At 56.1% G+C, this 56,249-nt stretch carries 54 protein-coding genes and 1 pseudogene (2 of these 55 cut by a window edge); 28 read left to right on the top strand and 27 right to left on the bottom strand.

Annotated features, from left to right (window positions below):
- The 7 genes from ACZYTD_RS09940 to ACZYTD_RS09910 all read left to right on the top strand — a co-directional run.
- A protein-coding gene (locus ACZYTD_RS09940; RefSeq protein WP_463891683.1) for a COG3014 family protein crosses the window boundary here: on the top strand, positions 1-754 show its 3' portion. The gene continues 698 nt to the left of window position 1, outside the view; the window shows 754 of its 1,452 coding nt (coding positions 699-1,452); its start codon lies off the left edge, out of view; its stop codon occupies positions 752-754.
- Between the two features lie 38 nt (positions 755-792).
- Positions 793-1,191, top strand: coding sequence for a YcfL family putative periplasmic lipoprotein (locus ACZYTD_RS09935; protein WP_463891681.1), 399 nt, complete (start codon positions 793-795; stop codon positions 1,189-1,191).
- A 12-nt stretch (positions 1,192-1,203) separates the two neighbouring features.
- Positions 1,204-1,797: a penicillin-binding protein activator LpoB gene (lpoB, locus tag ACZYTD_RS09930; protein ID WP_463891821.1), complete on the top strand. Its 594-nt coding sequence runs from the start codon at positions 1,204-1,206 to the stop codon at positions 1,795-1,797.
- Complete coding sequence (locus ACZYTD_RS09925; protein WP_463891680.1) at positions 1,791-2,612, top strand: phosphotransferase; 822 nt, start codon at positions 1,791-1,793, stop codon at positions 2,610-2,612. Before lpoB ends, ACZYTD_RS09925 begins: the two co-directional genes overlap by 7 nt.
- Positions 2,609-3,451, top strand: a complete 843-nt coding sequence (locus ACZYTD_RS09920; RefSeq protein ID WP_463891678.1) for a DUF6279 family lipoprotein — start codon at positions 2,609-2,611, stop codon at positions 3,449-3,451. The genes ACZYTD_RS09925 and ACZYTD_RS09920 overlap by 4 nt, the downstream gene beginning before the upstream one ends.
- 183 nt (positions 3,452-3,634) lie before the next feature.
- Positions 3,635-4,174: an alpha/beta hydrolase YcfP gene (gene ycfP, locus ACZYTD_RS09915; protein WP_463891677.1), complete on the top strand. Its 540-nt coding sequence runs from the start codon at positions 3,635-3,637 to the stop codon at positions 4,172-4,174.
- Positions 4,175-4,250: 76 nt separating this feature from the next.
- Entirely contained in the window at positions 4,251-5,564 is a 1,314-nt protein-coding gene (locus ACZYTD_RS09910; RefSeq protein ID WP_463891676.1) for an NAD(P)/FAD-dependent oxidoreductase, read from the top strand.
- Between the two features lie 70 nt (positions 5,565-5,634).
- Here ACZYTD_RS09910 and ACZYTD_RS09905 read toward each other — a convergent pair whose 3' ends face one another.
- The 4 genes from ACZYTD_RS09905 to ACZYTD_RS09890 form a co-directional block, all read right to left on the bottom strand.
- Complete coding sequence (locus ACZYTD_RS09905; RefSeq protein WP_463891674.1) at positions 5,635-6,096, bottom strand: DUF2919 family protein; 462 nt, start codon at positions 6,094-6,096, stop codon at positions 5,635-5,637.
- Positions 6,097-6,211: 115 nt separating this feature from the next.
- Positions 6,212-6,883, bottom strand: coding sequence for a CsiV family protein (locus tag ACZYTD_RS09900; protein WP_463891672.1), 672 nt, complete (start codon positions 6,881-6,883; stop codon positions 6,212-6,214).
- Between the two features lie 7 nt (positions 6,884-6,890).
- On the bottom strand, positions 6,891-10,346 hold the full coding sequence (gene mfd / locus ACZYTD_RS09895; RefSeq protein WP_463891670.1) for a transcription-repair coupling factor: 3,456 nt from the start codon (positions 10,344-10,346) through the stop codon (positions 6,891-6,893).
- A gap of 6 nt (positions 10,347-10,352) precedes the next feature.
- On the bottom strand, positions 10,353-10,922 hold the full coding sequence (locus ACZYTD_RS09890) for a PilZ domain-containing protein (protein WP_463891668.1): 570 nt from the start codon (positions 10,920-10,922) through the stop codon (positions 10,353-10,355).
- A gap of 81 nt (positions 10,923-11,003) precedes the next feature.
- On the opposite strand from ACZYTD_RS09890, the gene ACZYTD_RS09885 reads away from it, so the two are divergent.
- From ACZYTD_RS09885 to lolE, 3 genes are read left to right on the top strand one after another with little or no spacing between them, the layout of a single operon-like run.
- Positions 11,004-12,248 (top strand): lipoprotein-releasing ABC transporter permease subunit, encoded by a 1,245-nt coding sequence (locus ACZYTD_RS09885; RefSeq protein WP_463891666.1) that lies wholly within the window; start codon positions 11,004-11,006, stop codon positions 12,246-12,248.
- Positions 12,241-12,927, top strand: a complete 687-nt coding sequence (lolD, locus tag ACZYTD_RS09880) for a lipoprotein-releasing ABC transporter ATP-binding protein LolD (protein WP_463891664.1) — start codon at positions 12,241-12,243, stop codon at positions 12,925-12,927. The genes ACZYTD_RS09885 and lolD overlap by 8 nt, the downstream gene beginning before the upstream one ends.
- Positions 12,927-14,186 (top strand): lipoprotein-releasing ABC transporter permease subunit LolE, encoded by a 1,260-nt coding sequence (gene lolE, locus ACZYTD_RS09875; RefSeq protein WP_463891662.1) that lies wholly within the window; start codon positions 12,927-12,929, stop codon positions 14,184-14,186. Before lolD ends, lolE begins: the two co-directional genes overlap by 1 nt.
- 285 nt (positions 14,187-14,471) lie before the next feature.
- Here the strand turns inward: lolE and ACZYTD_RS09870 are convergent, their stop codons facing one another.
- A complete protein-coding gene (locus ACZYTD_RS09870) occupies positions 14,472-15,092 on the bottom strand; it encodes a DedA family protein (protein ID WP_463891661.1) in 621 nt (206 codons plus the stop codon).
- Between the two features lie 201 nt (positions 15,093-15,293).
- Positions 15,294-15,815: a DUF2062 domain-containing protein gene (locus ACZYTD_RS09865; RefSeq protein ID WP_463891659.1), complete on the bottom strand. Its 522-nt coding sequence runs from the start codon at positions 15,813-15,815 to the stop codon at positions 15,294-15,296.
- Between the two features lie 43 nt (positions 15,816-15,858).
- On the opposite strand from ACZYTD_RS09865, the gene ACZYTD_RS09860 reads away from it, so the two are divergent.
- From ACZYTD_RS09860 to fbp, 6 genes are all read left to right on the top strand, one after another.
- Positions 15,859-18,105, top strand: coding sequence for a DNA internalization-related competence protein ComEC/Rec2 (locus tag ACZYTD_RS09860; protein ID WP_463891657.1), 2,247 nt, complete (start codon positions 15,859-15,861; stop codon positions 18,103-18,105).
- A gap of 28 nt (positions 18,106-18,133) precedes the next feature.
- Complete coding sequence (msbA, locus tag ACZYTD_RS09855; protein WP_463891655.1) at positions 18,134-19,900, top strand: lipid A ABC transporter ATP-binding protein/permease MsbA; 1,767 nt, start codon at positions 18,134-18,136, stop codon at positions 19,898-19,900.
- Positions 19,897-20,883, top strand: a complete 987-nt coding sequence (lpxK, locus tag ACZYTD_RS09850; RefSeq protein ID WP_463891654.1) for a tetraacyldisaccharide 4'-kinase — start codon at positions 19,897-19,899, stop codon at positions 20,881-20,883. The genes msbA and lpxK overlap by 4 nt, the downstream gene beginning before the upstream one ends.
- Positions 20,867-21,055: a Trm112 family protein gene (locus ACZYTD_RS09845; protein ID WP_463891652.1), complete on the top strand. Its 189-nt coding sequence runs from the start codon at positions 20,867-20,869 to the stop codon at positions 21,053-21,055. Before lpxK ends, ACZYTD_RS09845 begins: the two co-directional genes overlap by 17 nt.
- Positions 21,052-21,810 (top strand): 3-deoxy-manno-octulosonate cytidylyltransferase, encoded by a 759-nt coding sequence (gene kdsB / locus ACZYTD_RS09840; protein ID WP_463891650.1) that lies wholly within the window; start codon positions 21,052-21,054, stop codon positions 21,808-21,810. The genes ACZYTD_RS09845 and kdsB overlap by 4 nt, the downstream gene beginning before the upstream one ends.
- 177 nt (positions 21,811-21,987) lie before the next feature.
- Positions 21,988-23,016 carry a class 1 fructose-bisphosphatase gene (fbp, locus tag ACZYTD_RS09835; protein ID WP_463891649.1) on the top strand — a complete coding sequence of 343 codons (1,029 nt, stop codon included), beginning with the start codon at positions 21,988-21,990 and terminating at the stop codon, positions 23,014-23,016.
- A gap of 77 nt (positions 23,017-23,093) precedes the next feature.
- Here fbp and gltA read toward each other — a convergent pair whose 3' ends face one another.
- Entirely contained in the window at positions 23,094-24,383 is a 1,290-nt protein-coding gene (gltA, locus tag ACZYTD_RS09830; protein WP_463891648.1) for a citrate synthase, read from the bottom strand.
- A gap of 606 nt (positions 24,384-24,989) precedes the next feature.
- On the opposite strand from gltA, the gene ACZYTD_RS09825 reads away from it, so the two are divergent.
- Genes ACZYTD_RS09825 through sucD form a run of 4 tightly spaced genes read left to right on the top strand, consistent with a single transcriptional unit; the run spans position 24,990 to position 31,100 of the window.
- Positions 24,990-27,782 carry a 2-oxoglutarate dehydrogenase E1 component gene (locus tag ACZYTD_RS09825; RefSeq protein ID WP_463891646.1) on the top strand — a complete coding sequence of 931 codons (2,793 nt, stop codon included), beginning with the start codon at positions 24,990-24,992 and terminating at the stop codon, positions 27,780-27,782.
- A 25-nt stretch (positions 27,783-27,807) separates the two neighbouring features.
- A complete protein-coding gene (gene odhB, locus ACZYTD_RS09820; RefSeq protein WP_463891645.1) occupies positions 27,808-29,007 on the top strand; it encodes a 2-oxoglutarate dehydrogenase complex dihydrolipoyllysine-residue succinyltransferase in 1,200 nt (399 codons plus the stop codon).
- 54 nt (positions 29,008-29,061) lie between these two features.
- Complete coding sequence (gene sucC, locus ACZYTD_RS09815) at positions 29,062-30,231, top strand: ADP-forming succinate--CoA ligase subunit beta (RefSeq protein ID WP_463891644.1); 1,170 nt, start codon at positions 29,062-29,064, stop codon at positions 30,229-30,231.
- Positions 30,228-31,100: a succinate--CoA ligase subunit alpha gene (sucD, locus tag ACZYTD_RS09810; protein WP_463891643.1), complete on the top strand. Its 873-nt coding sequence runs from the start codon at positions 30,228-30,230 to the stop codon at positions 31,098-31,100. The genes sucC and sucD overlap by 4 nt, the downstream gene beginning before the upstream one ends.
- A 90-nt stretch (positions 31,101-31,190) precedes the next feature.
- Here sucD and ACZYTD_RS09805 read toward each other — a convergent pair whose 3' ends face one another.
- A complete protein-coding gene (locus ACZYTD_RS09805; protein ID WP_463891641.1) occupies positions 31,191-32,183 on the bottom strand; it encodes an ABC transporter substrate-binding protein in 993 nt (330 codons plus the stop codon).
- 82 nt (positions 32,184-32,265) lie between these two features.
- Positions 32,266-33,612 (bottom strand): exodeoxyribonuclease VII large subunit, encoded by a 1,347-nt coding sequence (gene xseA / locus ACZYTD_RS09800; protein ID WP_463891640.1) that lies wholly within the window; start codon positions 33,610-33,612, stop codon positions 32,266-32,268.
- A gap of 174 nt (positions 33,613-33,786) precedes the next feature.
- Between xseA and guaB the strand changes: the two genes are divergently transcribed.
- Entirely contained in the window at positions 33,787-35,250 is a 1,464-nt protein-coding gene (gene guaB, locus ACZYTD_RS09795) for an IMP dehydrogenase (RefSeq protein ID WP_463891638.1), read from the top strand.
- Between the two features lie 96 nt (positions 35,251-35,346).
- Positions 35,347-36,927 (top strand): glutamine-hydrolyzing GMP synthase, encoded by a 1,581-nt coding sequence (gene guaA, locus ACZYTD_RS09790; RefSeq protein WP_463891637.1) that lies wholly within the window; start codon positions 35,347-35,349, stop codon positions 36,925-36,927.
- A gap of 218 nt (positions 36,928-37,145) precedes the next feature.
- On the opposite strand, the gene ACZYTD_RS09785 is transcribed toward guaA, so the two are convergent.
- The 12 genes and pseudogenes from ACZYTD_RS09785 to ACZYTD_RS09730 all read right to left on the bottom strand — a co-directional run bounded on the left by ACZYTD_RS09785 (position 37,146) and on the right by ACZYTD_RS09730 (position 44,131).
- Positions 37,146-38,405 (bottom strand): type II toxin-antitoxin system HipA family toxin, encoded by a 1,260-nt coding sequence (locus ACZYTD_RS09785; RefSeq protein WP_463891636.1) that lies wholly within the window; start codon positions 38,403-38,405, stop codon positions 37,146-37,148.
- Positions 38,398-38,715 carry a helix-turn-helix domain-containing protein gene (locus tag ACZYTD_RS09780; protein WP_463891634.1) on the bottom strand — a complete coding sequence of 106 codons (318 nt, stop codon included), beginning with the start codon at positions 38,713-38,715 and terminating at the stop codon, positions 38,398-38,400. The genes ACZYTD_RS09785 and ACZYTD_RS09780 overlap by 8 nt, the downstream gene beginning before the upstream one ends.
- A gap of 479 nt (positions 38,716-39,194) precedes the next feature.
- Positions 39,195-39,479: a DUF6201 family protein gene (locus ACZYTD_RS09775; RefSeq protein ID WP_463891632.1), complete on the bottom strand. Its 285-nt coding sequence runs from the start codon at positions 39,477-39,479 to the stop codon at positions 39,195-39,197.
- Complete coding sequence (locus ACZYTD_RS09770; protein WP_463891630.1) at positions 39,476-39,613, bottom strand: hypothetical protein; 138 nt, start codon at positions 39,611-39,613, stop codon at positions 39,476-39,478. Before ACZYTD_RS09770 ends, ACZYTD_RS09775 begins: the two co-directional genes overlap by 4 nt.
- Positions 39,614-39,683: 70 nt before the next feature.
- Complete coding sequence (locus ACZYTD_RS09765; RefSeq protein ID WP_463891628.1) at positions 39,684-40,241, bottom strand: DUF6201 family protein; 558 nt, start codon at positions 40,239-40,241, stop codon at positions 39,684-39,686.
- The gene (locus tag ACZYTD_RS09760; protein WP_463891627.1) at positions 40,174-40,596 is read right to left on the bottom strand and encodes a DUF6201 family protein; all 423 of its coding nucleotides are present in this window, start codon (positions 40,594-40,596) and stop codon (positions 40,174-40,176) included. Before ACZYTD_RS09760 ends, ACZYTD_RS09765 begins: the two co-directional genes overlap by 68 nt.
- Positions 40,593-41,471 (bottom strand): DUF6402 family protein, encoded by an 879-nt coding sequence (locus tag ACZYTD_RS09755; RefSeq protein ID WP_463891625.1) that lies wholly within the window; start codon positions 41,469-41,471, stop codon positions 40,593-40,595. Before ACZYTD_RS09755 ends, ACZYTD_RS09760 begins: the two co-directional genes overlap by 4 nt.
- Positions 41,472-41,733: 262 nt before the next feature.
- Positions 41,734-42,156 (bottom strand): type VI secretion system PAAR protein, encoded by a 423-nt coding sequence (locus ACZYTD_RS09750; RefSeq protein ID WP_463891623.1) that lies wholly within the window; start codon positions 42,154-42,156, stop codon positions 41,734-41,736.
- 12 nt (positions 42,157-42,168) lie between these two features.
- A complete protein-coding gene (locus ACZYTD_RS09745; RefSeq protein WP_463891622.1) occupies positions 42,169-42,426 on the bottom strand; it encodes a hypothetical protein in 258 nt (85 codons plus the stop codon).
- 281 nt (positions 42,427-42,707) lie between these two features.
- On the bottom strand, positions 42,708-43,235 hold the full coding sequence (locus tag ACZYTD_RS09740) for a Fic family protein (RefSeq protein WP_463891820.1): 528 nt from the start codon (positions 43,233-43,235) through the stop codon (positions 42,708-42,710).
- Positions 43,236-43,396: 161 nt separating this feature from the next.
- Positions 43,397-43,597, bottom strand: a pseudogene (locus ACZYTD_RS09735) (DUF4172 domain-containing protein); the annotation flags it as partial.
- Between the two features lie 249 nt (positions 43,598-43,846).
- The gene (locus ACZYTD_RS09730; RefSeq protein WP_463891620.1) at positions 43,847-44,131 is read right to left on the bottom strand and encodes a hypothetical protein; all 285 of its coding nucleotides are present in this window, start codon (positions 44,129-44,131) and stop codon (positions 43,847-43,849) included.
- Between the two features lie 187 nt (positions 44,132-44,318).
- On the opposite strand from ACZYTD_RS09730, the gene hsdR reads away from it, so the two are divergent.
- The 5 genes from hsdR to ACZYTD_RS09705 all read left to right on the top strand — a co-directional run bounded on the left by hsdR (position 44,319) and on the right by ACZYTD_RS09705 (position 50,469).
- The gene (gene hsdR / locus ACZYTD_RS09725) at positions 44,319-46,799 is read left to right on the top strand and encodes an EcoAI/FtnUII family type I restriction enzme subunit R (protein ID WP_463891619.1); all 2,481 of its coding nucleotides are present in this window, start codon (positions 44,319-44,321) and stop codon (positions 46,797-46,799) included.
- Positions 46,800-46,890: 91 nt separating this feature from the next.
- Positions 46,891-48,054: an N-6 DNA methylase gene (locus tag ACZYTD_RS09720; RefSeq protein WP_463891618.1), complete on the top strand. Its 1,164-nt coding sequence runs from the start codon at positions 46,891-46,893 to the stop codon at positions 48,052-48,054.
- The gene (locus ACZYTD_RS09715) at positions 47,982-48,356 is read left to right on the top strand and encodes an N-6 DNA methylase (RefSeq protein WP_463891819.1); all 375 of its coding nucleotides are present in this window, start codon (positions 47,982-47,984) and stop codon (positions 48,354-48,356) included. The genes ACZYTD_RS09720 and ACZYTD_RS09715 overlap by 73 nt, the downstream gene beginning before the upstream one ends.
- Positions 48,357-48,358: 2 nt before the next feature.
- Complete coding sequence (rhuM, locus tag ACZYTD_RS09710) at positions 48,359-48,763, top strand: RhuM family protein (RefSeq protein WP_463891616.1); 405 nt, start codon at positions 48,359-48,361, stop codon at positions 48,761-48,763.
- Positions 48,760-50,469 carry a restriction endonuclease subunit S gene (locus ACZYTD_RS09705; RefSeq protein ID WP_463891614.1) on the top strand — a complete coding sequence of 570 codons (1,710 nt, stop codon included), beginning with the start codon at positions 48,760-48,762 and terminating at the stop codon, positions 50,467-50,469. The genes rhuM and ACZYTD_RS09705 overlap by 4 nt, the downstream gene beginning before the upstream one ends.
- A 1,269-nt stretch (positions 50,470-51,738) precedes the next feature.
- Here the strand turns inward: ACZYTD_RS09705 and ACZYTD_RS09700 are convergent.
- The 3 genes from ACZYTD_RS09700 to ACZYTD_RS09690 are packed head-to-tail and all read right to left on the bottom strand — an operon-like array spanning position 51,739 to position 52,910.
- Positions 51,739-52,146, bottom strand: a complete 408-nt coding sequence (locus tag ACZYTD_RS09700) for a hypothetical protein (RefSeq protein ID WP_463891612.1) — start codon at positions 52,144-52,146, stop codon at positions 51,739-51,741.
- The gene (locus ACZYTD_RS09695; protein WP_463891611.1) at positions 52,127-52,723 is read right to left on the bottom strand and encodes a hypothetical protein; all 597 of its coding nucleotides are present in this window, start codon (positions 52,721-52,723) and stop codon (positions 52,127-52,129) included. The genes ACZYTD_RS09700 and ACZYTD_RS09695 overlap by 20 nt, the downstream gene beginning before the upstream one ends.
- A complete protein-coding gene (locus ACZYTD_RS09690; protein ID WP_463891609.1) occupies positions 52,677-52,910 on the bottom strand; it encodes a PAAR domain-containing protein in 234 nt (77 codons plus the stop codon). The genes ACZYTD_RS09695 and ACZYTD_RS09690 overlap by 47 nt, the downstream gene beginning before the upstream one ends.
- 431 nt (positions 52,911-53,341) lie before the next feature.
- Between ACZYTD_RS09690 and ACZYTD_RS09685 the strand changes: the two genes are divergently transcribed.
- Positions 53,342-54,703: a leucine-rich repeat-containing protein kinase family protein gene (locus tag ACZYTD_RS09685; protein ID WP_463891607.1), complete on the top strand. Its 1,362-nt coding sequence runs from the start codon at positions 53,342-53,344 to the stop codon at positions 54,701-54,703.
- 20 nt (positions 54,704-54,723) lie between these two features.
- Here ACZYTD_RS09685 and ACZYTD_RS09680 read toward each other — a convergent pair whose 3' ends face one another.
- From ACZYTD_RS09680 to lysC, 3 genes are all read right to left on the bottom strand, one after another.
- Entirely contained in the window at positions 54,724-55,014 is a 291-nt protein-coding gene (locus ACZYTD_RS09680) for a DUF1289 domain-containing protein (RefSeq protein ID WP_463891605.1), read from the bottom strand.
- Between the two features lie 2 nt (positions 55,015-55,016).
- Positions 55,017-55,337, bottom strand: a complete 321-nt coding sequence (locus ACZYTD_RS09675) for a heavy metal-binding domain-containing protein (protein WP_463891604.1) — start codon at positions 55,335-55,337, stop codon at positions 55,017-55,019.
- A 156-nt stretch (positions 55,338-55,493) separates the two neighbouring features.
- Positions 55,494-56,249, bottom strand: the 3' portion of a protein-coding gene (gene lysC / locus ACZYTD_RS09670) for a lysine-sensitive aspartokinase 3 (protein ID WP_463891602.1). 597 nt of this gene lie beyond the right edge of the window; 756 of the gene's 1,353 nt are visible here — the last part of the coding sequence; its start codon lies off the right edge, out of view; it ends in the stop codon at positions 55,494-55,496.

Here is a 56,249-nt window from a genome sequence, read left to right as displayed (position 1 = left end):
TGGATTAAATGACGCCTATGTGGATTACCGCCGTGCTTTTGAACTGACCCCGGATAGCCTGGTGTTGCAAAAAGATTTGTTACGGATCACGGCGCGGATGGGCTTGCAGGCGCAGCATGCTGCCTATGCCAAGCAGTTTGCCATGCCGACATCCCCTTCGACGGGGCGAGCGGCAAACGCCAAGTCAGGCCAGATTGTGCTGCTGTTAGAGCAGGGGTTGTTGACCCCCATGTCGGAGTTTTTCCTGCCGTTACCCATAGCAACCTCGCAAGGAGAGTTTCGTACCTTTACTCTGGCGTTACCTTGGTATAGTGGCCCACCAGCGCAATTTTTGCCTCTGGGGCTGGTGGTGGATGGTGAGCATCAACAGACTCACGCCTTGATGTCCATGCACGCCTTGGCCGCCCATTCGCTCCAGGAGCGACTGCCTGGTGTGTTGACGCGGCAGTTGCTACGGTTGGCCGCCAAGGAGAGCGTGCGACGGGAGGCGGCCAAGGGGGGAGGTGATCTGGGTAATATCTTGGTGGGTATCTATAACACGCTTTCCGAGCACGCAGATACCCGAGCCTGGTCGACGTTGCCGCAGAGTGTTGGCGTGTGGCGAGCCGAGGTGGCGCCAGGTCAACATGCGTTGGCGTTAGGTTCGGGTTCGCCTGTTCAGTTGAGCGTACCCGTCACGGCGGGCCAGATCACTCTGGTGTGGGTACAGCAACAGGGGGCGAACGTCACGACTGTGATAAAACCGTTATCGTGAGCTTGTTCTTCGACAAATTATTCGCAAGGTGGGAACCAATGATCAGGATCTGCTGTCTTTTCTTAACGTTAGCCATCTTGAGTGCTTGTGCCTCAACCAGCGGTATCGCCTTGCAAGGGGGGGAGACAGCTCAGTCTAGCCTACAGGTAGACAATGAGGGCATGGCTCGCCGGGTGACGCTCTCCTTGCAGCAACAGGTTCGCAAGCAGGATAGGTTACAGCTGGCAGTGAATATGAAGAGCCATATTGCCTACGATCAGACCCTGCAATATAGGGTGGACTGGTTTGATGAGACGGGTATGCCCGTGGAGCCAGATAGTGGCCATTGGCAGCCTCTGGTGTTACATGGAGGAGAGCAGAAGGTGATCCAGGCGGTGGCCCTGTTACCCTCTGCGACCACCTTCCGTTTTTCCCTCCGTGATGTGGTAAAGGATTAAGTAACCATGAAGATGAAGAGATATTCGCTGTTAGCCATGGTCATGACCGCCTTGTTGGCCTCCGGTTGTTCGACCGAGGTGACCTATGGTGATGCCAAGGAGACCGAGACCGTGACTGTGGATTACGGTTCAACTGATCTGCAGACCCTATCGAATAAGATGGTGCAATCCCTCATCGACAGTTCGGCTAGCAGTGAGATTGGCGCCAAAGGCCGCCCCGTACTGTTTGTTGACTCGATCCGCAATAAAAGCTCCGAGCACATAGATACCGAAGCGTTGACCGATACCATGCGCACCCAATTGCTGCGGTCGGGTAAGTATCGCTTCGTGGATATGAGCAAGGTACAGAGTGTCAAGGAGCAGTTGGAGTATCAGCAGCAGAGTGGCATGGTGGATCCTGCCGCCATGGTGCGATTGGGTAAGCAGACCGGTGCCCAATACATGCTCTACGGCAATTTGGCCAGCATAGTGAAGGATAATGGCAAGGTGAAGGATGTCTTCTATCAGCTAACCATGAACTTGATGGATCTGCAAAGTGGCGAATTAGTGTGGGCCGATCAGCAGGAGATCCGTAAACAAAGTACGAAAAAGACGCTGGGATGGTAAAGGGGCTACCTGCACCCTTTCAGGCGGGGGTTCCTATCCCACTGAATGAGGGATTAACCAATCAGGCGTTTCGCCTTGAGTTACCTGGTGATACCTGTTTCCTACGGGTTGGCACGCCTTATAGCGTCCGCTTGGGGATAGATCGTCACCGGGAGTTACAGTTGCTGCGTCTGGCGACCGAGCAGGGGCTATCGCCGGCCATCCGTTTTGCGGATACCGAGCAGAACCTGCTGATTTGCGACTGGGTTATCGGTGGGCCGCAAACGGTGACCGAGTGGCAGTCACCGCCAGGTTTGGCTCAACTTGGACGTTTACTCGGCACCATACACGCCATGACGGTTCCGGCTTTTACGTTGGATTTGGTCGCGCATCTGCGCTTTTACCTGGCACGGATCTGCCATCGGGACCCGCGGCTGACCCGATGGTTTGCGGCGGCTGTGCAGCGCTTACAGGCATTGCCACCGGTACGGCAGGTGTTTTGTCATAACGATCTCCATCCGGGCAACCTGCTTGGGGAGCGCCCTTGGGTCGTGGATTGGGAATATGCGGCGGTGGGAGATCCTGGCTTTGAACTGGCCGGTGTGGTGCGGAATTTTTGTTTGAACAGTGCACAAACTGCAACTTTGTTGCAGCACTATCAGGCGGCTGGGGGTGAGTGCTCTCAGGCGCGGATAGCGGCCATGTTGCCGATTGTCGATTTAACGACGGCCCTGTGGGCCAATGTCTATTGGGAAGCGAGCAATCAGCCGTATCATCATGAGTTGTTCGTGCAACAACTCAATCGGTTGACGGTTTTAGCAGGAGAGCAATCATGAAACGTTGGCGCTGGTCGTGGCTCTGCTTGTTGATCCCTCTGCTGTTGAGTGGTTGTGCCGTACGGCTGCTCTATAACTGGCTGGATTGGGCCATTGCCTGGAAAATGGATGACTACTTCTCCTTGAGTCGCCAGCAATCTCGGCTGCTAGATCAGGAAGTCCAGACGTTGCTGCAGTGGCACCGTCAGGCCGCCTTACCTCGCTATGTCGCGGCCTTGCGCGCCTTGAGTTTCGATCTGCGTCGTCCCATGAGTGAAAGCGAAGTGGAACATCACATGCAGGTGTTCGAGGGGTTGCTGCGCGAGTTAGCCGAAGGATTGCGGCAACCCGCTAATCACTTTGCTGCCACCTTGAGTGACGAGCAGGTGGCCAGTTTCATGGTTGAGCGCCGAGAAAAGCAGCAGAAGCTGCGTGAGGAGTGGAGTAAGGAGGGAGCCACCGAGGTTCACAAGGACTTTGTGCGGAAGCTGGAGAAGAACATGCGTGATTGGCTGGGTGAAGTTGACCCAGTTCAGCAGCCGCTGATCCAGACCTGGGCCGATTGGCAGCAGCGTTATTATCCCAATTGGTTGGATTACCAAGATGTCTGGTTACTCTCGTTGGATAAGACCCTGCAGGCGCGTGGAACTCCGGCCTTTGAACCCGAGATGGTTCAGGTGCTGGTCAAGGGGCGCGATCTGGGTAATGGGCGTTTTGCCCAGTATGTGGATGAATCACGGCGCCTTTCCATTCAGTGGTTTAGTAAGCTCTCCGCCTCGCTGACTGAGGATCAACGCAGCTATCTGCGGGGAAAACTCAGTGAGTTGGCTTCAGATCTGGAGGCGTTAACCCGACGCTGAGTTAGGCGAGGATCCGCGGTGGCAGTCGCGAACTGCGGGATTATTCGGTGCTCGCGTTTGCTCATGCGCGGTTCCCATGCTAGTTATGAGGGGATAATGCGTAGCGTAATGCATTGATGTCATAGGTACTGATGTCACACTGTGATGTGACAGTACCGGGACTATGAGGAGTGAGGGAACAGAATGATCATTTACTTACACGGTTTTGATGCCACCAGTCCGGGTAACCATGAGAAGGTGTTGCAACTGCAGTTTATCGACGATGATATCCGCTTTGTGCATTACAGCACAGTGCATCCGCGACACGACATGAGTCATCTGCTTAAAGAGGTCCACAAGCAGTTGGCCATGAGCAATGATCCCAACCCGCTCATCTGTGGCGTGGGCCTGGGGGCTTACTGGAGCGAGCGGATTGGCTTTCTCTGCGGTATCAAACAGGTGATGTTCAATCCTAACCTGCACCCTGAGATCAACATGGTGGGCAAGATTGAACGCCCCGAAGAGTACACAGATATCACTACCAAATGTGTAACCGAATTTCGTAAAAAAAATGCAGGAAAATGTTTTTGCATCCTTTCTGTTCACGACGAAGTGATAGATAATGAGGAAACAGCCCGCGAGCTGAAAGATTATTACAACATCGTTTGGGATGAGCGCGAGACGCATAAGTTCAAAAATATCTCGGCCCATCTGCAGGCGATCAAGGCTTTCAAGCTTGCCTGATTTGATTACGCATTCTGCTTGAGTTTCCAGGGAGCTTTAGTGAGGCTCCCTTTGTTTTTATGGATGGAAGGTATTGATGACCAAGATTGTTGTTGTCGGCGGTGGCGCCGGTGGCCTGGAGTTGGCCACAAAATTGGGTCGCAAGCTGGGGCGCTCTGGTAAGGCGCAGATCACCCTGGTTGATCGTAACCGCACTCACTTGTGGAAACCTCTGCTGCACGAAGTGGCGGCTGGTTCCCTGGATGCCGGGATCGATGCGTTGAGCTACCAGTCCCATGCCCGCAATCATGGTTTTGAATTCCAGTTAGGCTCTCTGACTGACATCAAGCGTGAAGAGAAGCGTATCGTTCTTGCTCCTATCCATGGTGAGAAGGGTGAAGTGGTACTGGGTGAGCGAGAAGTGGCCTATGACTACCTGGTGATGGCCATAGGCTCCGTTTCCAATGACTTCAACACCCCAGGTGTGCGTGATAACTGTATTTTTCTGGATAGTCCGGATCAGGCTTTCCGTTTCCACAGCTTGTTGATGAACCGTTTCTTGCGGTTTGCCTCTGACTGCAAGCCGGGCGATGCCGATTGCCAACTCACCGACAAGGTGAAGATTGCCATAGTCGGCGCCGGTGCCACCGGGGTTGAGCTTTCTGCCGAGCTATACAATGCGGTGGAAGAGCTGGCTGCCTATGGTTATAAGAACCTTTCCCGAGACAGCCTGAAGGTGACAGTGGTTGAAGCGGGGCCACGTATTCTGCCGGCTCTGCCGGAGCGTATCTCCTCCGCCGCGCATCATGAATTGAGCCAGTTGGGTGTCGATGTGCGCACGGCTACCTTCGTCAGCGAAGCCACCCCCGAGGGGCTCAAGACCAAGGATGGCGAGTTGATCGAGGCCGATCTCATGGTCTGGGCGGCGGGGATCAAGGCACCTGATTTCATGAAGGAGATCGGGGGGCTGGAAACCAACCGCATCAACCAACTGGTGGTTAAGCCGACGCTGCAATCCACCCGCGATGAGCATATCTTCGTGATTGGTGATTGTGCCGCCTGTACCTTGGCCGATGGCAAGCAGGTACCGCCCCGAGCCCAATCTGCGCACCAGATGGCCGATCGTGCCCTGGCGAACATCTTGGCCATGATGCAAGGTAAGGAGCTCAAGCCCTACAGCTACATGGATTATGGCTCTTTGGTTTCCATGAGCCGTTTCAGTACGGTCGGTAGCCTGATGGGTAACCTGATGCGCGGCTCCATGATGGTCGAGGGACGTATCGCTCGTTTCGTCTATGTCTCCTTGTACCGGATGCACCAAGTGGCGCTGCACGGTTATATCAAGACTGGCCTCATGATGTTGGTGGGGCAGATCAACCGTATCCTGCGCCCCCGTCTCAAACTGCACTGATCTGCCATTGCGCTAACAAAAAACCGCCAAATTTGGCGGTTTTTTTATGGGCGTTATCTGGCTAGCCGTGCTAGTCGGTGAGGGGGGTGATAAAGGCCTGCTTGAGGCCTGATGCCAGCAGCAGATAACTTAGACTCCAGATCCCCAGACCCAAGGCCGCAGCTTGGGGCCAGCTAAATTGCCAACCATGCTGCTCGACTATGTGTAACTGCAACCACAGCTCACCCAGCGCCGAAAGCAGGCATAGCGGGCGACCTAAGCGCCACACTCTGTGGTAGATAGGGTGCCCTGGGCGCTGGCGATAGGCGCTTGCCAGCCAGCAGAGGGCGGCGGGCGTCCCCAGGGCCAGACCCCAGTAGAGCTGATGGGGGTCAGGGTAGAAGAGCTCCAGCAGCGTAGCACTCTGCTGCTGACTAGCCAGGGCGAGCAACAGCAGGAGATAGCTGCGCATCAGGGCCAGCAGGCACAGATGCAGCGACCAGGGCAGATGGTGTTCGCCGTTGAGATCCAAAGGGGGGAGTGAGCTATGCATAAAAGAGAGCTGAGTGTAAAGGCGTGGCGAGACCATAGCAGATTTCGCGGGAGAGGGAATAGGCCGTGTTGCCTAAAGCGCCGGTAGCCACTGAGTGGTGGCTACCGGGGCGCCATTAGCCTTTGATCGGTTTAGCCTGAACCAGGACACTCAGCACTGGGCCATCAAAGTAGACCAGTTGTCCCTCCATGAGGCGATTGCTGCCGAGAAAGGGGATCTCCTTAAGCACAGGCGTTGCCGTCGCTGTGGTTGGGGTTTGGGCGTCACTATTCGGGGTGCTGCCAGCATACTGGCTCTCACTGTTTAAGGGCTTGATAACGCCCGCCCCTTTTTTGCTGATGCCCATGCGCCGCAACAGTAGATCGGTTTCCATGAAGAGATAAGGGGTGCGATAGAGGCGTACCAGGCCATCCAGCTCGGGCAGGCTCTCACCCTCGCTCTGGATGCTGCCGGCGGTCACCCGCAGCCAGGGGGCGTTTGCCGAGGTGCCCACAGGTTGGCGCCAGGCTTGATGCAGCAGTACCTGATAACCCGGATCGGCTTTCAGGCGAGCGACTGTGTTGCCTAATTGCAGGTTATCCAGCGGCAGGCCACCCAACATATCCAGACTGAAGCCGCTATCGAGTGCGGGTCTGTGGGTCGAGAGGCTGGCATCTTCGCCACCGTTGCTGGCGGGATCGAAGGTGTGGGCGAAGACAATCATCTCCACTTCATACACAGGGTCGGCGGCCTGGGCAGGCAGGCCCCAGAGCAGTGCCAAGAGCAGGCCAATAATCGGTTTCAACATAGGCTCCTTAAAGTTGATGGGCGGTCAATTCGCCAAGCAAGGATCCCACTAACTGGAGGCGGGCATCACCATCACAGCTCGGGATCTGAAAGCGTAGGCGCGTGGGGCCGTCCATGCGGTAGATGCGTGGCTGACTCTGCAACAATCCAACCAGGTAAGTCGGACTGACACGGGTCTGTTCGGCGAAGTCAATATAGCCAGCTCGCTCACTGACCTCAATGCGCTTGATCCCCAAGGGGGTGGCTTGTTGGCGCAAACCCGCCACATGTAACAGATTTTGCGCCGGTTTGGGCAACAGGCCGAAGCGATCCACCAGCTCGATGCGCAGATCTTCCAGTTCATCGGCATCGGCGGTACTGGCGATCCGTTTATAGATGGAGAGCCGCATGTTGACATCGGGGATGTAGTCATCTGGCAGCAGCGTTGGCAACCTTAGTTCAATGTCGGTGTGATCGGCCAGCAGTTGATCCAGCGAAGGCTCGCGTCCTTCCCGCAATGCCTTGACTGCCTGCTCCAGCATCTCCATGTAGAGGGTGAAGCCCACTGATTCGATCTGGCCGCTCTGTTCATCGCCCAGCAACTCGCCGGCTCCGCGGATCTCCAGGTCGTGCGTGGCCAGCACAAAGCCGGCCCCCAGCTCCTCTAGGGATTCGATAGCTTCCAGACGCTTGATGGCATCCTTGGTCATCTGCTTGGGATGCGGTGTCAGCAGGTAGGCATAGGCCTGGTGGTGCGAACGGCCGACCCGGCCCCGCAACTGGTGTAGTTGGGCCAGGCCCAGATTATCGGCTCGATCCATGATAATGGTATTGGCCGAGGGGACGTCGATCCCGGTTTCGATTATGGTGGTACAGATGAGGAGGTTGTAGCGTTGATGGTAGAAGTCACTCATCACTCGCTCCAACTCCCGCTCACGCATCTGGCCGTGGGCCACGCAGGGGCGTGCCTCGGGTACCAGGGTGGCCAGCTCTTCTGCGCACTTCTCTATGCTCTCGACATTGTTGTGCAGGTAGTAAACCTGACCGCCCCGCTTGAGTTCCCGCAGGATCGCCTCGCGGATCACCGCCTTGTCATATTCGCGCACGAAGGTCTTGATAGCCAGTCGCTTGGCCGGGGGGGTGGCTATGATGGAGAGATCGCGCATGCCGGACATGGCCATGTTCAGCGTGCGGGGTATGGGGGTGGCGGTCAGGGTGAGAATGTCCACATCGGCGCGTAGCGCCTTGATCTTCTCTTTCTGGCGCACACCAAATCTGTGCTCCTCGTCGACGATCAGTAGCCCCAGATCCTGAAACTTCATCTCGTCACTCAGCAGCTTATGGGTGCCTATGATGATGTCGAGCTTGCCTTCGGCCAACAGCCCCAGGGCCGCTTTTTGCTCCTTGGCGCTCTTGAAGCGGCTCATGACCTCTATGTTGACGGGCCAGTTGGCGAAGCGGTCGCGGAAGTTGTCATAGTGCTGCTGCGCCAGCAGGGTGGTGGGGACTAGCACCGCCACCTGCTTGCCGCCGTGAACCGCCACAAAGGCGGCGCGCATGGCCACTTCCGTCTTGCCAAAACCCACATCACCGCATACCAGGCGATCCATGGCCTTGGCTTGGCACATGTCACCCAGCACAGCATTGATGGCATTGAGTTGATCCGGGGTTTCTTCAAAGGGGAAACCTGCGGCAAAGTTGGCGTAGGCCTGCTTGTCATGGCGGAAGGCCAGACCCGGGCGCGCGGCCCGCTTGGCGTAGACATTCAACAGCTCGGCGGCCACATCCCGCACCTTCTCGGCGGCCTTGCGCCGCGCCTTGCTCCAGCTTTCGCTGCCCAATTTGTGCAGGGGCGGGTTTTCACTGCCGCTGTAGCGGCTGATGAGATGCAAGGCGGTGACGGGCACGTAGAGCTTGTCGTTGCCTGCATACTCCAGGGTCAGGTATTCGGTGGTGATGCCGCCGGCGTCTATGGTCTGGAGCCCCAGGTAGCGGCCGACGCCATGATCCAGATGCACGACTGGCTGGCCTATGGTCAGCTCGGCCAGGTTGCGAATGATGGCGTCGTTGCTGCTGGAGGCTTTTTGCTTGTCGCGGCGACGCCGCTGGATCACCCGCTGCCCCAGTAGCTCCCCTTCGCAGATGAGGGCCAGTTGCTGTTCGGGCAAGATAAAGCCCTTCTCCAGCGGGGCGACCAGAATACCGAATGGGGGTTTGGCCGCCATGAACGCGCCGAGGGCGTCAAACTCCTCGGGGTGCAGGTTGACTTGGGCCAACAGCTCGCGCAGGGATTCCCGGCGCCCTTCTGATTCGACGCAAAACAGGATGCGACCACTAAAGTTCTGGCGGAACTGCTCCAGCAATGCCAAGGGCGCGCTTTGGCTGGCATCTATGGTCAGCTCGGGCAGGCGCTGGACATTCAGGTTGTGGCGTCCGGCCTTGGTTTCGCTGGGCAGGCTCTGCAGGGTGAATTGGGTGTAGCCCTTGAGCCCGGCAAACAGGGTTTCGATGGGTTGATAGAGGGTGGATGGCGGCAAGAGGGGGCGCTGAATATCGTGGCGCCGCTCTTCGTAGCGGCGATCTACATCTTGCCAGAAGAGCTGGCCTGCCTCATGGATCTCGCCTTGGGTCAGCAACAGGCTCTGCTCCGGCAGGTAGTCCAGCAGGGAGCTGCTCTGCTCGAAAAACAGTGGCAGATAGTATTCGATGCCGGCGGGCCACAGCCCCTTGCTCACCTGCTGGTAGATACACTCGGGGGCCCGGCTGATCTCGAAGCGTTCCCGATAGCGCTGACGGAACAGTTCGATGGCCTCCTTATCGGTAGGAAACTCATGGGCCGGCAGCAGCCGCACCTCGGCCACCGGCTCGCTGGAACGTTGGCTATCCGGATCGAAGGCGCGAATGGTCTCGATCTCATCATCGAAGAAGTCGATGCGGTAAGGGGTGCGCGAGCCCATGGGGAAGAGATCGAGCAGGGAGCCGCGCGCGGCATACTCACCATGTTCCAGCACCTGCTCCACCAGGTTATAGCCTGCCAGATCCAGGCGACGGCGCAGGCCGAGCAGATCCAGCTTGTCGCCGGGTTTCACCAGCAGGCTGAAGCGCTCGATAAAGCTCTGGGGCGGGGTACGCAGCATCAGGGTGGCAACGGGCAGGATCAGTAACCCCTGCTGCATGCGCGGCAGATGGTAGAGGGTCTCTAACCGCTGGGAGATGATGTCCTGATGGGGGGAGAAGCTGTCGTAGGGCAGGGTCTCCCAGTCGGGAAACAGCAGCACCTTAAGACCGGCTTCGCGCAGCAGGAACTGCACCTCCTGCTCCAGGCGCAGGGCACTCTGGGTATCGGCGACCAGCAGGACCACGGGGTGGTCATGGGCGGTCACCAGTTCGGCTACGGCCAGGGAGAGGGCACTGCCCTCCAGTTGTCCCAGGGTCTGGCGGGCGCCAGCTTTGATGAGTGGTGCCAGGGAAAAAAATGGAGTCATGAGAGGTTACTTTGGTTGAGTGGCTCTTTGCTCAGCCCGAAGCTTGAGCTGACGTGACTGAATATGCAGACTGGCGCGCACCAGCGCCTCCCGGTCTGCTTCCCGAATAACGACATAATGGGCGTGAACCAAGGGGCCCGTCGGCTGGCTTTCGATCTCGCTGACCTGCCCATAGCAGTAGATGGCCGCCGCCTCTTCTTGCAAGAAGAGCTTCAGGCGCAGTAGTTGACCCGGCTGTAGTGGCAGGGAGGAGATAAAGCTCAACTGGCTGCCCCCCACACTCAGGGTGTGGTGCCGACAGACAGGGTCATCCAACTGGGAGAGCAAATAGCTTAGCAGCATATTGATCTTGAATGACTGCTGGTTGATCACCTCAACCAGCACCCCCAGCTCCTCATCCACGTTGCGCAACTGACGGGCCGCGCTCATGTCCACATGGGCTATGGCGCCAGCGATGCGGAACGGCTCAGGCATCTCCTGCTCCAGTTGTTCCAAGCTAGGCAGGGGATAGTCTGACGCCAGGGGCGTCACATTGATGGGGAAACTATGGGCGACACTGAAAAACTGTTCACTCACAAAGAGAGTTATCCTTGTTGCCGTAACATCTTTACATTTATTATCCGCTATCCCTCTTTAATAGCAACGCTCGGGTTTGGCGTGAAATCCACTATCTTTCAACCTGTGAGCCTGGCCATTGGCCTGCGCTACGCGGGGGCGCGCGGTGAAAACCGATTTGCCTCATTTATCTCGCTCTTTTCAACCTTCGGCATTGCCATCGGTGTCATGGCCCTCATCCTGGTCAGTTCAGTGATGAATGGCTTCGAAGGTCAGCTTAAGAATCGTATCTTAGGGGTGATACCCCATGCCTTGGTGACCGGCACGGATGAACATCTTGCCGCTTGGCACCCCCTGGTTCCGCAGCTGAGCAAGTTGCCTCATGTGATGGCCGTGGCTCCCATTATCCAGAACGAAGCCATGGTGCAGGGGCGGGGCCAGATAGCGGCCGTCATGTTGCAAGGGGTCGAGCCTGACTCTTTTCCGGCCCAGGATCTGCTGCGCAACAGCATGGGGGTGGATCGTTTGGCGGCCCTGCAACCGGGTCAGTTCAAGGTGATACTGGGGGCGGCGCTGGCACGTAAACTGGATGTGTTGCCGGGAGATCAGGTGCGGATCCTGGCCAGTGAGGGGAGTCGTTATACCCCTCTTGGGCGAACGCCCAGCCAGCGGCTGTTTACCGTAGCCGGCACCTTCGAAGTGGGCGCCGATGTGGATGAGCAGCTGTTGTTCGTCAACCTGGAGGATGCCCGGCGTCTGATGCGCTACCCCGCTGGGACCATCAGTGGCCTACGCCTGTGGCTGGATGATGCCTTTGCAGTCGATGCGCTCAAGCTTGGTGCACTGACTGAGCAGGCTGCCGACTTGCATCTGGTGGATTGGCGTCGGGATCGAGGCGAACTGTTCCGGGCTGTGGCCATGGAGAAGCACATCATGGGCTTGATGCTGGTGCTAATCATCATGGTGGCGGCGTTCAACATCCTCTCGGCTCTGGTGATGGTGGTACTGGACAAGCAGGGCGAGGTGGCCATCTTGCGCACCATGGGCATGAATGATGGCGCTATCTTGCGCATCTTCATGGTCCAGGGCGCCTGGAGTGGCTTGCTGGGATCGCTCATCGGCACCTTGCTGGGGTTGGCGCTGGCCTATTTCATCAACCCACTATTGCAGTTGCTGGGGCTCAATCTCTATATAGCTGCCGGGGGTATCGGTTTACCTGTCATAGTCGAGCCGCAGCAGATCCTGATCATCACGCTTGGGGCTCTGCTTATTAGCTTCCTGGCTACTCTTTATCCGGCCTACCGCGCCGCTCAGATCCGTCCTGCCGAGGCATTACGCTATGAATAAGACTCTCCTGTTGTCCTGTGAGGGGCTGACAAAAATCTACTGTGAAGGCAAGTTGGAAACGCCCGTGTTACGCGGAGTGGATCTGGAGTTGCGTGTCGGCGAGATGCTGGCGGTGGTGGGGAGTTCCGGCTCGGGCAAGAGCACCCTGCTGCACTTGCTGGGGGCATTGGACACACCCAGCTCGGGCACTGTGCACTTTTCCGGCCATGACATTCACACCTGGTCGGATCGGGTGCAGGCGCAATTTCGTAATCGGGAGCTGGGTTTTGTCTATCAGTTCCACCATCTGCTGGGGGAGTTCTCGGCCCTGGAAAATGCCGCCATGCCGCTGTTGATTGCCGGTATGCCGGTGAAGCAGGCCAGCAGCAAGGCGGCCGCCATGCTGGAGCGGGTTGGCTTGGGGCATCGTCTGGAGCATAAACCGTCGGAGCTCTCAGGCGGTGAGCGGCAGCGGGTGGCGATAGCTCGGGCTCTGGTCAACGAGCCCAAACTGGTGCTGGCTGATGAGCCTACTGGCAACTTGGACCACAAGAGCGCGGCCAGCATCTATAGCCTGATGTGCGAGCTCAATCTGGTAATGGGGACGGCCTTCATTGTGGTCACCCATGATCGAGAGCTGGCGGCCAAGCTTCATCGCCGTATCTCGCTGGTGGATGGTCTGGTGGCGGAGGCGGGTTGATGTATCGTCCTCTGGCGTTTTTTTTGGGTTTACGTTACAGCCGGGCTCGCCGTAGCAGCGGTTTTGTCTCCTTCATCTCCGCCGCCTCCATCATTGGCATCTCCCTGGGGGTGATGGCTCTGATCCTGGGGCTCTCCGCCATGAACGGCTTTGAGCGGGAGCTCAGGGCGCGGGTGTTGGCCGTGGTGCCGCATGCCGAAACAGAGATAGTGCCGGGGCAGGGGGAGATACCCCGTTGGCAGCAGGCTGCACAGAAGATGGCCAAGACACCGGGTGTGCTAGCGGTGGCCCCGCTTATTCGCCTCAATGGCCTGTTGGAGCGGGGTGACAAGCTCAAGGCGGTACAATTGCGTGCCGTGTTGCCCGCCGCCGAAACCAAGATTTCAGCTGCCGATAGTTACATGACAGGAGCGGGTCTGGAGGAACTTAAACCCGGTGGCAACGGTGTCATCCTCGGCAAGAGCATTGCTGACAAGTTGGGGGTGAAACTGGGTGAAAACATCACGCTGTTGTTGCCGGATGTGGCGGATGCCGCTTCGGCCTCCTCTGCCCTGAAGAGCCCGCTGCAGCGACGCTTCAAGGTGGTGGGCTTTATGGAGATTGGCGGTCAGTTGGATGGCATGCTGGGTTTCATTCACTTAGCCGATGCCCAGCAGGCGCTGGGTATCGGGGATCAGGTTCAGGGCTTCAGCTTCAAAGTGACCAATCTGATGCAGGCGCAAGTTCAGGCCTTCGAAGCTGCAGACAAGCTACCCTATCGCATGTATGTGCGTAGCTGGAAGAATTCCCAAGGTTATCTCTACCAGGATATCCAGCTAGTGCGTACCGTCATGTATGTGGTGATGCTGATGGTGGTGGCCGTGGCCTGCTTCAATATCGTCTCGACTCTGGTGATGGCGGTAAACGAGAAGCGGGGTGACATTGCCATCTTGAAGACTATGGGGGCCGGGGCCTGGCAAATTCGTCTGACCTTCATGGTACAGGGGGTGATCAACGGGTTGGCTGGTGCCGTGATAGGTGGTCTGCTGGGGGCGGGGCTTTCCAACTATCTCACCCCGGCAATCCACGCTATCGAGACGTTGATAGGTCATCGCTTCTTGAACCCGGAGATCTACTTCATCGATTTTCTGCCCTCTGAACTCCATCTGCTGGATGTGGCCATAGTCACTGGCACCGCCATCCTGATGAGTCTGCTCGCCACCCTCTATCCGGCTTGGCGCGCCAGTGGCCTGCAACCGGCTCGTGAGCTAGGCCGTTAGATACTCGGTACGGCAAGACAGGAACAGGGCCCTCGGGCCCTGTTCTCGTTATGGGTGCCTTAAACATTGAGTGGCTGAGTCATAGCGCTGGTTTGACGGTGCTAGGCCCCTCTGCCTGGAGAAAGGGCTGGAGTCTAGCGCGCCTCGGCTGAGCGGCGGCGTTAAAGCTTGAGTCTGAGAATGCTCCCTCTAGCCCCAATCAGAGATGCTTTACCCTGCCAGGCGCCCTTTTCCTGGCATAAGAAAAGGCGCCGTAGCGCCTTGTCGTTTCGTTGCGTGTGCACTTTACTCTTCGGGTTGTGCCGTTGGGCGTTTCTTCCAGCGATGGCGCAGGTAACCGACCACGATAAACAGCAGCACAACGGCCGCAAACAGCAGGATACCGGTTTGTCCGCGTCCGACCCACTTCATCAACCAGTCGCGGTTATAGGCTCCGAGATAACCCAGGTAGACCCAAATAGGCACAGAGATGAAGGCAGCGAAGCCATCCATCAGGATGAAGCGCAGGAAGCTCATCTGTCGGCTCATACCGGCCGTGACGAAGATCGGCGAGCGTAGCCCGGGGAGAAAACGGGCAACGAACAGCACCCAGTTACCATACTTGGCAAATTTTTCCTGCACATGGGCAAAACGGTGGGGCGGCAGAATACGGCGGATGGGGGGGAAATTCAGGATCCGTTCACCGAAGATGCGGCCCAACATGAACATGGTGGCATCACCAAGCAAGACACCGGCCATACAGACGAAAAACATGGTATGCACATCGGCAAAGCCGAGCCCAGAGATGATGCCGCCAGCGACGAGAGTGATGTCTTCAGGGATGGGGACGCCAAAACCACAGATCAGCAGAATGAAAAAAACGGCGAAATAACCATAATCGGTAAAAAGTGCAATCAGGATATCCATGTGTTCGCTTGCTCACCTCGAATAGGCCCAGGGTGTCACTCTTGTTATGGACCGGGATATGACGGTCATGGGTCGGGCGGATAAGATCCTGGCCAGCCAAACTGACTGGCGATACGTCGATGCACACTCTAACCGACTAGGCGGAATCGAACTAGCAAAATTGGATCGCCACTTAGCAATCGTCTGCGGCTTGTCTGCTTGTTACGCGGCGTTAAGGCGCCGGCGCCGTTGTCTTAGTTTGCGCAGTATGGCCAGTCGCCACATCCCCTCTATTCCCAGATAGCCCACGCCTCCGCTGACCACGGCGAGCACGGCAGAACCGAGCAAGAAGGGCCAGCCAATGGTGGTCATGACCGAGAGTAACCAGTGCCAACTTAGTTCCGGCTGAAACTCGACAGGTGGCATACCCAGTATCCGGGCTCCACACTGATAGGCCAGATAGAAGAGGGGCGCCATGGTTAATGGGTTAGTCAGCCACACCAGCGCCACGGCAATGGGGAGATTGGCGCCCCAGGCGATAGCCGCCCCGGCCGCCAGCAGCATCTGACAGGGGAGTGGCACCCAGGCCATGAAGAGCCCTACGGCAAAGGCGCCAGCCGCCGAACGGCGGTTGAGTTGCCAGAGTTGCTGATTGGCCAGCCAGGGCGCTAATAGGCGCAAGTGTTTGTGCTGTTGCAGCTGGCGCGGATCTGGCATCCAGCGCCGGAGCAGTTCTTTCGGCATGGGTCACTCCAAACATCGGTTTTGTAAGCACAGGCATGGTGCCATGGATAGGTTTTTACTCTGTTTTGCCCTGGGCGCCGTGTCGTCCCTGATGTGGCCGCTGCTGCCCTCCTGCTGGCTGGGGTGGGGGCTGGTACTACTGGCGTTGCTCGCTTTATGGCGGCAACGCTGGGGTTGGGGAGGGGCCGGTCTGGGATTAGGCTGGTGCCTGCTGTTTTTCCATTGGCAACTGGCCTGGCTCACCCAGCTTGGGCTCACGCCGTCAGGCCAACCCGTTGTGCAGCATACCATAACCGGGCAGGTGACGGCACTCAGCGTCAAGCCGCCCATGACGTATCTGGTGTTACAGCTAACGAGCCTGAATGGTCGAGCGCTGACGCCTCAGCCCCTGGTGCGAGTGAGTTGGTATGGTAAGCAGAAAGTGCCCGGACTGGGCTCAGAGGTGGCGGGGAAAATCCGGCTTAAACCGGCTCATGGCTTGGCTAACCCTGGCGGTTTTGTGTTGGAGCGCTGGCTGTTGGGGGCGGGCATTTCGGCCACAGGTTCTGTCTCCTCGCTGCAACTGGTGCGTGCGCCACCTGAGCTTCCTTGGCGTGAGCGTTGGTTGCGAGAGGCGACGACCGCCCTACAGCCTTTGGCGCAAGGCCCGCTGATCCTGGCCATGGTCTACGGGGAGCAACAGTGGGTGCCTGCCGAGCAGTGGCAACTGCTGCGGGATGGCGGCATCATCCATCTGATTGCCGTCTCAGGCATGCATATTGGTCTGGCTGCTTGGTTAGGCTTCTGGCTTGGGCGACTCATCACCCTGATGCCCGGTCTGTCACGCTGGCGCACTGGGCTCCCGCTGTTGCTCTCCCTGGCGCTGGCGACCTTCTATACCCTGTTGAGCGGTTTCGCCCTGCCTGCGCAGCGGGCTCTGTTCATGCTGGCCGTCTGGTTGCTGCTACGGGCGTTACAGTGTCACTGGTCCGCCTGGCGGGTCTGGTGGCTCTGTTGGGTCTTGCTGGTGGCCTATCAGCCCTGGTGCCTGTTCAGTAGTAGCTTCTGGCTCTCCTTTGTGGCTATCGGCCTGTTGTGGTTGACCACGCTGGTATGGCGCAAGCCCAACCTGTTGCAGATCCAGCTGGTTATGCTGGTGGGGTTGTTGCCTTGGCAACTGCTCTGGTTCGGCGGGGTAAGCTTGCTCGCCATCCCCATCAACTTGCTGGCTATCCCGCTGTTTTGTCTGCTGTTGATCCCCATTGGGCTGCTTGGTGGCCTATTGCTGCCCCTGGCCCCAGCGTTGGCCCAGGGGTGCTTTTACGGCTGCAATCTGCTGCTGCAGTGGAGTCTGTCTGCTATGCAGTGGTTGTTTACTCAGGTGAATGGTTGGCTGTGGCTGGATGACACGACCCTCTATCTGCTGAGTTTGAGCTGGTTAGCGTTGCTGACGCTTTGGCTGCCTGGGCGCCGACCTTTGCTCTGGCTGCTGGGGTGGGGGGCCTTGCTGGGCTGCTGGCAACCCGCGCCCTTATGGGAAGTGTTAGTCATAGATGTGGGTCAGGGGCTCTGTGTCTTGGTTCGGCAGCAGGATCGAGGCATGTTGTTCGATACCGGAAATGCGGTGCCGGGGGGCGTTAATCTGGCGGAGGCCGCCATCTTGCCACTCTTGCGCCGAGAGGGGATAAAACAGCTCGATTATCTGCTGGTCAGCCATAAGGACAGGGATCACTCGGGCAACTGGCAGGCCCTCTACCAGGCGCTGCCGGTGCGCCAGCTTATCTCTTCGGCGCCCCTCTCTGCCGTGACGACACGCTGTCGACGCGGCCAGCATTGGCAATGGCAGGCGTTGGATCTGCGGCTGCTCTGGCCGCTTGACCCAAGACAAGGGGAAGAGAATCAGGACTCCTGCGTGCTGCGAGTGAGCGATGGTCGTCATACTCTGCTGTTGACCGGGGATATGCCGGCGGCCCAGGAGGCCGAACTCTTGCGGCGATCGGCAGAAGATCTCCAGGCCGATTGGCTGCTCTCCGGTCATCATGGCAGTCGCCACTCCTCCTCCGCGCCTTTTGTCGCGGCCGTGGGGGCCAAGGAGGTGATCCATAGCAGTGGCTATGCCAATCGTTGGGGATTTCCCCATGCCGAGGTGGTGCAGCGCTTCGCGGGCTCCCGGCAATGGAACACGGCCGAGGCCGGCCTGATACGTATCCAGATCTGGCCTGAGCGCAGCGAGATCGGCGCTTATCGCACCAGCCAGCCCTGGTACCGCGATCTGGATGCTTGGTTGGGGCAGGCTGAACCGCTAGAATAGCCGCTTATCTTGATAGGACTGGATTCTCATGCAACAGATTGAAATGGCCGGGCAACATCCTTCTAGCATGGCAACGCTCAAACGCTTGCTGGTCTACATCAAGGATCGCAAGGCGGGGCTGGCACTGGCTATGGTTGGCATGGCGGGTTATGGGGTGGTGGATACCTCCCTGGTCTACTCCATCCGCCCACTGATTGACGATGGTCTGAGTGGCAAAAACCCGAATGTACTCTTCTGGATGGCGTTTGTGGTCACAGGCCTGGTCTTGCTGCGTGGCGTCAGTGCCTTCCTATCGGACTACTTCATGAGCTGGGTGGGCAGTCATGTGGTGATGAAGCTGCAGCGGGATGTGTTCAGTCACATGATGGGCATGCCCATGGCCTTCTTCGACAAGAACAATACTGGTGCCCTGCTCTCCAAGGTGACCTATGACGCCAGCCAGGTCTCATCTGCCGCCAGCTCTACCCTGGTGGCGCTCATTCGCGAAGGGATCACAGTCCTGGGTTTGCTGGGGATGATGTTCTACCACTCCTGGCAACTGTCGCTGATCTTCTTTGCGGTTGGGCCTGTCGTCGGCCTGTTGCTCTCGATCATCAGTCGCCGCTTCCGCCGCATCAGCCGCAATATTCAACATGCCATGGGAAATATCACCACCTCTACCGAGCAGATGCTGCGTGGTCATAAGGAGGTATTGATGTTTGGTGGCCAGGAGGTGGAGAGTGAGCGCTTTGCCCAGGTCAGCAACCATATGCGTTACCAGAACATGAAGATGGTGGTGGTGGATGCTTTCGGTTCCTCCATGGTGCAGATCATTGCCTCCAGCGCCCTGACAGTGCTGCTTATCGTCGCCTCCATGCCTGGGGTGCTCAATACTCTGACGCCAGGAGCCTTCTCGCTCATCCTCACCTCTATGATGATGCTGCTCAAGCCCTTGAAGAGCCTGACCCAGATCAACAACCAGTTCCAGAAGGGGATCGCCGCTAGCCAGAGTCTGTTCGAGCTGATGGATCACCCCCTGGAGCAGGATAGTGGCACCTTGGCTCTGGAGCATGCTCAGGGGCGCATCGAGCTGCGCAATGTTACCTTTACCTATCCCACCAAAGAGCAGCCAGCCCTGCGCAACATCAATCTGGTGATTGAGCCGGGCAAGACAGTGGCTCTGGTCGGGCGCTCTGGCTCGGGCAAGAGCACCATCGCCAGCCTGTTGACTCGCTTCTATGATGTCAACGAGGGGACTATCCTGCTGGATGGCCATGACATTCGTGACTACAAGTTACGGGATCTGCGTCGTCAGTTCGCCCTGGTCTCCCAGCATGTTCACCTGTTCAATGACACGGTTGCCAACAACATCGCCTATGCGGCTGCCGATGCGTTTACGCAGGAGCAAATCGAGGCGGCGGCGCGTATCGCCAATGCCGACGGTTTCATCCGTCAGATGCCCTTGGGCTATCAGACGGTTGTTGGCGAGAATGGCGCCAACCTCTCGGGGGGGCAGCGCCAGCGTCTGGCCATAGCCCGAGCCCTGCTGCGGGATACCCCTGTCTTATTGCTGGATGAGGCCACCTCGGCGCTCGATAGTGAGTCTGAGCGCCATATTCAGGGGGCGCTGGAGGCTCTGTGCAAGAATCGCACGACCCTGGTTATTGCTCATCGACTTTCAACCATAGAGCAGGCAGACGAGATACTGGTGGTGGATGAGGGTCGGATCATAGAGCGTGGCGATCACCAGACGCTGATGGCGAAAAATGGCGCCTATGCCCAACTGCGCAACACCCAGTTTGGAGTCGAGGCGTGAAGCTGGAGGCGCTCTGGTATCGCCCCTGTCGCTGGCTCTGGTTGTTAAGCCCGCTGAGCCTGCTGTTCTGGCTTATCACTGCCCTGCGCCGTCAGGCCTATCGATTGGGCTGGATACCGCGCTATCGCGCACCTGTGCCTGTGATAGTGGTGGGTAATCTCTCGGTCGGCGGCAATGGCAAGACCCCGGTTGTCATCTGGCTGGTGGAGACCCTGCGCGCCGCCGGTTGGCAGCCAGGGGTGGTCAGCCGAGGCTATGGTGGTAAGGCGGCAGTTTACCCTCTGCTGCTAACGGCCGAGACTCCCGCCGCCGAGTGTGGCGATGAGCCCAGATTGATTGCGGATCGCTGTGGCGTGCCGGTGGCCGTGGCACCCAAGCGTGCCGAGGCGGTGCAGGCCCTGCTAGCGACGGGGCAGGTAGACCTCATCATCTGTGATGATGGCCTGCAGCATTACGCCCTGGCACGGGATCTGGAGCTGGTGGTGGTCGATGGGGAGCGCCGTTTCGGCAATGGCCATCTACTGCCCATGGGCCCGCTGCGGGAAGGGCTCTGGCGTCTGGGGCAGGTGGATGCCGTTCTGTGTAATGGCGGCACGGCGCAGCCGGGGGAGTATTCCATGACGTTGCTCGCACAAACGGTACAGCCTCTGCTGCCTCAGGAAAGTGGCTTGCCAACTCATACTCAAGTGGATGCTATGGCCGGGATTGGCCACCCGCCGCGTTTTTTCAACACCTTGCGTCAGCTGGGCTACGATTTGCAGCAGACGGTGGCATTTGCCGACCATCAGAGTTTCGATGCTAAGGCGTTGGCCAAGCAGTTTAGTGACCGTCCGCTGCTGATGACGGAGAAGGATGCGGTCAAGTGCCGCGAGTTTGCGCAAGCCAATTGGTGGTATTTGCCGGTGGCGGCCCAACTGCCGCACTCACTGGCAGAATTCATAGTCCATACATTGAAGGGAGTGAAACATGGCACTGGATCATAAGTTACTGGATATCATCGCTTGCCCGATCTGCAAGGGCAAGTTGAGCTATGACAAGGCGAAGGGCGAGCTCATCTGCCGTGCCGATCGCCTGGCCTATCCCATTGAGGATGATATTCCTGTGTTGCTGGAAAGCCGGGCCCGCACCTTAACTCTGGAAGAGTTGCCATCATGAGCTTCGTCGTCGTCATTCCCGCCCGTTATAGCTCTTCGCGTCTGCCCGGCAAACCCCTGGCCGATATCCACGGTAAACCCATGATCGAGTGGGTGATCGAGCGGGCCCTGCAGGCGGGCGCCGAGCGCGTGATAGTGGCCACCGATGATGAGCGCATCAAGCGTGCCATAGCCCACGCCGGTGCAGAGGTGTGTATGACTTCGGTTGATCATCAATCAGGTACCGAACGCTTGGCCGAGGTGTGTGAGACCTTGGGCTTGGCCCCGGACACCATAGTGGTCAATGTCCAGGGCGATGAGCCGCTCATTCCCCCCGCCGTCATTCGGCAGGTGGCCGAGGATCTGGCGGCCAATCAGGCGCCGATGGCGACCCTGGCCGTGCCCATTACCGAGCAAGAAGAGCTGTTCAATCCCAACGCCGTCAAGGTGGTTACCGATGCGGCGGGCTACGCCCTCTACTTTAGTCGGGCTGCGATTGCCTGGGAGCGGGATAACTTTGCCCTGGCTGAGCGCGTGATGAGCGCTCCCCATGCGCGTCATGTGGGCATCTACGCCTATCGCGCCGGGTTTATTCGCCAATATGTGGGGTGGGCGCCTAGCCCGCTTGAGCAGATTGAGGCGCTGGAACAACTGCGTGTGCTCTGGCACGGAGAGCGCATCCATGTGGCCATGGCGCTGGAGACTCCGCCCGCGGGCGTGGATACTGCCGACGATCTGGAGCGAGTGCGTCGTTATCTGGCTACGGCTCAGAAGTAAGGTGCGCAGCAGCTAAGCGTACGGTAGTTAATTTGGCTATGGGTCGCTGAGGCGACCTATTTTTTGCTCACATTTTGTTAACTGGATCGGGTTTCTGGTTAGATTAATCGATTCACCTTGTTCGTTATCGCGTCTGGCTATAGCATGAAAGCGTTTTCTAATTCATGGAGCGATGCGATGAAGCAGGGTATTACACTCGGTGAGTTCGTCATTCAGCAGCAGGCTGATTTTCCTCATGCCACGGGGGAGTTGAGCTCATTGCTCTCCTCCATCCGCCTGGCGGCCAAGATGGTGAATCGCGAGATCAATCAGGCGGGGATCAGCGAGATCCTGGGCAGCATGGGCATAGCTAACGTACAGGGCGAGGAGCAGCAGAAACTCGATTGGTATGCCAACGAGCGCTTCAAACTGGCGCTGGCGGCGCGAGGTGAGGTGTGTGGGCTGGCCTCGGAGGAGGAGGAGGAGTTTGTGGCCTTTGCGCCGGTGGAGGGTACCCGCTCCAAGTATGTGGTACTGGTTGATCCGCTGGATGGCTCCTCCAACATAGATGTAAACGTCTCGGTGGGCACTATCTTCTCCATCTATCGCCGGATCAGTGAGGCTCCCGCCTCGGTATGTCAGCGTGATTTTTTGCAACCGGGTTTCCGGCAGGTCGCGGCGGGCTACATCATCTATGGTTCATCGACCATGCTGGTTTACAGCACGGGGCAGGGGGTCAATGGCTTCACCCTTGACCCCTCTATCGGCTGCTTCTATCTCTCCCACCCCAAGATGCAGATCCCGGAGGAGGGGTTCATCTATTCGGTGAACGAGGGCAACTATCTCAAGTTCCCTCTGGGGGTGAAGCAGTATCTCAAGTATTGTCAGGCGCAGGACCCCGAGACTCATAGGCCCTATGGCTCGCGTTATATCGGCTCTTTGGTCTCCGACTTTCACCGCAGCCTGATCAAGGGGGGGATCTACATGTACCCATCCGGTACTAACTCGCCCCAGGGCAAGCTGCGTCTGCTCTATGAGTGCAATCCCCTGGCATTTTTAGTGGAGCAGGCGGGGGGGATCGCCAGCGATGGTTTCTCGCGCATTCTCGACAAGCAGCCCCAGAGTCTGCATGAACGAACCCCCTTCTTCATCGGCTCCAGCAACATGGTGCGAAAACTGCAGCAGATGATGCGGGAGTTCTCTCCTGAGCTGGGGGCTGATTCTTGATAGAAAGATGCAGATAGCAGAAGGCGGCCCTTGAGCCGCCTTTGTGTTAGTAGCCTAAGCCGCTTTGTGCGATTAGGTTAGCGCTCGTCCATGGGCTGAACGGCCCGGGTTGGCGCGCCGGAATAGAGCTGGCGCGGGCGGCCAATCTTGCTGCCCGGATCGGATTGCATCTCCAGCCAGTGGGAGATCCAGCCAATGGTGCGGGCCAGCGCGAAGATCACAGTGAACATGGAGGTCGGAATGCCAATGGCGTTGAGAATGATGCCAGAGTAGAAGTCCACGTTGGGATAGAGCTTCTTGTCGACAAAATAGGGGTCGGAGAGGGCAATCCGCTCCAGCTCCATGGCCACATCCAGCAGCGGGTGATCCGTGACATTCAGCTCCTTGAGCACTTCATGGCAGGTGTCACGCATGACGGTGGCGCGCGGATCGTAATTCTTGTAGACCCGGTGGCCGAAGCCCATCAGACGGAACGGGTCATTCTTGTCTTTGGCGCGGGCGACAAAGTGCGGAATGCGCTCGACTGAACCAATCTCCTGCAGCATCTTCAGGCAGGCCTCATTGGCGCCACCATGGGCTGGACCCCACAGGGAGGCAATACCGGCGGCGATGCAGGCAAAGGGGTTGGCCCCGGAAGAGCCGGCCAAGCGCACACTGGAGGTCGAGGCGTTCTGCTCATGGTCGGCATGGAGGATGAAAATCCGATCCATGGCGCGCTCGATAACCGGGTTGACCCGGTACTCTTCGCACGGTACGGCAAACATCATGTGCAGGAAGTTGCCCGCATAGCTGAGATCGTTACGCGGGTACATGAAGGGTTGGCCGATGGAGTACTTGTAAGACATGGCCGCCAGCGTGGGCATCTTGGAGATGAGACGGAAGGCGGCAATCTCTCTGTGCTTTGGGTTATTGATATCCAGCGAGTCGTGATAGAAGGCGGAGAGGGCGCCCGCGACCCCACACATGACGGCCATAGGGTGCGAGTCTCGACGGAACGCCTTGAACAGCGAGGTCATCTGCTCATGGACCATGGTATGGCGCATCACATGGGCATAAAACTGATCATACTGCGCTTGATTGGGCAGCTCGCCCATCATCAGCAGGTAGCAGACTTGCATGTAGTTGGTATGCAGTGCCAAGTCGGCAATCGGGTAGCCACGGTGTAGCAGTATCCCTTTGTCACCATCTATGTAGGTGATTTTGGACTCGCATGAAGCGGTAGAGAGAAAGCCCGGATCGAAGGTGAAATAGCCGTGGGCGCCCAAGGCGCGCACGTCTATGACCTCGGGCCCCTCAGTGCCAACCAGTATGGGTAACTCAATGGGATCGCGTCCTGGAATATGTAATGTGGCGATCTTGTCAGCCATAGCAATTCTCCTTTGCTCATTATTCTTGAGACACTCAACTCGGGTGTTGGGACATGATAACGCGAGAAAGCGTGCTCTGATGGGGTGTATTTGTATCAGATGGGGGGGGGTTGTCAATTTTAGTGGCGGTAGTTGCTCACTATGTAGTCATAGACTGAGATCTGGCTTGAAGAAATGATGTTTCATGAATGTTGTGAGTTTGTAATCAAAACAGGCCGCTGGATATACTCGATAACAGGATATGTGGTGGTTGGATGATTTTGCAAAATAACAGATATAGCTGAGTTCGTTGGCAAGAGTGGGCTGAACTCCCGGATGTGACTAGCGAGGAATAGTGGCTCGAGCCGTGAAATTAGTGATTTGTTTGCCAACTCGAACCAGGTTTCATGGGCTGGTTTCGGGTCGAATATTGATAATGCATTGAGAATACAGGATTATCAGTTCCCACAGTTGATGTGGGGTTAGCCGACTGCCTGTAAATCACCCATTCATCCCTCCTGGCATTCCGACCATAGGCTGGCGTTTGCCATTCTATTGAGCAGGGGATGGGACAACTCTGGCCTGCCTCTGAAAGCTGCCCTGCAGTATTGATAACAAGGGATCACCATGCACAATGGCGCAATGAAAGCCTGGTTAGACTCTTCTCACCTAGCGGGTGCGAATGCCACCTACATTGAGGGTTTATACGAATCCTATTTGCAGGATCCTCTTTCGGTCAGTGATGAATGGCAACAGCGTTTTGCTGAATTGAATGGCGGCCAGGCTGAGCCACTGCATGCTCCGGTTCGCGAACACTTTCGTCGTCTGGCCATGGCGGGCCATGCTCGTCAGTCCATGATGGAGGTGAAGACCGATATTCGACAGATCCGGGTGTTACAGCTCATCAATGCTTACCGTAGTTGTGCCCATCAGATGGCCAAGCTGGATCCTCTGGGGCTGTGGCAGAGGGAGCCGGTCAGTGAGTTGGATCCTGCGTTTTACGAATTGAGCGATGGCGACCTGGATACCCGCTTTAATGTGGGCTCCTACATGGGGGGCTTGCCCACCATGAGCCTGCGGGATCTGCTCTCGTCGCTACAGAAGAGTTACTGCGGCTCCATCGGGGCCGAATACATGCACATGACCTCTATTGAGGAGAAGCGCTGGATCCAGGCCCGGCTTGAGGCGGCTGAAGGGCAGGCAAACTTCTCTGCCGAGCAGCGTCGCCAGATCCTGGCCGATCTGACCGCGGCCGAAGGGTTGGAGCGCTATCTGGGGGCCAAGTTCCCGGGGGCCAAGCGCTTCTCACTTGAGGGCGGGGACATGCTGGTGCCCATGGTCAAGACCCTGCTGCGCGAGGCCGGCAAGGCGGGTACGCGGGAGGCGGTGATCGGCATGGCCCACAGAGGGCGCTTGAACATGCTGATCAATGTCCTGGGCAAACGCTCCCAGGAGCTGTTCGACGAGTTTGCCGGTAAGCACGGCGAGTCTTGGGGGACGGGCGATGTGAAGTATCACATGGGCTTCTCCTCGGACTTTGCGACCGAGGGTGGCAATGTCCATCTGGCACTGGCCTTCAACCCCTCCCACCTGGAGATAGTCAATCCTGTGGTGGTTGGTTCGGTGCGAGCCAGGCAGGATCGCTTGGGCGACAAGAGTGGACTCATGGTGTTGCCCATCACAGTACACGGCGATTCCGCCATGCCGGGACAAGGCGTGGTTGCCGAAACCTTCAACATGTCCCAGACCCGTGCCTTCGGGGTCGGTGGAACCATTCGGCTGGTGATCAATAATCAGATTGGTTTCACCACCTCCAACCCCAAGGATACCCGCTCCACCCTCTATTGCACCGATATTGCCAAGATGGTGCAGGCACCCATATTCCATGTAAATGGCGATGATCCTGATGCGGTCATCTTTGTCACCCAATTGGCTTTGGAATTCCGCAACACCTTCCATCGGGATGTGGTGATCGATCTGGTCTGTTATCGGCGCAATGGTCACAATGAGGCGGATGAGCCGAGCGCAACCCAGCCCTTGATGTACCAGAAGATCAAGCAGCATCCTACGACGCGCCAGTTGTATGGCGAGCGCTTGACTGAGTGCGGGGTTTTGACCGCCGATGGGGTTGACCAGTTAGCGTTGAATTACCGTGCGGCTCTGGATAGAGGCGAGTGCGTAGTGTCGGAGTGGCGCCCCATGGGCCAGCAGTACCAAGCCTGGACCCCCTATCTGGGCCACGATTGGGATATGGCTTATGACTCCCGCTATGGGGTGGACGAGCTCAAGGCATTGGGCGAGCAACTCTGTTGCTATCCGGCTGACCATGAGCTGCAGCGCCAAGTGCAGAAGATCTATGATGATCGCCGCTTGATGAGTCGGGGTGAGAAGCTGGTGGATTGGGGTTTTGCCGAGAATCTGGCTTATGCCTCGTTAGTGACGGCGGGTTACCGGGTGCGGTTGACTGGCCAGGATTCGGGTCGCGGCACCTTCTTCCACCGCCATGCGGTACTACATGACCAAAAACAGGGGAAGGCCTATCTCCCCCTGGCGCATCTGAGTGAGGATCAAGCCTCGTTCGAAGTCTATGACTCTGTGCTTTCCGAAGAGGCCGTCGTGGCTTTCGAGTATGGTTATGCCACTGCAGCCCCGGCGGGCCTCACCATCTGGGAAGCCCAGTTCGGTGACTTTGCCAATGGCGCCCAGGTGGTGATTGACCAGTTTGTCTCCTCCGGTGAGCAGAAGTGGGGGCGGCTGTGTGGCTTGACCCTGTTCCTGCCTCATGGTTACGAGGGTCAGGGCCCAGAGCACTCCTCGGCTCGCCCGGAACGTTATCTGCAGCTATGTGCCCAGCACAATATGCAGATCTGCATTCCCACCACACCGGCCCAGGTGTTCCATATGTTGCGGCGGCAAATGGTGCGGCCATTACGGCGCCCGCTCATCGTATTTACCCCCAAGTCATTGCTGCGACACCCACAGGCGGTCTCCTCTTTGGATCAGCTGGCCACGGGTTGTTTTCAGAATGTGATTGGCGAGATCGATCCCCATGAGCCGCAAGTCGTGACCCGTGTCGTGATGTGTTCGGGTAAGGTTTACTACGATCTGCTAGAGGCCCGACGCAAGGGGGCGCTGGCCCATGTGGTGATAGTGCGCATTGAGCAACTCTACCCCTTCCCTCATGCCGAGCTGATGCAGGTCCTCGCCGCCTATCCCCAGGTGCAGGAGTTCGTCTGGTGTCAGGAAGAGCCGCAGAATCAGGGTGCCTGGTATTGCAGCCAGCACCATTTCCGTGAGGCCATCCCTGATGGGGCCAAGTTACGTTATGCGGGGCGCCCGGCTTCGGCTTCGCCGGCGGTGGGGTATATTTCTTTGCACCTGAAGCAGCAAAAGGCGCTGGTGGAAGAGGCTTTGAACTGAGACTGCAACGACAAGGATAACAAGAATGAGTGTAGAGATCCGAGTTCCAGAATTGCCTGAATCCGTGGCCGATGCCACGGTCGGGAATTGGCATAAGAACGTGGGTGAGGCGGTGAAAGCGGGCGACTTGCTGGTGGAGATCGAGACCGATAAGGTGGTGCTAGAGGTCCCGGCTGCGGAGGATGGTATTCTCTCCGCTATATTGTGCGAGCGTGGCGCGACCGTCCTCTCCCGCCAGCCGTTGGCGACCCTGACTCCGGGTGTCGTCACCCCGGCTGCCAGTTCAACGGCCGAGGAGGAGCAGGCCTCGGAGGCCGATATTCTGACTCCCTCGGTACGGCGTATGTTGGCCGAAGAGGGGATTGATCCGGCTCAGCTGGTGGGCTCTGGCCGCGGCGGGCGCATTACTCGGGAAGATATCAGTCGTTTTCTGGCCAGCCGTCCCAAGGTTGTGCCGAGTGCGCCAGCCGTGACGGTAGCTAGCTCTGTGGTGGATGTGGTGACTATGGGGCAGAGTAACGCGTTGCGGGAAGAGAAGCGGGTGCCCATGACACGCCTGCGTCAGCGAGTCGCTGAACGTCTGCTGGATGCCAAGAATACCACGGCCATGCTGACCACCTTCAACGAGGTGAACATGAAGCCCATCATGGATATTCGCAAGGGCTATCAGGAGCGCTTCGAAAAGCGGCATAACATCAAGCTGGGCTTCATGTCCTTCTATGTCAAGGCGGTGACCGAGGCGCTGAAACGCTATCCCATAGTCAACGCCTCCATCGATGGTGGTGACATCGTTTACCACAACTATTTTGACATCAGCATAGCGGTTTCGACCGAGCGTGGCCTGGTGACACCCGTGCTGCGCGATTGCGATAGCATGTCGCTGGCCGACATTGAACGTGGCATTAAGTCGTTGGCGGATAAGGCGCGAGATGGTAAGTTGACGGTCGACGATCTCTCCGGTGGCAACTTTACCATCACCAATGGCGGGGTGTTCGGCTCCTTGATGTCGACCCCCATCATCAATCCGCCACAAAGTGCCATTCTGGGTATGCACAAGATCCAGGACAGGCCCATGGCCGTTGATGGCCAGGTGGTGATCCTGCCTATGATGTACTTGGCTCTCTCCTACGACCATCGCATCATAGATGGCCGTGACTCGGTTGGTTTCCTCGTGACGGTGAAGGAGTTGTTGGAAGACCCAACACGCCTGCTACTGGATATCTGATTATCACACTCCGGCGCCTAAGGCGCCGGAATTACACAACAGGGACAGAGTGTCATGAATTTGCACGAATATCAGGCGAAACAATTGTTTGCCGAATATGGCTTGCCGGTTCCGGCGGGTATGGCATGTTCCAGTGTGCAGGAGGCTGTCGATGCAGCCACAGCACTGGGGCAGGATAAGTGGGTGGTCAAGTGTCAGGTTCACGCCGGTGGCCGAGGTAAGGCCGGTGGCGTCAAGGTCGCGACCAGTAAGGAAGAGGTGCGAGCCTTCACCGAGCATTGGTTGGGTAAACATCTGGTGACCTATCAGACCGATGCCAAGGGGCAGCCGGTCAATAAGATACTGGTTGAGAGTTGCACCAGCATAGCCAAGGAGCTCTACCTGGGCGCCGTGGTGGATCGCTCCTCGCGTCGCGTGGTGTTCATGGCCTCTACCGAAGGGGGCATGGAGATTGAGAAGGTCGCTCATGAGACACCTGAACTCATTCACAAGGCGGTACTCGATCCGCTGACCGGCCCGCAGGCCTACCAGGCGCGCGAACTGGGCTTCAAACTGGGGCTGAATGCCAGCCAGCTCAAGCAGTTTACCGCCATCTTCCTGGGGTTGGGCAAGATGTTCGTGGCCCACGATCTCGCCTTGCTGGAGATCAACCCGCTGGTGATCACAGGTGAAGGCAATCTGCTCTGCCTGGATGGCAAGATCAACATCGACTCCAATGCGCTCTATCGCCAGCCTAAGCTGCGCGAGATGCATGACATCAGCCAGGAAGATGAGCGTGAAGCCCATGCCGCCCAGTGGGAGCTCAACTATGTGGCGCTCGATGGCAACATCGGCTGTATGGTCAATGGTGCCGGTCTGGCCATGGGCACCATGGACATCATCAAGCACCATGGTGGCTTGCCCGCCAACTTCCTGGACGTGGGCGGTGGCGCGACCAAGGAGCGGGTCACTGAGGCCTTCAAGATCATTCTCTCCGATGACAAGGTCAAGGCGGTACTGGTTAACATTTTCGGTGGCATAGTGCGTTGCGACCTGATTGCCGAAGGCATCATAGGTGCCGTGGCCGAGGTGGGTGTCAAGGTGCCGGTGGTGGTGCGTCTGGAAGGTAATAATGCCGAGTTGGGCTCTGCACACCTGGCACGCAGCGGCTTGAATATTATTGCTGCCAAGAGTCTGACCGATGCGGCAGTGCAAGTGGTGAAGGCAGCGGAGGCCGTGGCATGAGCGTGTTAATCAACAAAGAGACCAAGGTGATCTGCCAAGGCTTTACCGGCTCTCAGGGCACCTTTCACTCCGAGCAAGCTATCGCCTACGGCACCCAGATGGTTGGCGGCGTGTCACCGGGCAAGGGGGGCTCCACCCACCTGGGTCTGCCGGTGTTCAACACGGTACGCGATGCCGTCGAGACCACAGGGGCTACGGCATCTGTCATCTATGTGCCTGCGCCTTTCTGTAAGGATGCCATTCTGGAGGCGATAGATGGGGGCATTGAGCTCATAGTCTGCATCACCGAAGGGATCCCGACCCTCGACATGCTGCAGGTCAAGTGCAAGCTGGAAGAAACCGGTGTGCGCATGATTGGCCCTAACTGTCCGGGTGTCATTACCCCGGGTGAGTGCAAGATCGGTATCATGCCGGGCCATATCCATCTGCCTGGCAAGGTGGGGATTGTTTCCCGCTCTGGCACTTTGACCTATGAAGCGGTCAAACAGACCACGGATGCCGGTTTTGGTCAGTCTACCTGTGTCGGTATCGGCGGCGATCCTATCCCGGGCTCCAACTTCATCGACATACTCCAAGCCTTCCAGGACGATCCCAAGACTGAAGCCATTGTCATGATTGGTGAGATTGGTGGCACGGCAGAAGAGGAGGCGGCCGCCTTTATCAAGGCTTATGTCACCAAGCCTGTGGTCTCCTATATCGCGGGTGTGACGGCTCCGGCTGGCAAGCGCATGGGCCATGCTGGCGCCATTATCGCCGGTGGCAAGGGGACGGCAGTTGAGAAGTTTGCTGCCCTGGAAGAGGCTGGTGTGAAGACGGTCCGCTCTTTGGCCGATATAGGCGCTGCGCTCAAGGAAGTGACCGGCTGGTGAGTCTGTCGCTCTCTTGGTACTAGAAAAACGCCGTCAATTGACGGCGTTTTTGTTGGCTAGGTTTCTCGTGCCACCTTGCATCATGGCCAGTTACTCCCGCCAAACCTGGGGGGCGGTTAGCTTGGTGGGCAGGGTGAGCTGCCAGCGGGTCATCTCCTGGCGGCTGAAGAGATATTCCCCTCGGGTTGCTGTGCGCGGGGGCAGACTCTCAGGGGGGCTACCCAGCAAGACTTGCTTCACCAGCTCACTGGCCGCCGCGCCCTGCTCGTAACCACTCAACACCAAGCCACCTACGCACTTGCCGGGGCCAACACTGAAATCCCAGAAGGCATACAGGGGGAGGGTGGTGGTATTTCCCGCCCATGCCAGCGCCTGTTCGGCATCCACTGGCTGGCCAGCCGCATCTCGCAGTGTGTGGTAGAGACCGAGAAAGATCTGCTGATAGCCCTGTTGCCTGGCCTGCGTTATGGCGGCCTGCCATTGGCTATAACTATTGGTCAGTTGGATGTCTACCTGCAACTTGCCTATGCGCCAGTGTGTCTCGCCGCTGAAGGCCTCATGGACGGCTGTCTGCGAGACGGGGCTTGCATCAAACAACACCAGGGCTTTTTGTACATGGCCCTGCATGTTGCTCATTTCGCTGATGTTGCGTTTGAGCATAGGACGCTCCAGCACGCCAGTGATGTTGTGATAACCATAGAGTCCATTCTGTCTGGGGTTAGCATTCATGCCCAGGTAGACCACAGGAGTTCCGGCAGCGGCTATCCGCTTGGCGAGCAGATCGATGGCATTGTCATCGGAGAGGACGACAATGCTGGGTTTGAGTTCAAGGTAGTACCGCCAGGCAAGCTCGGCTTGGGCGGTCAACTGCTGGGGGGAGAGGCGCTTGGCATTGAGGTAGAAAAAATGCAGTTGGTGACTAGCGGCGAGTCGGGCATTGAGCCCCAGGCTGTTACTGATCACCCAGGGGTGCGTGGCATGGTAACTCTCGATGACCAGGATCTCTGCCGCATACAGCGGGGAGGGCTTACCTAGCCACAAGAGCGGCAAGAGACATAACGCGAAAAGTACTCGATATCCCATAGCGGCGAGCTAGGTCCTTGAGAATTAGTCTCATCAGAGTAGCTTCATATGAAGAACAATGACATAACTAATCACAATCTTATCAAGATGATGTGATTATCTTCTCGACTTGTACGTCCAGTTGGCCTTGTGCCAGTTGAATAGCGAGCCGATCGCCCGGGTTAACCTGAGTAGCGGCGCGGATCACCTCCCCCCCCTGGCGGGAGGTGATGCTGTAACCGCGAGCTAGCGTGGCCAGGGGGCTCACGGCCTCCAGGCGAGTCAGCAGCAGGCCATGTCGGGCTTGCTGCTGGCTGAGTAGCTCCCCGGCTTGTTGGCCCAAGCGCTGATGCAGCAGCTCGAGACGATACGCTCCCTGCTGCAGGCGAAACAGAGGGGAGTGTTGCTGCACTCTGTGGGTCAGGCGCTCCAGCTTGCGCTCCTGCCGCAGCAACAGTTGCTGCTGGCTCTGCCAAAGCCGCCCTTGCAGTTCATCCAGATGCTGTTGCTGTTGTTGCAGCCGACGTTCCGGGTGCTGATGCTGCAGACGTTGTAGCAGCAGGGTCAGTCGATGGCGATGTGCCAGGATCAGGCGGGAGCCGCTCCGGCGCAATGTTTGCGCCAGTTGCTTAAGTTGTTGCTGCTGTTCGGCCTGATCCGGGCTAACCAGCTCGGCGGCCGCCGATGGGGTGGCGGCGCGCAGATCGGCTACCAGATCGCTCAAGGTCACATCACTTTCGTGTCCCACGGCACTGACTACCGGCAGTCGGCTTTGGGCTATGGCCCGTACCAGGCGCTCATCGTTGAAGCACCAGAGATCTTCGGTCGCGCCGCCGCCACGCCCCAGGATCAGCACATCACACTCGGCGCGGCGATTGGCGCAACTTAACGCTTGAACGAGTTGCTCGACGGCCAGCTCTCCCTGTACTTGCGCCGGGTAGAGGATCACCTGCAGGCTGGGAGCCCGGCGTTTAAGCACGGTGAGCAAGTCATGGATGGCGGCGCCTGTGGGGGAGGTGATAAGACCAATGCGGGTGGGATGCAAGGGGAGCGGGCGCTTGCGCTCCAGGGCAAACAAGCCCTCGGCCTGCAATTTCTGCTTGAGCTGCTCTAACTGCATCTGCAAGACCCCATCGCCCGCCGGACGCATGCTCTCGATGACGAGCTGATACTCGCCTCTGGGTTCGTAGAGTGACAGCCTGGCCTGTACCAGCACCTGCTGGCCATCCTGGGGGCGGAAGGCCACCCGGCGATTGTTGCCGCGGAACATGGCACAGCGTACCTGAGCTCCGGGATCCTTGAGCGAGAAGTACCAGTGCCCTGAACTATGCAGCACCAGATTGGAGAGCTCCCCCACCAACCATACCACGCCCATCTCCTGCTCCAGCAGGATGCGCACCCGGCTATTGAGGCGAGTGACGGTGAAAATGGTCTGCTTGGCTTCGGACATGGGGGCTCTCTTGGGTGGGCTATTATGGCGCCATTATTGGGGATAGCGTCATGAGGGTAAATGCGTTTTTTGTAAAAAAACTACAAAATAGCTTTACCAATGGTGATCAACTGTCTAGAATTCCGCTGCAATATTTTACCCTCCCCCCAACCTCCCTAACGGTGAGATATTGCCATGTTGCGTATAGCTAAAGAAGCCCTGACCTTCGACGATGTTTTGTTGGTTCCGGCACACTCTCAAGTGTTACCCCATACCGCTGATCTGCGTACTCGCCTGACCAAGGATATCATTCTGAATATCCCTATGGTCTCCGCTGCCATGGATACCGTCACTGGTGCCCGTCTGGCGATTGCCCTGGCGCAGGAAGGCGGTCTCGGTTTTATCCACAAGAACATGTCTATTGAGCTGCAAGCCGACAAGGTGCGCCGCGTCAAGAAGTTCGAAAGTGGTATCGTTGCCAGCCCTGTTACTGTTCACCCTGAGATGACCATAGCCGAACTCAAGGAGTTGACCTACTCCTGTGGTTTCGCCGGTTTTCCTGTGGTGACGGCGGCCGGTGAGCTGGAAGGCATCATCACGGGTCGTGATGTGCGTTTTGTCACCGACCTCTCCCTGAAGGCTCATGAGGTGATGACCCCCAAGGCGCGCCTGGTCACTGTGCTGCAAAATGCATCCCGTGAAGAGGTGCAGAGCCTGATGCAGAAACATCGCATCGAGAAGGTGCTGATCACCGATGAGCTGTTCCATCTGACCGGTATGATCACCGCCAAGGATTTCCAGAAGGCCGAGCGCAAGCCCAATGCCTGTAAGGATGCCCTGGGTCGTCTGCGCGTCGGTGCCGCTGTCGGTGCTGGTGCGGGCAATGAGGAGCGCGTCGCCGCCCTGGTGGAAGCCGGTGTGGATGTACTGCTCATCGACTCCTCGCACGGTCACTCCCAAGGCGTACTGGATCGTATCCGTGCTACCCGTCTGGCTTACCCGGATCTGCAGATCGTCGGTGGTAACGTGGCGACGGCGGCGGGTGCTCTGGCGCTGGCTGATGCCGGTTGCAGTGCGGTCAAGGTCGGTATCGGCCCTGGCTCCATCTGTACTACCCGGATCGTCACCGGTTGCGGTGTTCCCCAAATCACGGCGGTTGCCGATGCGGTTGAAGCCCTGAAGGGGACCGGTATTCCGGTTATCGCCGATGGTGGTATCCGCTTCTCCGGTGACATCGCCAAGTCTATCGCCGCCGGTGCGCATCTGGTGATGGTCGGCTCCATGTTCGCCGGTACCGAAGAGTCCCCGGGTGAGATCGAACTCTATCAGGGTCGCTCCTTTAAGTCCTACCGCGGTATGGGCTCACTGGGTGCCATGTCCAAGGGTTCTTCAGACCGTTACTTCCAGTCCGATAACGCCGCTGACAAGCTGGTGCCGGAAGGGATCGAAGGTCGGGTTCCCTACAAGGGACTGGTCAAGGAGATCATCCATCAACAGATGGGCGGTCTGCGCTCGGCCATGGGTCTGACTGGCAGTGCCACTATTGAGGATCTGCGTACCAAGGCCGAGTTTGTTCGCATTACCGGCGCCGGTATCAAGGAATCCCACGTCCACGACGTGACCATAACCAAGGAAGCCCCCAACTACCGTATGGGTTGATGGGGATGACAGGGCGCCTCGCGCCCTGTCCTTTTTCGGCCAGGCATGCTGTCGGCAGCGTGCCTGCATAAGCCACAGTGTCAAATCAGGAAGACCATGAGTAAAAATATTCACGATCACCGTATTCTGATCCTGGACTTTGGATCCCAAGTGACCCAGCTGATTGCCCGTCGCGTGCGGGAAATTGGTGTCTACTGCGAATTGTGGGCTTGGGATGTCACCGAAGAGCAGATCCGCGAGTTTAATCCGAACGGCATCATTCTCTCCGGCGGTCCCGAATCCGTGACCGAAGCGGGCAGCCCTCGTGCGCCGCAATATGTGTTTGAAGCCGGCGTCCCCGTCATGGGGATCTGCTACGGCATGCAGACCATGGCCGAACAGCTCGGTGGCAAGGTAGAAGGGTCAACGACTCATCGCGAATTTGGCTATGCCCAGATCGAGGTGAAGAGCCCTTGTGCCCTGTTCGACAAGATTGAAGATGCGTTGAGTGAGACCGGCACCCCCTTGCTGGATGTCTGGATGAGTCACGGCGACAAGGTCACGGCCATACCGGAAGGTTTTGTCACGACCTCGTCCACACCGAACTGCCCTCATGCCGCCATGGCCGATGAGAGCCGTCGCTTCTACGGCGTACAGTTCCACCCGGAAGTGACTCACACCCGTCAGGGTGGTCGCATGCTGGAGAACTTCGTCAAGCATATCTGTGGTTGTGAGGCGCTCTGGACCCCCGGCACCATCATTGAGGATGCCATTGCGCGCATTCGTGAACAGGTGGGCAGTGATGAGGTGATCCTCGGTCTCTCCGGTGGCGTGGACTCCTCTGTGGTCGCCATGCTGCTGCACCGCGCCATTGGCAAGCAACTGACCTGCGTCTTCGTTGACAACGGCCTGCTGCGCCTGAACGAGGGTGCTCAGGTGATGGAGATGTTCGGCGATCACTTCGGGCTGAAAATCGTCCATGTGAAAGCCGAAGAGCGTTTCCTCTCCGCTCTGGCGGGTGAGGCTGATCCAGAAGCCAAGCGTAAGATCATTGGTCGGGTCTTCGTCGAGGTGTTCGATGATGAGTCCAAGAAGCTGAGCAACGTCAAGTGGCTGGCCCAAGGCACCATCTACCCCGATGTGATCGAATCTGCCGCCTCCAAGACCGGCAAGGCCCACGTCATCAAGTCCCACCATAACGTCGGCGGTCTGCCGGCTGACATGAAGATGGGTCTGGTTGAGCCGCTGCGCGAACTCTTCAAAGATGAGGTGCGCCGCGTCGGTCTGGAACTCGGTCTGCCCTACGACATGCTCTACCGTCACCCGTTCCCCGGCCCAGGCCTGGGTGTGCGCGTGCTGGGCGAGGTGAAGAAGGAGTATTGCGAGCTGCTGCGCCGCGCCGATGCCATCTTCATCGAAGAGCTGCGCAAGGCCGATCTCTACCACAAGGTGAGCCAGGCCTTCGTGGTCTTCCTGCCGGTACGCTCAGTGGGCGTAATGGGCGATGGTCGCAAGTACGACTGGGTCGTCTCCCTGCGCGCGGTCGAGACCATCGACTTTATGACAGCCCACTGGGCGCATCTGCCTTATGAGCTGCTGGGTCATGTGTCGAATCGGATCATCAACGAAATCAACGGCATCAGCCGCGTGGTTTACGATGTCTCCGGCAAGCCACCCGCAACCATCGAGTGGGAATAGGGGTAATTTGTAATTAATTGATTTATATGGATTAAATTAATTAATAAACCGTTATTTCTATATTATCAATGGCATTTCACATGGCACCGCAATGGTCAGCCATGAGATAGACACCGATACCATGGAAGGCATGAGGAATGCCGACATGGTATCGGTTTTTTTGTCTGTGGCGTCTGGCAAAGTTCGTCGGGGTGATGCCCCTTCGACTTACTCTCCAGCTAACGTAGCAGCGCCAGGTTCTGGTCGATCCGGCTTTGGAGCAGGCGTAGTGTCGCGGGGCTGATTGCCTGCGGCAGCAGCCTGTCGGCGATGGCCGAAAACTGACTGGCCACCTCGCTGATGGCGTCAATGGTGCGGTTAGCATTCTGTGCCGGGACTTCCGCCTCTTCGGCGAGCCGCAGCAGAGCGGCGCGATCGATGGCCAGTGCCTCACCCATCACATCCATCTGGTGATAGCCGCCTGGCCCTTCGCAGAAGGTCACGTCATAGGCCGGGGCTAGCTTCCACTGACCGGTAGATGACATCAGGTAGGCAAAATTCTTGGGATGGTCGTCCCGGTTATTGAATACCACATTGAAGACGGCACGCTCGAAGGCGAAGGTCATCTCCCGCACGTCATTGGTACAGAGTCGGGTCGCTCGCAGGAAATTAACGTAGTCCAATGCCCCCGGCGCCCGATAGTCTGCACCGGTAAAGGCGGCCAGACTCTGCATGGGGATGTGCAGGTTATCCTGGCGGTCAAAGCGTTTGCTGGCAAAGGCTGCCAGCCCGTTGGGCAGGGTGAAATATTCAGTGTCAGGGGTCTGGATGCCACATAGCCGCAAACATTCGGCATAGACCATTTCGATGGCGCACACCTCGGCGTGCTCATCCTTGGCCGGGAACTTGATAAGCCAGGCGTCAAAGCCCGGCGTGGCGGCGGTGGTAAAGGTGCCGCTGAGTGGATTGCGATAGATCAGTGCCTTGGGGCGGGCGCCTTGCGGTGAGCCGCCCATCTGCAACAGCCGCTGCAGAAAGTCGCCATCCTCACCCCGCAGTACGTCCTGTACCTCGGCGGCGAGCTGGTCGAGCGGGATATGCTGTTGCGAAACTTCGCCCTCGGGCACGACGGGCTCGAATGACATGGCTCCCATGGCGTTGTTGCCAATATAGGCCAATCGCTCCAAGGGGCCGATCCGCGCCGTGATGAGTCCACGCCGCCGAAATAGCCTGTCCATCAACAGCATGCCCCAACCGTCAGGTAACGAGTCATAGACAGGCCCGGGCAGGCCCAACTGGTGAGAGGGGAAATCCCGGCGCAGCGGAGGGCCTTGCAATGGCAGGGTATAGGCGGAGAGCTCCAGGCCGCGGGCTTTGGCCTCATGGCTGTACTCAAACAGGATCTGCGGACGGCCGGTGAGGGTGGTGGTCGACACCAGCGAGCCCCATAGCCAGCGTTCACCCCAGCCTTCGTAGTAGACCTTGACTTGCTCAAGCATGGCCGGGCTTCCTCTTGATGCGCTGACGTGTGGCACTCTCTTCGTAGCGACGAATGTCGTCAAGGCTCTCCAGTTTAGGCAGGAACAGTGCTTCGATCTCTTTGGTCCGGCCAAGTACAATGGCGACGCGGACCAGGTTTTCGAAGCCGACATTGCGCCCGGCCTCCAAGTTGGAGACGGTATTGGTGCCGATGCCGGCGCGACCAGCCACATCCGCCTGGGTCATCTGTTGGGCCAACCGTTCCATGCGCAGGCGCTCACACAGTCGCTTGACGATTTCATCCGGCTTGCTGAAGCTTAAATCCAACATAATCTGTTTTATCGCTACTTTGGCCACTTAACTCACAAGATTATAGAATTAGTAGAGAATATATTCAATTCGTTTAATTCCATTATTTTGTATCATAAACTCAATTGAATGGGCATAAGCAACAATAAGTTGGATTTAAGCGCGCAAAGACCCTCGGTTGCGGTGAGCCATAGAGTGAGTTAGCTCGGGTTCAAACGTGATGTTCCACCGCACTGCATCAATAGAGGTGGTAATCATTGGTTTCCTCTGGCATGGATGCTGGGGGCGAGCGCGATGGATGGTCGAAAAATAGCACATGGGCTTTTTGTATCGTGCTGTGTCGGGATGATCTCAGGCTGACATGTCGTCAACCCCTCCCAGGGGGGGCGCAGGCCTTCGCGCTACCCAATGCATCCTTTACTCTGAAGCCCCGAAGGCCATCCCGGCTCGCACTCATGACTATTATGCCCCTGAACCATGACAAACACGCTGGGGGCGCATCAATAAAAGATCCCGAACCACCAACTCCACCATTGTTTATCCTTGGTGCTGATATTAAGTTCGCCATCGTATTCATCATCAAGCACAAGAAAACTATTTTTATCAAGATTAACCGCTTCGCCAGGAAATAGAGTGGCGGCACCACTCCATGCTCCGTAGCAGACAAAAGGTGAGGATTGACCTACGTAGCCATTTCTGTCATACAGCGTAAAATATATCGGTAACCAATCAGTGGTTAGAAGGCAATATAATCCTATTGGATTAACTGGGTACACGTCTTTCACAATAATCTTATACTTCCCATTTTTGGATACTTCACCAAGTGGGGGGGGGCATCTAAAAAATCCAATGAAACATGAGCAAGCAACAGCCAATATACTGCAAAGAGTGCGGCTAATGATTTCGCTATTTTTTTCATGAATAAATGCTCCTCTGATGTGAGTTGGAATTTGCAGTGGGCTCCGTTCACCACACACTTGGTTTGTAAATCAATGAAATATTCCAAACCACCAACTCCACCAGCGTTTATCCTTGGTGCTGATGTTAAGTTCGCCATTATATTCATCATCAAATACAACAAAGCTGTTGATATCTGTTGTAAATTCATCGCCAGGGAATCGATAAGGAACGTCATGCCATTTTCCATAGCATACAAAAGGTGAGGATTGACCTATATAATTATGATTCGCATCATATAAAGCAAAATATATTGGTGACTCTGTAGTTAAAAGGCAGTACAGTCCAATGGGGTTGACTGGATACATGTTCTTAAAGAGAACTTTGTATTGCCCATCTTTTGATACTTCACTAAGAGACGGTGTTTTTTCCAAGAAATTCAATGAAACATGTGCAAGTAGCAGCCAATATACTGCAACGAGTACGGCTAAAAATTTTGCCAGCTTTTTCATAAATAAATAACCCTCTGATGTGAGTTGGAATTTGCAGTGGGCTCCGTTCACCACACACTTGGTTTGTAAATCAATAAAATATTCCAAACCACCAACTCCACCAGCGTTTATCCTTGGTGCTGATGTTAAGTTCGCCATTATATTCATCATCAAATACAACAAAGCTGTTGGCATCAGTGGTAAACTCTTCACCGGGAAATATCAAAGCAGCACTGCTCCATGGCCAATAGCATGCGAATGGGGAAGATTGTCCTATATAATCACCATTGTTGTCGTATAAAACAAAATATTTCGGTGCCCACTCCTTAGTGAATAAGCAGTATAAGCCTATAGGATTAACAGGGTATACTGACTTCAAAGCAATCTTATATTTACCATCTTCTGACACTATGCTAATCGGAGGCTTTTTATCTAAAAAATTCAATGACACATGCGCAAGCAACAGCCAATATACTGCAAAGAGTACGGCTAAAATTTTCACCAGCTTTTTCATAAATAAATAATCCTCTGATGAGGGAGTGGATCTAACCAAAGCACATCCGAGAAGACAATAAAGTCTCCTCCTTCATTAGGTTTGTCTTGCCAATCCCGAAAGTCACTATTAAATACAGGGACAAATCCGCTCCAGTTATGTGCCAATATCCCATATGCGCCTAAGGTTACGGCTGCATTGTAAGCGGCAAGATATAATGTACTTTCAGCCTTGGTGAGTACCCTGTTTTTACTCCATATCCCCAATGGTTCAGAGGTGATTGGATTTTTGTCTACAAAATCATATGTATCCTTGAGGTATACGCCCACTCGCTCCACAAAGAAGGCCGGTCGTTTTTGATGAATGTCAGAATAACCACGTACTGCAAATTTCAAGCTGGCATTGCCGATGGCGCCATACCAGTCATCAATGGTGTCCCATAAAGCCCCAACCTTAATTGTATTCACCTGTGCCGTTGCATCCAACACTCTGGCGCTATCGCTCATGCCTAGTGGCACGCACAGATTGTGAGAGTAACCAGCTCGCACCAGTCTTTCACGTAATAGCTTCATTCCTGCAGTAGAGTTCCATGTGTTCATTCGCTCTTGCAATTTATCCTCAATGAATGGTCGCGCCCATGCCATTTTAACAATCGTATCGTTAATTCGCTCTTCTGGAATTGACCTTGCGTCGCCGCGAAGCAGCTGTTTTTTTATATCCTCTGTGAATTTATATGCTGGTCTTAAGCTAAACCAGTGACGCATTAACTGAGGCGCGACTTTCCAGCCCATTCTTTCCATGGCATCAGGAAGTTGGTTAAGATGGAAAATATCAACCTTAACATCTTGACCTTTCGTGTTCGCGCTTGGCGATAACTTTGCAGTGGCGACCGTCATTATCGCACCAGGGCGGGAGCATACTTTGATTTTGAATGTTTTTTACTCAAAAATGGCGCGCTATATTTCATAACTCAGCAGGAAAAATCATTTTTCTCCGAGATTTTTAACGTCGTACGCCTGATGGACGAAAAACAAACGAAGTATGCTCCCGCCCTGATTATCGCACTCCTATCCTTGTCTGAAAAACATAATCAAGCGTCAGATCTTCTTCAGTCTCGCCTTTTACTTTTGAGGTTTTACCACTGCCATCAACCATTCCTTAAACTAGCCCCTTCGAAGAGGTCATACCATATGCCAAATGTTGAAATGGAACGCCAGTCTCGCGCTCCATGATGCAGAAGTGCTCATCAAACAACCCAGCTATATTTAGCGGAGCGGTCGCTGACGGGGCCATGTCACCAATAATCACCGAGCTACCGCCGATAATGACCCCGCCACAACTCACCCCGCTCCCCGTAATAGCGGCGGCCTTGCCATTAAAAAATACCGAGGAGGAGCCTGTGGTAATGGTGCGGGCATGGGGCGAACTCTTCGGCTTGGTATGGGGGGTCAGCGAGTCACCCACTCTGGCCGCGGGCTTGTTGTCGATGATGATGTCTTGGGAGCCTGTAATGATCGGCGTGGGGGGGAATCCATCGTGGTCTGTGCCAATATCCCCTATCGTGGCGGCCTTGTTAGACATGTTTGTTCCTGACTAGCTCCAATTTATGAACATTACTAGGCTCACGGGTTTCCCTGTGAAAAAGGGCAACCGCAGCCGCCGGATGCAACTCAACACCACCAAGGGGGCTGGCGTGATCATCCAGTTATCTTTGTCGACGTGAAACACGCCAAGGGCTGGACTCTTGCTGTCTACCCTGGCACCAAAGAACTTGATTCCGTCGCCTGTGATCCGCACCTTGATCCCAAGGCTGGGTAGATGAATATCACGCTCCTTGCTGAGTAACTTCATGGGCCCACCGCACATCAATCAAAGCGCCATTGTACGATTAGCCTCTAACGAAGCCTATTGTCAAAACCCCCATGAACTCCACGAGCGGGGGCAATTAGCACACTTTGTCGCTGCTGGCGCGGGGGCGTGAGCAACGGGCATCATTATGGTCGCGTATCTAGCTGGGCTGGTTCTACTTGGCGCAGAGACCAAAGGCTACTTCCCCTTGGCAAGGGGAAGGTCGGGGTGGGGTTTTGCTGGTGTCTTTGTCGATGGCACTCTTCTGAGTAATCGGGTTCTGCTTAGCCTGACGTGATCTGATAGCGGGTATTCCTGCCGCCACCAGGCAATTTTTCAAGGCAGTTTTTCTCCAACAAGTCGGCCAGATGGCGCGTGGCTGTGGCTTTACTGACCTTGGCTACCTTCTGATATTGGCTGGCGCTGATGCCCTGCAAAAAGCCGTTCTCGCCACCGTCTAACAACCGATTTAGCACCTTGATCTGCTCGGCACTCAGCGGCTCGCTGCCGTGTTGTTGCCAGAATCGGCTTTTGGCCAGGGTGCGGGTGATCGCTTGCTGGGCCTGTTCCAATGTGGCATTCAATGTATCCAGAAACCAGACCAGCCAGGCGGTGATATCCAGGCTGCCTTTCTGGGTCTGCTCCAGAACGCGGTAGTAATCGGCGCGTTGTTCCAGGATCACCACCGACATGGCATACAGCCGGATACTCTGGCTATTGGCCTGGGAGAGTGCCAGATCGGTAAGGGCGCGGGTAATGCGGCCATTGCCATCCTCAAAGGGGTGCAAGGTGACAAACCAGAGGTGGCAGATGGCGGCGCGCAGCAGTGGGTCTTGGCCAGCATCATCGCGGCCAGGCCATCGGAACGATCCGAGATGGGGTAGGGTTGTTCTTCGGATACGCCTTTTTGTGATAAAGCGAGTCGGCGGGCCAGTGATGAGCGCACCGATTGGGCATTGAGCCGTTCATCTTCAATGGCCGAGGAGGCGAGGATATTCGCCAGCAGGGTATCGAGCGCCTGGGCTTGTTGTGCCAGCGTAGAGCCGTAAGCGGAATGGGTGCCAAGCAGCAGGCCCAGATTGCGCTGCGCCGTGCGTAGCCGTGGCTGTAGCTGTTCGTCTTGCCAGCAAAAGTGCGGCCAGCCTTGCTGTTGCCAGATCCAGTCAGCGGTCATCTGCTTGCCTAGTCCTTTTCGGTTACAAGATCACGCCAGATGAACCGAATCGAACATATATTCGGCTCACACAATGAGCCGATAATGGCGGTGATTCGGCTCACGACACAACAGGTATAACGAAAAGGATCTGCAGGGAGGCGGGAGTGTGTTGTTCGTGAGATGAGGTGGTCACAGTGGGTGGGCACTGATGAGCCCTGAAATTTTAGCGGCTAAATTTCTTTGTTTTCACCATGACTTGCCTGGAGTTTATTGGTCATAGTCAGTAATGCTGCCTTGATGTTTGGCGTGGGCGCGGAGGATGGCGCTATATTTAGCGCGTACTTCTGCAACCATCTCATCATCGTTTACATGCATTGAGGAGCGCTCTCTGGTGAGCTGTAAGCACCGGTCATTCATCATTTCCAGCCGTTGCTCATCGGGAGAGCTTTTCTTCTCCTCGTTGTAGATCTCTGCAAGGTAGATGGCCATAAGATGGTTGATCGCCTCTCTGGCGCATTCGAAGTTGATGGATTGCTCTTGTGTCCAACTCATGAATTCCTCCGATTTTAGCCGCTAAAACTGACGAGCTGGGATTGCGTACCTGCATTGATTCAATTATCGCTCAAGATTGCAATCTTGATTTGACCACTGTCATGTAGGGTTAATGTCCTGATCTAATTATCAATTTAGTTTCACTTATGAGAATATCGAACGAATCCTGTGCTGCAAGGGAATTGCCGTGTCTACCATCAACAAAGCCAAGCTCACCGAAACTGACATCATCACCAAGTTTATTCTGCCTGCCGTCAAAGAGGCCGGGTGGGATGATCTGACCCAGATCCGGCAGGAGGTGAAGCTGCGCGATGGCAAGGTGGTGGTGCGTGGCCAGATGGCGGCACGCAAGAAGGTCAAATCCGCCGATATCGTGCTCTACCACAAGCCGGGATTGCCGCTTGCGGTGATCGAGGCCAAGGCTAACAAGCATGAGATTGGCAAGGGGATGCAGCAGGGGCTCGACTACGCCAGCCTGCTGGAAGTGCCCTTTGTTTTTGCCTCCAATGGCGATGGCTTTGTGTTTCACGACAAGACAGTCGATCTGGCATCTGGTGCAGCGCTGGAAAGCGAGATCCGCCTGGAAGAGTTCCCCACTCCAGCCCAGCTATGGGACAAATACTGTGCCTTCAAGGGGTATCTGCCCGCTCACCTGCCGGTCATCACCCAAGATTACTACTCGGATGGCAGCGACAAGTCGCCCCGCTATTACCAGCTGCAGGCCATCAATAAGACGGTCGAGGCCATTGCCGCTGGTCAGCCCCGGGTGTTGCTGGTGATGGCGACCGGCACCGGCAAGACCTACACCGCCTTCCAGATCATCTGGCGGCTGTGGAAGGCGGGCGCAAAGAAGCGCATCCTGTTTCTGGCGGATCGCAACATTCTGGTCGATCAGACCAAGACCAACGACTTCCAGCCCTTCGGCACGGCCATGACCAAGGTGACGGGGCGCACCGTCGATCCGGCCTATGAAATTCACCTTGCTCTCTATCAGGCACTGACCGGGCCGGAAGAGTCGCAGAAGGCCTACAAGCAGGTGCAGCCCGACTTCTTTGATCTAATCGTTATCGACGAGTGTCATCGCGGCAGCGCCGCCGAAGATAGCGCCTGGCGCGAGATCCTCGAATATTTCTCGTCGGCCACCCAGATTGGTCTCACGGCTACCCCCAAGGAGACCGATACCGTCTCCAACACCGACTACTTCGGCGAGCCTGTCTACAGCTATTCGCTCAAACAGGGCATAGAGGATGGCTTTCTGGCCCCCTACAAGGTGGTGCGGGTTGATATGGATGTGGATCTGCAGGGCTGGCGGCCGACCAAGGGGCAGCTCGACAAGCAGGGGAACGAGATAGCGGATCGCATCTATAACCAGAAGGATTTTGACCGCACCCTGGTCATCGATGAGCGCACCCAACTGGTTGCCCAGACCCTGAGCAACTACCTGAAAAAAACCGATCCTATGGCCAAGACCATCGTCTTCTGCAACGACATCGACCATGCCGAACGGATGCGCCGCGCTCTGGTCAATCTCAACCCCGAGCAGGTTGCCAAGAACGATAAATACGTCATGAAGATCACCGGCGATGACGAGATCGGCAAGGGGCAGCTGGATAACTTTATCAACCCCAAGAAGGCCTATCCGGTGATTGCCACCACCTCGGAGCTGATGACCACAGGCGTCGATGCCAAGACCTGCAAGCTGGTGGTGCTGGATCAGAACATCCAGTCCATGACCAAGTTCAAGCAGATCATCGGTCGCGGCACCCGAATTGATGATAAGTACAACAAGCTATGGTTCACCATACTCGACTTCAAGAAGGCCACCGAGCTGTTTGCCGATCCGCGCTTCGATGGTGTGCCCGAAGGCGTTGTCGTTACCAACCCTGACGATATCAACCATCCGGATGACGACTTGGGCGATAGCATTGATGGCTCAGATCCGCTGCCGGGTGATGACGCGGCCGAAGGCACCGAGTCTGCCGACGATGGGGAAGGCGAGGGTACGCAAGAACCTTCAGGCACCTATGATCCCGGCACTTATCCGCCTGGCTCGGGTGATATGGGCGACTGGGGTGAGCCTGGCGGCGAGCTGCCCGAGGTACGCAAGTTTTATGTCAATGGGGTGCCGGTCAAGGTGATTGCCGAGCGGGTACAGTATTACGATACTGACGGCAAGCTGGTGACCGAGTCCTTCAAGGATTACACCCGCAAGACCCTGCTCAAGGAGTGCGCCACCCTCGATGCCTTTATCAAGCGCTGGCAGTCGGCCGAGCGCAAGCAGGCCATCATCGACGAGCTGGAGCAGGCCGGGGTGCTGTGGCAGGTGCTCAGTGCCGAAGTCGGGCAGGAGCTCGATCCCTTCGACCTTATCTGCCATGTGGTATACGATCAGCCTCCGTTGACCCGTCGTGAACGGGCGGATAACGTCAAGAAGCGCAACTACTTCACCAAGTACAACGAGACGGCCCAACAGGTGCTGGCCACCCTGCTCGACAAATATGCCGATCAGGGCGTGGCCGAGATCGAGACCAAGGAGGCGCTCAAGGTGGCTCCCTTTACCGAGCTGGGGCGGCCGCTGGAGCTGGCGAAGAAGGGCTTTGGCAGTCCCAAGGCCTTTGAAGAGGCGATCACCGAGCTGGAAGCCGAGATCTACCGCCAGCCCGCTTGACCCATACCCCATAACAGGAGCGGCCATGCTGCAGGACTCTTCCCTGAGCCTGGCCCTGTTTTTTTAACGCATTCGAGTAATAACGAGCCCTATGTCTTCCATCACGTCAGTTATCAAATCCATTCAGGACATCATGCGCAAAGACGCCGGTATCGATGGTGATGCCCAGCGTCTGGGCCAGCTCTCCTGGCTGCTGTTTCTCAAGATCTTCGATGCCCAGGAAGAGGAGCTGGAGTTCGAGCAGGATAACTACCGCCTGCCCATCCCCGAGCGTCTGTTATGGCGCAACTGGGCAGCCGATGCCGAAGGGATCACCGGCGATACCCTGCTCGATTTCGTCAATAACGACCTGTTCGACTCGCTCAAGAATCTGCCCGTGCAGATCGATCTCAACCCGCGCGGCTTTGTGGTTAAAGAGGCCTTCAGCGATGCCTTCAACTACATGAAAAACGGCACCCTGCTGCGCCAGGTGATCAACAAGCTCAACGAGATCGACTTTGGTGACTCCAGCGAGCGCCACCTGTTTGGGGATATCTACGAACAGATCTTGCGTGACCTGCAAAGCGCGGGTAATGCCGGTGAGTTCTATACCCCTCGGGCCGTGACCCGCTTTATGGTGGATCGGATTGACCCCAAGCTGGGCGAGCGCATCATGGATCCGGCCTGTGGCACCGGCGGCTTTCTGGCCTGCGCCTTCGATCATGTCAAAAGCCGTTATGTGAAGACGGCAGCCGACCATCAGACCCTGCAGCAGCAGATCCTCGGGGTCGAGAAGAAGCAGCTGCCGCACCTGCTCTGTACCACCAATATGCTGCTGCACGGCATCGAGGTGCCGGTGCAGATCCGTCACGGCAACACCCTGAACAAGCCGCTCTCCAGCTGGGATAGCGATATCGATGTGATCGTCACCAACCCGCCCTTTGGCGGCACCGAAGAGGATGGCATCGAGCAGAACTTCCCGGCGGATCTGCGTACCCGCGAGACGGCGGATCTGTTTTTGCAGCTGATCATCGAAGTGCTTAAAGATAAGGGCCGCGCCGCCGTGGTACTGCCCGATGGCACCCTGTTCGGCGAAGGGGTAAAGACCAAGATCAAGCAACTGCTGACCCAGGAGTGCAACCTGCACACCATAGTGCGCCTGCCCAACGGCGTGTTTGCCCCCTATACCGGCTCAAGACCAATATCCTGTTCTTTACCAAGGGGCAGCCGACCCAAGAGGTCTGGTTCTACGAGCACCCTTATCCGGATGGGGTGAAGAACTACAACAAGACCAAGCCGATGAAGTTCGAGGAGTTCGCTGCCGAACAGGCGTGGTGGGGCGACGAGGCGGATGGCTTTGCCGCCCGCGTGGAGAACGAGCAGGCGTGGAAGGTGAGCATTGACGAGATCATAGCTCGCAACTTTAACCTGGATATCAAAAATCCCCATGTCGGCGAGCAGATAAGCCACGATCCCGACGAGCTGCTGGCCCGTTACGCCACCGAGCAGGCCGAGATCCAGCAACTGCGCGACCAGCTCAAGGGCATCCTGGCTGCGGCGCTGGGTAAGGGGGCCTGAAGATGGAGGCAACCAGTCAGGATATCGCCATCTTTGAAGGTTCTGCAGGCGAAGTGGTCGTTACCGTTGGCCAGGAAACGGTCTGGCTGACGCAAACCCAGATGGTGACGCTGTTTGAACGGGATCAGTCGGTTATCTCCCGACATGTTCGCAATCTGTTTCAGGAGGGCGAGCTTCCCGCTGCAGGCAATATGCAAAAAGTGCATATTGCTGGCAGTGACAAGCCGGTCACCCTTTACTCGCTGGATGTGATCATCTCGGTGGGGTATCGCGTCAAATCGCCCCAGGGTGTGCGTTTTCGCCAATGGGCGACTCGATTGCTCAAGGAGCATCTGCTCAAAGGCTATACCCTGATCCGCCTGATGATCAATATGCTGACCCCAAGCCCTACGGAATTGCCGCTATGACACTGATTGAATCCTTAATCACCGACCATCTGGATCTGTGGAGTAGCGCGGTACGCCCCAAGAGCAGCGCAGGTCGTGGCAGCAATAGCAAGCTGGAACTGACCGGTATCAAGAAGCTGCGCGAGCTAATTCTGGAGCTGGCCGTGCGCGGCAAGCTGGTGCCGCAAGATCCCGACGATGAACCCGCCTCGGTACTGCTGGAGCGCATCGCTGCCGAGAAGGCGCGGCGGGTAAAAGAGGGCAAGATTAAAAAAGAAAAGGCTGTATCAAGTATCTCTGAGACAGATTGGCCAATATCTCGACCTAAAGGATGGGCCTTTGAGCGATTTGCTAATGTGCTAATAAATCGAGATTTTGAACGAATCCCTCTGTCTGTTACGGAAAGAGAGAAAAGGAAAGGTGACTATGATTATTACGGTGCATCTGGAGTTATAGATAAAATTGATGGGTATTTATTTGATAAGCCTTTGCTGTTAATTGGTGAAGACGGCGCAAATCTTATAAATAGATTAACCCCAATAGCTTTTATTGCTAGAGGTAAATATTGGGTCAACAATCATGCTCATGTGCTTGATGCTATTAGTGAAGAGTTGCTGATGTATGTTTGTTTGCATATCAATGTAATTTCTTTAGAGCCCTATGTTACAGGCACAGCTCAACCCAAAATGAATCAAGCAAAAATGAATGAGATTTTGCTTGGGATTCCTCCAGTTGCGGAGCAGAAGAGAATTGTCGCTAAAGTCGATGAACTGATGTCCCTCTGCGATCAGCTAGAGCAGAAAAGCGAGGCATCACTGGCGGCCCATCAGACGCTGGTCGAGACCCTGCTGGCCACCCTGACCGAGAGTGCCGACAGCGGCGAGCTGGCGCAAAACTGGGCGCGGCTGGCCCAACATTTCGATAGCCTGTTTACCACCCAGAGCAGCATAGACGCCCTGAAACAGACCATTCTGCAACTGGCGGTCATGGGCAAGCTGGTGCCGCAAGATCCCAACGATGAACCCGCCTCTGTGTTGCTGGAACGCATCGCTGCCGAAAAGGCGCAGTTAATCAAAGAGGGCAAGATTAAAAAAGAGAAGCCCCTGCCGCCGATTAGCGAAGAAGAAAAACCCTTTGCCCTGCCGGATGGGTGGGAGTGGTGTAGGTTTGGTACTGTCGTAACTACTCGTCTTGGTAAAATGCTTGATAATGCCAAAAACAAGGGAGAGCAGTTGCCCTATTTAAGAAATACTAATGTTCAATGGGGACGCTTTGAACTTGACGATATAAAACTCATGCGAATTGAGGAGAGTGAAAAGGAGGAATTTCGTGTTAATTATGGCGATTTACTGATTTGTGAGGGCGGTGAGCCAGGTCGATGCTCTATTTGGAAAAACCAGAAAGATGAAATGTACTTTCAGAAAGCATTGCATAGAGCACGACCTTTTCCTGGTTTGTTAGCTGAATATCTACAGTTGTGTTTAACTGTTGATGCCACAAGTGGAACTCTGGATAAATACTTCACTGGTGCGACAATAAAACATTTTGTTGGGACAAAACTTTCCCAATATGTAGTGCCTATCCCACCAGAAAGGACGCAAATTAAAATTATTGCCAAAGTCGATGAACTGATGTCTCTTTGCGATCAGCTTTCCGCCCGCCTGCAAGCCAGCCAGACCACCCAGCTGAACCTCGCCGAGGCGCTGGTTGAGGGAGCCTTGAACTAAGGGCCTGACTCTTATACACAAATACCCTGCGGCATACTGGCTAAAATTTCCTTCCCCTTAGTTCAAGGGGAAGGCTGGGATGGGGTTTTGCATTGATCCTAGATTGACAGATGAGAATACATAACACCAATAAAATCAATGACATATATCATATTGTTTTTATTGGGTATTTTATATCTATATGATTTTATTGGTTTTTTAATGTCTCCTTGGGCAGCCCTTACCTGCATCCCCCTTTGCAAAGAATGGGAGGAACAACCCCACCCAGCCTCCCCTTGAAAAGGAGAGGGGTCGTTCGGAACACTTTTAGACATTTATCTCATCAGACAGCCCAAGATCTGTATAAGAGACAAACTGAGGACCGATGCGACCCTGTCAGTCGCGGTGAGCGAGGCGGCAGGAGTGCAGAAAATAAGAACCCCAGCGTAAGTTGCAAAGCAACCAAGAGGCCGGGGTAGTGTTGTCGACAAAATTAGGGTTCATTGACGGAGCTGTCAAACGCTTTGTCTCACAGTGCGATTGCAGAGGCGTCTATAAAGGGCATGGGCAAAGCCTGTGCGTAGATAGGGGTTAGGCTGGCCGCGCCCTCCGAAAAGGACGGGGCCGTAACTCCTTCCACACTGACGCCAGAGGCTGGTAGACGAGCTGTACGAAGGCTAAGTGTTGTCATCGAATTTGGCAACTGTCTCGTACCATCATGGCCGTGCTGCGCTGTGCCTGGAAACAAAGAACCCCTGAGCAGCGATATTGCCGAAGCAACATTACCGACAGGGGCCGTGTTGTCGATAAGACTAGTGATCATGGATGGTGCGGTCAAACATTTTATCTCGCGGTGGTCACTGTGGGTTAACCATTCGTTATTAACTGTAGAGATGGTCGCATGGAACCGGCTCAGCAATGAGTCCGGAGACGCTTGACACACAATTGGACGGACTAACAGGGAAGGATGTCTATGTTTCTGTTTCCGCCGGTAATGCTGTACAAGTGGCTGGGTTATTGCTCCGAGGGAGATTTTTTCCACCACCTATTTTGGGTGGGTAAAAAATACCATTCGCTAGAGAAAATACCTGAGCCAAAAACCCTCAACACTCAGTTTGCGAGATCCCTCCGAGGCCAAGAAAGCACTCAGTTCGGCCTGCGCCATGGATGATGCCCCCAGGGCCATGGCGAGAGCATGAACAGATCCTGATCACACTTTTGTGGGCTTTGTGTCGTGAAACATGGGCAATCCAGCTCGTTTAAGCATCGCGCCTCTTTAATAAATATGATCTACATTCTTTCATGATCTTGCCCTGTGTTAATACCCAGTATCTTATTTGCTGACCATCTTGCAAAAATGATAAACAAAAGGGCAAAGAGATATGAAATTGTAATTAATAACATTCTAAGAGGAAGAGCAAAACTCCCCGATCCCCAGTGCCAGACAATGAATGCAGAGAGAACAAAAAACAATGCAATCGACCGTTTTGCATTTAAAAAAGTCGATGCAATCAAGGCAGGTGACACAATGAGAAAACCTATCCAAGATACAATGCCAAGACCAACACCTTTAGATCTTGGAACGTAATTCGAATAATAATAAACATAGCCTGCTCTATGAGCAGCATAAAATATTACAATTGCCATTGCGGCAATAAATATCAGTAAAAGAACAGAATTAATATTTCCACTGCGCATAACAGTTCCTTTCAGAAGCAATAATCGGAGTTGATAGTGTTGAAGGAGATACAGCATTGACGGTTTCAGTCACCTGTGCTGCTGGATAGTTAGCCGAACCAGGCTCAACATGAAAAGAGTATTTCTTTTTTGCATAAAGGGCACCACGTAAAACAAAATAGTTATCGTATGTATTTTCTGCGTCATAGTTACCCTTAACATACTCTACAGGGTCACCAGCGCCAAATTTCAAACCTAGCTCAACAACTTTTTCTACGCTTCTAAAAGTCCTGTACATATCGATGGAAAATGGAATTTGTCCGATTGCATCAGTCCAGTATGGAATACCCTCTATCATGCTTAAAAGAAATCCATCACCACCATCTCTTCTTCTCTTCCAGTCTCCCGGCATGAGTTGAAAATATGATACTGCACTACGGATAACAGACGATGCTCTGTCTATTTCATGCCACGTGAAATTTCTGTATGCGTTTCTCGTGTAATCTTTATCATTGAGGCATATCAACTCTCGATAGTTATCCGCGAGCGGCTCAAACCATTGATACTGATATTTGTCGTATAGCGTTTGTGCCGTCACGAATCTCAGTCCTTCTCCCGGCGCTCGCAATACTGCGCGGCTTGGCATGTGGGGCAAGCGAGTCACCCACTCTGGCCGCGGGCTTGTTGTCGATGATGATGTCTTGGGATCCTGTAATGATCGGCGTGGGGGGGAATCCATCGTGGTCTGTGCCAATATCCCCTATCGTGGCGGCCTTGTTAGACATGCTTGCTCCTGACTAGCTAGTTGTGCCGAATAGTTGATCACCCATCACTGGGACGAGGCTACGGCGTGTCTATGTGTGCTTCCTCGTCGGTGTAACATAATTAGGAGCGGTTATTTAGTGAGACTCAAAAACCGGCTTCTTCCCTATTTCACATCATTTGGATTCACTTGAGAAGCTGTCAGGATAGGCGGTGGCGTTGCCATCGATAGCCGCGCAGGGGAAGGGCATCGGTTGGCGTCAATGCAGTTCGCCTAGAGTTTACTGGACAACAAAACAGACACTCTGCGTCACGATTCTTTATAATATCCACCCTTTAGGGGTGGTGGGGGCATGGCCCGCTGGTCTGTCTGGCCGCTGATCTACTTGGTCGCTGATCTGCCTGGCTGAGTAGTGGGCCTCCTGGTTGAAAAACGGACATGTGAGAAATGGATATGCATACTCTCGAGCAGTTGCGTTCGGGTGCGTTGAGCGGTGCTCGCCACTTGAAACTAAGTGAAAATCTCACCTCCTTTCCCCTGGAGATCCTGAGCCTGAAAGATTCGCTGGAAGTGCTGGATCTGACCGGCAACCAGCTCTCCGAGCTGCCCGATGCGCTGGCCGAGTGCCGCAAGCTGCGCATCATTTTCTGCTCCGAGAACCACTTTACCCACTTGCCCGAGGTGCTGGGGTCTTGCCCGGCACTGACTATGGTTGGTTTTAAGGCCAACCGCATTCGCGAGGTGTCTGCGGCCGCTTTACCTGCCAATTTGCGTTGGCTGGTGCTGACGGATAACCAGATAGCAGCGCTGCCCGAGGCGCTGGGGCAGTGTCAGCAGTTGCAAAAGTTGATGCTGGCCGGTAACCGGCTCGAAAGCCTGCCAGCGAGCCTGGCCAATTGTCACCGTCTTGAGCTGGTGCGTCTGGCGGCCAACCGGCTGACCGAGTTGCCCTCCTGGCTGCTGGCGTTACCGCGTCTGAGCTGGCTGGCGTATGCCGGTAACCCCTGCTGCGAGCCGTCTCGGCGGAGTGAGGCGGTGACGACTATTCCGTGGGGCGAGTTAACGCTGGGGGCTCAGCTTGGTGAGGGGGCCTCGGGTCGGATTATCTCGGCCAATTGGCAGCAGGCGAGCTCTCTTCAGCCGGTGGCGGTGAAGTGCTTCAAGGGGGAGATGACCAGTGATGGCTTGCCACAGAGCGAGATGGCGGCGTCCCTGGCGGCGGGTCGTCATACTGGCTTAATCGAGCTGGTTGGCGAGATCGCCGATCATCCCGCAGGCATGGCGGCCCTGGTGATGGCCTTGATTGAGCCGGAGTTTTCCCCCCTGGCCGGGCCACCGAGTCTCGATTCCTGTACCCGAGATGTCTACCACGCCGGATTTGTCCTGACGCTCCCGGCCATGCTGGGCATAGCCCAAAAGGTGGCCTCGGTGGCCGCGCATCTGCATGGTCGCGGCATACTGCATGGCGATCTCTACGGCCACAATATTCTGCACGATGAGCGGGGAGGGGCCTTGCTCGGTGACTTTGGTGCTGCCTCGCTTTACGCGCCGGGCAGTCCGTCGGGAGCGGCGCTGGAGCGTCTGGAGGTTCGCGCCTTCGGCTGTCTGCTCGAAGAGCTGATGGCCCACTGCGCTCTGCCTGCGCCCTTGCGCGAGGCGCTGAGTGTGCTGATGCATGAGTGTCTGCGGGAGGTTCCGGCTACCAGACCCGATTTTGCCAACGTGGATGACAGGTTACAGCAGATGGCCAGTTCAGCATCTGTTTCACAGCATCTCGGTGTGGCAGCAGAGACCGAGTTAGAACTCAATAGTTGATAACCATACCATTAATACCATTAGTCGCGATCTGGGTCAGTATCCAGGCCATCCAGCGTCAGTTGGGTTGGGGGTGAAGAGGGGGGCTCAGCGGCTGGCCGCCGTTTGCGACGCGCCCGATCGCGGCATAGGCGCATCACCTCCAGCTGCTGGGCGTTAGTCATCTGCTGCCAGTCAAAGCGCTCCTGTCGCGAGCGGTAGCAGCCGAGGCAATAACCACGCTCGTCACTTTGACAGACACCGATACAGGGGCTGGTCAGCTCGAACAGCTCCAGCTGTTCGCTAGATTGAGACGGCAGCCCCCTGCTCATGGTTAACGCACCACGACGGCGGTACCACTGATGCTGACCATCAGCATGCCGCCATTGGGGCCCACCACCTCATAGTCCAGATCTATGCCGACTACGGCATTGGCGCCAAGGGCTGCTGCGCGCTCGGAGAGCTCGCCCATGGCGATCTCCCGGGCCTTGGCCAGCTCTTTTTCATAGGCACCGGAGCGGCCGCCTATGATATCGCGAATGCCAGCAAAGAGATCTTTGAAAATGTTGGCGCCGAGTATGGCTTCACCAACGACTATGCCGCGATAGTCGATGATCTGTTTGCCTTCCAGAGTGGGGGTGGTGGAGAGGATCATGCACAAGCTCCTGGACTGAAATAGTGTCAAGGCAGCATAGCAGGGTAAACCAGGAAGAGAGAAGCGGGCGTGGTTGGCTTGGGGTTTTGCTATGGGATAAAAAAAGCGCAGGAATGACCTGCGCTACAAACGGGGTAAAGAGGTTAGTTCAAGCCATTAATCCAGCAGCTTGCGATGTAGACGTTGGATGATCTCCTCCGCCTGGTTTTCAGAAACCAGGAAGCAGAGATTGTGGGCACTGGCGCCGTAGCAGATCATGCGAATGTTCACATCATCCACGGCGGCAAAGACCCGGCTACCGGCGCCGCTGACGGCACTCATCTGGTTACCAATGAGCGCGACCAGCGCCAGATCATATTCCACCTTGACCTTACACAGGGCGCCGAGCTCAGCCAGCAACTCTTCACTCAGCATGGACTTGCCGTTGGACTGGCTGCCGGTGTGATCCAGGGTCAGGGCGACGCTCACTTCTGAGGTGGTGATGAGATCCACCGAGATGCGATGACGTGCCAGTATGGAGAAGACTTCGGCCAGGAAACCACAGGCACCCAGCATGTTGGGGCTTTGCAGCGTCAACAATACTTGATTGCGACGCAGGGCAATGGCGCGGAACAGGGGGGTGGATTCGGTGCTGGAGCGCACCCAGGTGCCACCTGCGGCCGGATCCTTGCTGGAGCCGACGAAGACCGGAATGTTACGGCGCACGGCAGGTTGCAGTGTGGAGGGGTGCAGCACCTTGGCGCCGAAGGTGGCCATTTCCGCCGCTTCGGCGAAGCTGATCTCGGGGATGGGGCGGGCGCTCTTCACCATGCGCGGATCCGTGGTGTAGATACCGGGCACATCGGTCCAGATCTCCAGCTCAGCCACATTCAGCGCCTCGGCCAGCAGGGCGGCGCTGTAGTCGCTGCCGCC

It is taken from the genome of Pseudaeromonas sp. HNCC25DJ180, from assembly GCF_055413345.1.
The sequence above is the reverse complement of the archived record's forward strand: the minus strand, read 5'-3'. Positions and strand labels throughout refer to the sequence as shown.

What these genes read in the sequence shown, in the direction of transcription:
- rhuM (WP_463891616.1), top strand. Translation starts at nt 48,359, where the DNA reads ATGGAGGCAACCAGTCAGGATATCGCCATCTTTGAAGGTTCTGCAGGC.
- ACZYTD_RS09870 (WP_463891661.1), bottom strand. Translation starts at nt 15,092, where the DNA reads ATGGATATCCTGATTGCACTTTTTACCGATTATGGTTATTTCGCCGTT.
- msbA (WP_463891655.1), top strand. Translation starts at nt 18,134, where the DNA reads ATGCAACAGATTGAAATGGCCGGGCAACATCCTTCTAGCATGGCAACG.
- ACZYTD_RS09920 (WP_463891678.1), top strand. Translation starts at nt 2,609, where the DNA reads ATGAAACGTTGGCGCTGGTCGTGGCTCTGCTTGTTGATCCCTCTGCTG.
- ACZYTD_RS09865 (WP_463891659.1), bottom strand. Translation starts at nt 15,815, where the DNA reads ATGCCGAAAGAACTGCTCCGGCGCTGGATGCCAGATCCGCGCCAGCTG.
- ACZYTD_RS09805 (WP_463891641.1), bottom strand. Translation starts at nt 32,183, where the DNA reads ATGGGATATCGAGTACTTTTCGCGTTATGTCTCTTGCCGCTCTTGTGG.
- ACZYTD_RS09910 (WP_463891676.1), top strand. Translation starts at nt 4,251, where the DNA reads ATGACCAAGATTGTTGTTGTCGGCGGTGGCGCCGGTGGCCTGGAGTTG.
- ACZYTD_RS09935 (WP_463891681.1), top strand. Translation starts at nt 793, where the DNA reads ATGATCAGGATCTGCTGTCTTTTCTTAACGTTAGCCATCTTGAGTGCT.
- ACZYTD_RS09690 (WP_463891609.1), bottom strand. Translation starts at nt 52,910, where the DNA reads ATGTCTAACAAGGCCGCCACGATAGGGGATATTGGCACAGACCACGAT.
- kdsB (WP_463891650.1), top strand. Translation starts at nt 21,052, where the DNA reads ATGAGCTTCGTCGTCGTCATTCCCGCCCGTTATAGCTCTTCGCGTCTG.
- ACZYTD_RS09925 (WP_463891680.1), top strand. Translation starts at nt 1,791, where the DNA reads ATGGTAAAGGGGCTACCTGCACCCTTTCAGGCGGGGGTTCCTATCCCA.
- ACZYTD_RS09770 (WP_463891630.1), bottom strand. Translation starts at nt 39,613, where the DNA reads ATGAAAAAAATAGCGAAATCATTAGCCGCACTCTTTGCAGTATATTGG.
- ACZYTD_RS09750 (WP_463891623.1), bottom strand. Translation starts at nt 42,156, where the DNA reads ATGTCTAACAAGGCCGCCACGATAGGGGATATTGGCACAGACCACGAT.
- ACZYTD_RS09900 (WP_463891672.1), bottom strand. Translation starts at nt 6,883, where the DNA reads ATGTTGAAACCGATTATTGGCCTGCTCTTGGCACTGCTCTGGGGCCTG.
- ACZYTD_RS09905 (WP_463891674.1), bottom strand. Translation starts at nt 6,096, where the DNA reads ATGCATAGCTCACTCCCCCCTTTGGATCTCAACGGCGAACACCATCTG.
- lpoB (WP_463891821.1), top strand. Translation starts at nt 1,204, where the DNA reads ATGAAGAGATATTCGCTGTTAGCCATGGTCATGACCGCCTTGTTGGCC.
- guaA (WP_463891637.1), top strand. Translation starts at nt 35,347, where the DNA reads ATGAGTAAAAATATTCACGATCACCGTATTCTGATCCTGGACTTTGGA.
- ACZYTD_RS09760 (WP_463891627.1), bottom strand. Translation starts at nt 40,596, where the DNA reads ATGAAAAAGCTGGTGAAAATTTTAGCCGTACTCTTTGCAGTATATTGG.
- ACZYTD_RS09825 (WP_463891646.1), top strand. Translation starts at nt 24,990, where the DNA reads ATGCACAATGGCGCAATGAAAGCCTGGTTAGACTCTTCTCACCTAGCG.
- guaB (WP_463891638.1), top strand. Translation starts at nt 33,787, where the DNA reads ATGTTGCGTATAGCTAAAGAAGCCCTGACCTTCGACGATGTTTTGTTG.
- ACZYTD_RS09680 (WP_463891605.1), bottom strand. Translation starts at nt 55,014, where the DNA reads ATGAGCAGGGGGCTGCCGTCTCAATCTAGCGAACAGCTGGAGCTGTTC.
- xseA (WP_463891640.1), bottom strand. Translation starts at nt 33,612, where the DNA reads ATGTCCGAAGCCAAGCAGACCATTTTCACCGTCACTCGCCTCAATAGC.
- ACZYTD_RS09705 (WP_463891614.1), top strand. Translation starts at nt 48,760, where the DNA reads ATGACACTGATTGAATCCTTAATCACCGACCATCTGGATCTGTGGAGT.
- ACZYTD_RS09685 (WP_463891607.1), top strand. Translation starts at nt 53,342, where the DNA reads ATGCATACTCTCGAGCAGTTGCGTTCGGGTGCGTTGAGCGGTGCTCGC.
- ACZYTD_RS09755 (WP_463891625.1), bottom strand. Translation starts at nt 41,471, where the DNA reads ATGACGGTCGCCACTGCAAAGTTATCGCCAAGCGCGAACACGAAAGGT.
- ACZYTD_RS09765 (WP_463891628.1), bottom strand. Translation starts at nt 40,241, where the DNA reads ATGGCGAACTTAACATCAGCACCAAGGATAAACGCTGGTGGAGTTGGT.
- ACZYTD_RS09860 (WP_463891657.1), top strand. Translation starts at nt 15,859, where the DNA reads ATGGATAGGTTTTTACTCTGTTTTGCCCTGGGCGCCGTGTCGTCCCTG.
- sucD (WP_463891643.1), top strand. Translation starts at nt 30,228, where the DNA reads ATGAGCGTGTTAATCAACAAAGAGACCAAGGTGATCTGCCAAGGCTTT.
- ACZYTD_RS09780 (WP_463891634.1), bottom strand. Translation starts at nt 38,715, where the DNA reads ATGTTGGATTTAAGCTTCAGCAAGCCGGATGAAATCGTCAAGCGACTG.
- ACZYTD_RS09745 (WP_463891622.1), bottom strand. Translation starts at nt 42,426, where the DNA reads ATGAAGTTACTCAGCAAGGAGCGTGATATTCATCTACCCAGCCTTGGG.
- fbp (WP_463891649.1), top strand. Translation starts at nt 21,988, where the DNA reads ATGAAGCAGGGTATTACACTCGGTGAGTTCGTCATTCAGCAGCAGGCT.
- ACZYTD_RS09720 (WP_463891618.1), top strand. Translation starts at nt 46,891, where the DNA reads ATGTCTTCCATCACGTCAGTTATCAAATCCATTCAGGACATCATGCGC.
- gltA (WP_463891648.1), bottom strand. Translation starts at nt 24,383, where the DNA reads ATGGCTGACAAGATCGCCACATTACATATTCCAGGACGCGATCCCATT.
- ACZYTD_RS09845 (WP_463891652.1), top strand. Translation starts at nt 20,867, where the DNA reads ATGGCACTGGATCATAAGTTACTGGATATCATCGCTTGCCCGATCTGC.
- odhB (WP_463891645.1), top strand. Translation starts at nt 27,808, where the DNA reads ATGAGTGTAGAGATCCGAGTTCCAGAATTGCCTGAATCCGTGGCCGAT.
- ACZYTD_RS09700 (WP_463891612.1), bottom strand. Translation starts at nt 52,146, where the DNA reads ATGCGCAGTGGAAATATTAATTCTGTTCTTTTACTGATATTTATTGCC.
- lolE (WP_463891662.1), top strand. Translation starts at nt 12,927, where the DNA reads ATGTATCGTCCTCTGGCGTTTTTTTTGGGTTTACGTTACAGCCGGGCT.
- ACZYTD_RS09730 (WP_463891620.1), bottom strand. Translation starts at nt 44,131, where the DNA reads ATGAGTTGGACACAAGAGCAATCCATCAACTTCGAATGCGCCAGAGAG.
- ACZYTD_RS09785 (WP_463891636.1), bottom strand. Translation starts at nt 38,405, where the DNA reads ATGCTTGAGCAAGTCAAGGTCTACTACGAAGGCTGGGGTGAACGCTGG.
- ACZYTD_RS09675 (WP_463891604.1), bottom strand. Translation starts at nt 55,337, where the DNA reads ATGATCCTCTCCACCACCCCCACTCTGGAAGGCAAACAGATCATCGAC.
- mfd (WP_463891670.1), bottom strand. Translation starts at nt 10,346, where the DNA reads ATGACTCCATTTTTTTCCCTGGCACCACTCATCAAAGCTGGCGCCCGC.
- sucC (WP_463891644.1), top strand. Translation starts at nt 29,062, where the DNA reads ATGAATTTGCACGAATATCAGGCGAAACAATTGTTTGCCGAATATGGC.
- ycfP (WP_463891677.1), top strand. Translation starts at nt 3,635, where the DNA reads ATGATCATTTACTTACACGGTTTTGATGCCACCAGTCCGGGTAACCAT.
- lolD (WP_463891664.1), top strand. Translation starts at nt 12,241, where the DNA reads ATGAATAAGACTCTCCTGTTGTCCTGTGAGGGGCTGACAAAAATCTAC.